The organism is uncultured Rikenella sp., from assembly GCF_948810725.1.
Taxonomy (GTDB): domain Bacteria; phylum Bacteroidota; class Bacteroidia; order Bacteroidales; family Rikenellaceae; genus Rikenella.
This window is the reverse complement of sequence record NZ_CAQIVA010000006.1, coordinates 57672-99904: the sequence shown is the minus strand read 5'-3', so window position 1 is coordinate 99904 and position 42233 is coordinate 57672. Positions and strand designations below refer to the sequence as shown.

Here is a 42233-nt window from a genome sequence, read left to right as displayed (position 1 = left end):
CTCTGGCTATCGTAAGATAACCAGAGGCTTTTTTATTCAAGAACCTCTCCTGCGACCCCGCAATTGGGCGAAAGTCCCTTTTTATTTTTACCGCCAGACTTTGGGGCTTTCCATGCCTTGATCGTGATAACCAAGCCTTATTCTTCAAGAGGCCTTTCCTCCGACATCGCAAACCTGCCTCCTTACGAACCTTTTACACTTACCATAAATTCGGGAGGAAAAAGGTGTAAATTTGTACGGTTTTTGATAGAAATACGATGAAATTCAAACCTACCACTATTATGTTCAAAAAAGCATTTTACGCATTGTGTTTTCTCCTGCCTCTGGCAGGCTGGCAAACCGTTCAGGCACAGGATTATCGGACAGCCGTCAGTGTAAATCTCGGAGCCGATATGGGCTTCGGACTGAAGCATTTTCTCGGAGCACGCAACGCTATCGAGGCCCAGTTCGGTTACAATATCCCGTGTAAAGGGGTGATGCTCTCGGCCGTCTATCAGTACCATGTGCCCCTGACCAAAGGATTGCAACTCTATGCCGGCGGCGGGTTGAACATCGGAGTGCTTCACTTGGGCAAGCATCAGAGCTCGGATTTTGCGATCGGGTTGGATCCGACCGTCGGTTTCGAGTACAAATTCGCTCAGGCACCGATTGCACTGGCTGTGGACTATAAACCCAATATCAACTTTACACCCCATTCTCAGTGGGATTTGGCCGCCTTTAAGGTGCGGTACACTTTCTGACAGAGATACAAGCAATAAAAAGGGAGGACGGTCGCGATATGACCGTCCTCCCTTTGTGTTTACAGAGATCCTATGCAACCTTATTGCCCGATCATCTCCGGATCGACGATCTCGTGAGTGCGGATATCGACGAAAACAGGCGTCGTTTCCATCCCTTTCGAGGTCAGGGCGGCATCTACGCGGATGATCCGGTCGCTGATACGCGAGTATTCGCGAATCTCGTTTTTGTAGACATCCATTTTGACCACTGCTTGTTTGGTGAGATCCGACACCCAGAAGCTCTCGTCAGTCACTCTGTGGATGCGAGCCGCCTGAGAAAAGGCAAAACCCTTGATCGATTTGATCGGATTGTTCCATTGTTTCGCCGCCCGATCGTAAATGTTGATGCCATTATTATCCCCCGTGAAGTACATCCGTTCGGCAGTAGATGCGAAAGTTTTCGGTTTGAACGGCAACTCTTCCATCGTCTGGTCGGCCAGGTCGATCACCGTCCCGTTCTTCATCTCGTCGTTGACCAGAGTCGGATCGAGCACTCGAAGCCGTTTGCCTTCGTAATCCGTCAGCAACAGTTTGCCCTCCGCATTGGACTCCATGTACTGCGAATTAAAGCCGTTATTATGGGCTCCGAAAGTACCGGCTCCGGCTTGCTTGTAGCGGTTGATTTTTCCGGCCTTTTCCGGTACAGCGTCGCTCTCTTTGTAAACGCTCACGGTGCCGTTCTTGTCGCGGGTGAAGATCAGTCCGTCTTTCACCGCCATAGCCTGTGTCTGGAATACCGGTCCGCTCCAGCTTCCGTTCCCAATGCTGACGATGTAGTTCAGGTCGGGCAGGTCGAAAACGTGGATGTAGGACTGACGTTCATTGACATACAGCCGTGTGTCGGTCACGACGATCGCATCGATATTGCTGGTGAATTTCTGTTCCTTGCCGTTTGCCGTCCACGAGGCGAGGGTACGGAACGGCCGGTTGTTCTTCAGGTCGTAGAGAATCAGACTCGACCCTTCTGCGATGTTGGCCACGAAGAGCGTGTCGCCCCGGTGTGCCACCGTGTAGGGCGTGAATTTTCCGGCCTCCAGCCCCATGCTTTCGTTGTTCAGCAGGGTGCCGGCTTCATAGGAGTAGTACCAGTAGCTGGTATAATTATCGCTGTTGGTATCCGGATCGACTGGGTCGCTGTTCTCCGAACACTGTACCGACAGAAGACTGCAGCAGGCGATCCACAGGATATGATGAAGATTGAATTTCATGTTTTTTCGATTTTTAATCAGGGGTAGGTCTCTCTCGCTCTATTGCAACTGGCTCATCGGGATGGCGTAGAGCTTCATGCCGCCTTTGATTCGGTCGATGATGAAGAGCGTTTTGCGCCGGATGCAGAACTTTTCGGGTGCCTGCAACGTGATTCCGCCGATGGTGGTGTAGTTCTTCAAAATGGTTCCCGTTTTCGGATCGACTTCGCAGAACTTCTCGTCGCCGTTCGAGCTGACGAACAGTTGTTTGCCGTAGAAATCCAGGGCATACGGAGAGTTCTTGTAAGCGATGTTACCCGAGCGTTTGAGCTCTTTGTACTCGCGCACCTGCGAGAGGTCGAACAGGTCGATTCGTTTGGCGGGATGGGTGGCATAGAGGATGCCGCTCGTGGTGTCCACCGCCATGCCGTAGGTTCCGTTCGTCTCGCCGAGCGCTTCCGAGCGGGCATAGACCAACAGTTGTTCCTGCCGATCGGACAGCGACTCTTCGGCCACCACCAGGCAGCGTTTGTCGTGGATCAACATCAGGCCGTTGTACACCACGATGTCGAATGCGTGGACGGTTTGTCCGGCTCCGGTACCCCATTTCCCGTTCCCGAGACAGGCGATGAAATGTTGGTCTTCGGCGTCGAACACTTCGGTGCGGCTGCCGGTATGGGTGACATAGATTTTGCCGTTGACCCGTGTCACGCCGTTCGGTTCGCCGAGGAAGCGTTCGGTCGTCCCTTCGCCCCGCGTCCACTCCCGAATGCTCTTCAGGTGCGAGATCGCGCCGTCTTTGATGTCGAAAATTTCGACGCTGTAATTGTCTTTAGCGTCGTTTACGATGAACAACGAGTCGTTGTACACATAGACGTCTTTGGGCTGGAAAGTGGCGGCTGTAGCGCCCGGAACAGCCGTGTGATCCAGCGTGAAGGAGACGGCTTCGCCGTTTTCGCCTTTCAGGTCGTTTTCGCCTTTATAGATCAGCCCCCCGTCGATTTCGTCGAGTTCCGGGTCTTCGATGATGTGTTTCGACGAGCGGTAGTATCCGCCGCCGGGCAGATAGGCGGTTTTGGAGCGGCGGCTGTGCAGGAATCGACGCGAGTAGACCGGGAGTTTCTTTGCGATCCCCAGCTCTTCGTAAACTTTGCCGCACAAGGAAGTCCATCCCGGTCCGGTTTGTTCGTAGGTCATATTACCGGCATGGCCGTAGCCCAGACAGTGGGCATATTCGTGGAAGATGGTCTCGGTAATGCTGGCGTCGTCCGGATATTGTTCGAAGTAGACGGATTCGTGCATCCCGAATGTCTCTCCGCCGCCGAGTCCCATGACGCCGGTGGTATGACCGAAAACCAGAGCACGATGCTCGTTCGCTTTTTTCAACACGAAGTCTTTGTCCACAACGGTTTTGTTGTTATCCGAGTGCAGCGGCCCCCAGTTTTGCAGCGCCGAGGCGAATTCCGGACTCGAATACATGTAGGCCATGTTCAGGGCCATAGCCACCGCTTCCCGTGCGTGGCAGGCGTGTAACGGGTAGGCCCAGTTGGAGTTATTCGGCTGATAATAGCGGCCGAATCCGATATACCGGTGGCATTTGATGGCCTGGAGGGTTTTGTAGTACGGCGCATCGCATTCGACTTCGAAGCTGAGGTTGCTGCCGGCCAGATGCGGGTTGGCCATGATTTGGATCTTTTTGCCGCTGCGGGTGTAGGCCGTTATGTTTTCGGTCGCGAAGGGCAGTTTGACCCGCAATTGCTGGAATGGCATGAGTCTTTCCAGCACCAACAGTTTGATCTGTTCGTCGTAGCCATCGATCTTTGCCCAGACCGTCACATTGGGGAGGGAACGCGGGCTGTAGAACCGGAGCTGGAAATTATGCTCGTCGTCGAGGGTCATCTGGATCGTCTGGTCGGTGTAGAAATTCCGATCGGGATTGTCCAGAAACAGCTCCGAAGGTTCGTCGTCGTTGAACATGTAGTAGGTGTTTTCGGCGTTGTAATCCGATCGGGTCATGTACACCGGAAACTGGTTCGGCGCATTCACGCCGGAATCGGTCAGCAATTTGTTCTCTTTCTTACAGCCGATTAGTAGCAATGCGCTGAAAACCAGTAGGCTGTAAAGGCCTGCAAGAAAAGTTTTTCTCATAGTGCGTTTGTTTGAATGGCGATTGTTTTACGTCTGTTTCGTAGAAATCGCCCGCGAAGATAGGCGGTTAAACAAAAAAAAAAAAACGCACTTTGAGTTTTGTAAATATTAGTCTTTCTGTCGAGGGGTCGAACTGTTTTGTAATCAGGTAGAAAACAAAAAAGCCCTTCTGCCGGGCCTCCCTCGCGAGACGAGGGGCCGAGCAGAAGGGCAGGCCGAAAGAGGGGAGGGCTTGTGGATAAAAAAACGCCGTTCACTGAATAAGGAACGGCGTGATGGGTAGGTATCGGAAAGGAGCGTTTAGTCGCTGTCGATTTCGTCTTCCGGAAGCGGGAGCTCGTACTTGGTGTCGATAATCTCCTTGTCCGGGAAGAAGAAGGAGGCTTCCCAAGCCGCATTTTCGTCGCTGTCCGATGCGTGAATGGCGTTCCGGGTCTTCGAAGCGGCGAATTTTTTGCGGATAGTCCCTTCGGCAGCCAGCTCCGGATTGGTCTTGCCGATCAGTTCGCGGAACTCGGCCACGGCATCCTGCGACCCCTCTTTTTCGAGCACTGCGGCTACGATCGGCCCGGAGGTCATGAAGAGGTAGAGGTTCCGGAAAAAGGGCCGTCCTTTGTGTACGTAATAGAATTTTTCGGCGTCCGAGCGGCTGAGGTAGGTCATCTTCAGCGCGATGATCCGAAAACCTGCCTTTTCGATCATGGTCAGGATTTCACCGATGTGGTTCCCCCCCACCGAATCCGGCTTTATGATGGTAAAGGTTCTCTGTCCCATAAGGTATTGAGGTGTTGATGGGTGAATAATTTCGGATAAAGATAGCAATTATTTCGGACGAATGAAATTCGGCGGTCGGCACGGTGGAAAAACGGGGCGCGCGGCGGCGGAGAGAAAAAAGAGGCGACGCGTATCACTCGTCGCCCTCGAATGTGTTTCGGGCGGCCGTATATCCTTCCCATTTGGTGATACAGGCGGCGAAGTCGGCCGGATATTCCGATTCGAAATAGACCTCCTGGCGCGATTCCGGGTGTACGAATCCCAGACTCAGCGCATGCAGTCCGTGGCGTGGCATTGCGGCGAAGCAGTTTTCGACGAACTGTTTGTATTTGCTGAAGGTGGTGCCTTTCAGAATTCGGTCGCCGCCGTAACGTTCGTCGTTGAAGAGCGGGTGGCCGATCGACTCCATGTGTACCCGGATCTGGTGTGTCCGTCCGGTTTCGAGCCGGCATTCGACGAGGGTGACATATCCGAACCGTTTCAAGACCCGATAGTGGGTCACGGCGTGTTTCCCCACCGGCCCGTCGGGCGGAAAGACGGCCATGCGCATTCGGTCGGTGGTGCTGCGGGCGATGTTTCCCACGATCGTCCCTTCGTCTTCGTCGAAGTTGCCCCACACCAATGCGTGATAGATGCGTCGAATGGTGTGGTCGTAGAATTGCCGGGCCAGAAAGGCGTGTGTCCGCTCGTCTTTCGCCACGACCAGGAGTCCGGAGGTGTTTTTGTCGATCCGGTGGACGAGTCCGGCCCGCATGTCGCCCTGTTCGAAGAGCGGAAGGCCCCGCAGGTGAAAGGTGAGGGCGTTGACCAAGGTGCCGGTATAGTTTCCGTGTCCCGGGTGTACGACCATTCCGGCGGCTTTGTTGACGACGATCAGGCGGTTGTCTTCGTAGACGATGTCGAGCGGAATGTCTTCGGCAATGATCTCCAGTTCGCGCGGCGGGTAGGGCAGCACGATCGATATCCGGTCGAGGGGTTTGACTTTGTAGCTCGATTTGGCGGGTTGCCCGTTGACGAGGATGTTGCCGGCATCGGCTGCGGCCTGAATGCGGTTCCGGGAGGTGTTTTCGAGCCGGGTGGCCAGAAATTTGTCGAGCCGCAGCAGTCCTTGCCCCTTGTCGGCCACGACGTTGAAGTGTTCGAAGAGTTCGTCTTCGCGTTCGTCGCCGAATTCGCTGATGTCGTCGGTGTCGAGGGTCGTCGGTTCGCCGACGGCAAGGGGTTTGTCCGGCTTTGTCATCGGTGGGTTACTCTTTTTCCCGGTCATTATCGGCACTCTCTTCTTCGTCTACGGCATATCGCCGGGTCGCTGCGTCCGAGCTTTTGGAGGACGATGCGATCTTTTGTGTATCCAAGGTCAGCCACAGCGAGACTTTCCCGCCGTAGTCCGTCCGGCTCTGCTGGTTGGGTTCCTGTCGATAGACGCGGGCGTCTTCGGTGTCGTTGGTTCCGATTCCGGAGTCGAATTTGATGTTGCCGACGTTCAGTCCGACTTCCCACAGCCGACTCTTGGCTTCGCGCAAGGTGAGTCCGATGACTTTCGGAATCCGGGGCAGGGGCGAGGAGTGGTTGACGCCGACCACGAGGGTGATGCCGGATCCGAGTTCCGCTTTGGTGCGCGAGTCGTGGGTGATCGATCGGCCTTTGTAGAGCTCGTCGAGGACGTTGTTGGTGGCCATGTCGGATCGGTAGACGAGTCGCTCGATCTCGAATCCTTTGGTTTCGAGCATGTTTTTGGCCTGTCGCAAGGAGTAGCCGGTCACGTACGGAATCACGTCGGTTCTGGGCCGGAAGGCGTTGACGGTCAGGAATACGCGCCGCCCTTTCTTGACGCCCATCCCGGGTTTCGGGCTCTGGTCGAGGATCTGGCCGGGCTTCTGCTTCGGCATGTAGAGGGAGTCGATGATCTCCAAGCGCAAGGCTCCCTGTTCGCTCATTTTTCGTGCTTCGTCGAAGGTGTGCCCGATCATGGTCGGCACGATGATCCGTTGCCCGTGACGGGTGTAGATGTTCAGAACGAGGTTGACGACGAAATAGAGGATGATGCCGATACAGAGGGCCATCACGATATTCCGCAGGATGATGTTCCGGCGGATGGTGTCGAGCATGCGGGCGAGCACGGGGGGTAATTGTGTCTTGCGGGGGTTCCGGGGGGCGCCGTTGCGGCGAGGGGTAGGGGGAAAGGGTGTCGGTGACATAACGCACAAAGTTACATTTTTTATTTGTTCGTTTATCGGTTCTTTGTGCCGCATGGAACTGCCGCTTTCTTGTAAGAAAGCGGCGCAAAGAACTTTTGCAGAGGTCGTCCCGGTGGGCCGACCACGTGTTTTCTCCGCCTTGTTTCGTTGGGCTGTGATTTTCCTGGTGGGCGCGCTTAAAGGTAGTTCGCCACATAATAGCGCGCCACACCGGAAAATCCAGCCCAACCCAAGGGCAGACACGGCCAGAGCATCCCGCAGGGATGCGCTCTGAAGTTTTTTTGGTTCTTTTTGTTCACAACCGACGCTGCCAGCGAGGGCAATGCAAACGTAGTTTGCCAATTGCCGAGCGGCGAGGAGGAAAACGAGCGGAGCGAAGTTAAAAAGAACAGTATCAGCCGGGGCAAATACGGATATTCGAACGAAATAAAAAGATTAATGTTTGACCGGTCGGTAGAACGTGTCTCGTTCCACCGGTTCGAATCCCGCTGCCCGCACCAAATTTTCCATTCGTTCCGTCGAGAGCCGCGGTCGTTGATCCTCCGCCCCCGCCATCGAATAGATTTTGGTCGTGTCGTCGATGGTGCCGTCGATGTCGTCCGCGCCGAACGAGAGCGCCAGCTCCGTCGCTCCGATTCCCAGCATCGGCCAGTAAGCCTTGATGTGCGGGATGTTGTCCAGGTAGAGCCGTGAGAGCGCCATCATCTTCATATCCTCCGGCAGCGAGACCTCGCCCACCGCCGACATGGAGTTGTGCAGGTTTCTGTATTTCAGCGGGATGAAAGCATCGAATCCATGAGTCCGATCCTGTAGCTCCCGCAGCCGGCGCAGGTGATCGATGCGGTGTTCATAGCTCTCGATGTGCCCGTAGAGAATCGTGCAATTGGTGGAGATGCCCAAGCCGTGCGCCGCTTCATGCGTGGCGAGCCACTCTTCCGCCGTCGGTTTTTCGGGGCAGATCCGTTCCCGAATTTCCGGTGCGAAGATCTCGGCTCCGCCGCCCGGAATCGCCTCCATGCCTGCCTCTTTGAGCCGTTGCAGTCCTTCGGCGAGCGTGAGCCCCGCTTTGGAGATGATGTAGTGCAGTTCCACCGCCGTGTAGGCCTTGACCGCTACGTGGGGCAGCTGCTTTTTCACCCGCCGGATCATCTCGCAGTAGTAGTCCAAATCGTGCTCCGGATGTACCCCGCCCACGATGTGCACCTCCGTAATCGGTTCTCCGCGCCGTTCGGCGGCCAGTCGTTCCACCGCGTCGAGATCGTGGTACCAGGCATCCGGTTCGCCCGCTCCGCGCCGATAGGAGCAAAAGCGGCAGCGGAATACGCAGATGTTGGTCGGTTCGATGTGGATATTCCGATTGTAATAGACCTCGTTGCCCGATACTTGCCGTTTGCGGGCCACGGCGAGGGTGCCCAACAAGGCGATGGGCGCTTGGCGCATCAGGGTGAGCGCTTCGTCGTCGGTGAGGCGGTGGCCTGTCGCCGGATTTTCCGGGTTCAGCAGCGCTGTGGCGATCTGTTCGACTTCGGGTGCGAGGTGCAGGTGGTGAAGCAGCGGAGTATTCATGGCACTAATCAAGGAGAGACGGAGTGGAGGGTTCCTACAAAAAAGCCTCCTTATCCCGCTCCGGAGGGGAAAAGAAGGCTCGACGGGCCTTGAAGATCAAAAAGCCCCCGTATCGAATGGAAGGTGTATAACCTATGCCTGACGGAATTCGTCCGAAACGGTCAGTTTCTTACGCCCCTTGGCCCGCCGTGCCGCCAGCACGCGCCGTCCGTTCGGAGTAGACATACGTTCACGGAAACCGTGTTTGTTGACGCGTTTCCGTTGCGAAGGTTGGAAAGTCCTTTTCATGATTATCTTCTATTTTCTTGATTTACAACGCGGTTTGCCGACACGAGGCCGGAATTGCAGGGCAAAGATACGCTTTTTCCCGGTTCCTGCAAACAGCCCTGTTGCCGAAGCGCCTATTTTTTAGGCAGGACGAGTACTTTCTTGGTCTGGAAAAAGTCGCCGTCGAACCAGGTGGAGACCGGAAGCTGTTCGGTTCGTCGTCCCGCGGCGGCGATCTCTTCGTCCAAATCGCCCCCTTTCAGATAGATAATGCCGTAGATCGTCCGTCCCCAGGTCCAGCCGACGAAGGTACGCAGGTCGGTCACGGCGCGGCTCACGACCCAGTCGAACCGGCTGCGGCCGCCGTCCAGCTGTTCGACGCGGCTGTGTTCGGCCCGTACGTTGTCGAGCCCCAGCGCCGTGGCGATCTCCTGTACGACGCGTATCTTTTTGCCGATGGAGTCGACGAGTGTGAACTGGACGTCGGGATAGAAAACGGCCAGCGGAATTCCCGGAAAGCCGCCGCCGCAGCCCACATCCAGAACGGTCTCGCCGGGTACGATCAGCCCGGTGCGGGCGATGGCGAGCGAGTGGAGGATATGGTGTTCCTCGATCTGGTCGATGTCTTTGCGCGAGACGACGTTGATCCGGGCGTTCCACTCGCGGTAGAGGTCGGGCATGGCGGCGAACTGTTCGCGCTGCCGCGGGGTGAGGTCGGGAAAGTAGCGGTCGATGAGTGACATGCGTGTGGGGTCAGAGCAGTTTCCGGTCGGTAATCAGTGTGCAGAGCTTTTCGCGGGCCCGGTGTATCCGGGTTTTGACGGTGCCGATCGGCAGGGCGAGCTGTTCGGCGATCTCTTCGTAGGAGTATTCGTGGACGAAGCGCAGTTCGATCATCGTGCGGTAGTGGGCCGGAAGTTCCTCCATCAGGGAGTCGAGCTGGCGGCTGTTCTGGTGCGAGATGATCCGCTCTTCGGGGTTCGGGGTGTCGCACGGCGGGTTGATGCGGCCGTGCCGCTCGCCGTCGGGCTCGTCGATCGAGAGGGTGTTGCCTGCCGACCGTCTCCGCCGGGCGTAGTCGATGCACAGGTTCCGGGCAATGGTGTAGATCCACTGTCCGAAGGTGTAGGCCGGATTGTATCGCGAGAGGTTGAAGTAGGCTTTTACGTAGCTCTCCTGCAAGATGTCTTCGGCGTCGCGTTCGTCGGTGCATTTGGCGAGCACGGCGGCCCGGAGCGTATGCCGGTAGCGTTCGAAGAGGGTTTCGTAACAGGTGGCGTCGCCGGCCAGCGTGCGTTCGATCAGCTCCTGGTCGCTCGGCAGCGGTAGGGTCATATCCATAAGCGCTGGCTGGGTCTGAGTCGGCGTCCGATCCAGTGGAACAGTTCGCCGACGGGTGCGCAAAAGTCGTGCGCGATGTAAGCCCACAGGATGCGCCGTTCGCCCACCCGCCGGGCAATCATCCGGACGGTGGCGAGCATCGCGAGCTCCCGCAGGGCGAAGAGGCCGACGCCTGCGATCCACAGCACCGGCGGCAGCAGCACGCCGAGGGCGATCGTCGCGGCGATCAGCAAGGCGCGGGTCAGCAGTTCGAAAAAGACGGTCGCCCTGACCCGCCCCGGGTAGAGGTCGAATCCGGCGCCGCGGTAGCGTTGTTCGGCCCGCCACCAGCGTATCCCGCCCCACTGGAACTGGCGCATGGTGGCTCCGGGGTTGAGCATGACGCTGGTGCGCCGTGCGCAGACGGGGGCGACTTTCTGGACGAAGAGGTCGTCTTCGCCGAGGGTCATCCGCAGGTGGGTGTAGCCTTTGTTGCCGAAAAAGAGGCGTTTGGTGTAGCCGATGTTGTTGTATATCCCGCGGTAGACGTGCCCGCGGATGGCTGCGTTGAGGTAGCGGATCGAGGTGGTGAGCCGCTGGCACCGCATGATTTTGTTGGCGATGCCCGGTCGGCGTTGGATGCCGGTGTAGCCGACGACCAACTGGCCGCCGTTGAATCCCCGCGCCATGATCGACAGCCACTTGTCCGACGAGGGTATCGAGTCGGCGTCGGTGAAGATGATGTTGTCGTACCGCGCGGCCTTGATGCCGACGGTGAGGGCCAGTTTCTTGCTGTGCCGGAAGACGGGGTCGGCCTTGATGGTGGTGAATCGCAGGTGGGGGTATTGGGCCTGCATCATGACGAGTTCGTCGGTGAGGTCGATTTCCGACCCGTCGTCCACGACGACGACTTCGTAGTTCGGGTGTTTCTGGGTGAGGAGTTTCGGCAGGTGTTCGGTCACGTACTCCGGGTCGTCGGCCACGACCACGACGACCGAAACGGGCGGTGTGCCGGCCCCTTCGGGTTCGCGCAGGCTGTGCCAGTGGGTGGCCACGCGGCCGTAGCGTAACCAGTAGACGAGCTGGACGATGGCGCAGAGAGCAAGCAGCAGTGTGAGGTAGATTTGATAGGGAGGATATTGGTCGATAAACTCTTTCATGCGCAGTCGGGAGAAAGATATATTATAGAGTATCCGCCGGAGCGGCTCCGCAAATATACGATAAAAAATCGGGGGAAAAGGTGTGTTTTACACCGACGAGTTCCGTTCGAGTTCCAGGAGCTGGATTTTGCGTTGAATCCCTGCGCTGTAGCCGGTGAGCGAGCCGTCGGAGCCGATGACGCGGTGGCAGGGAACAAGGATCGGCAACCGGTTTCGTCCGTTGGCGTTGGCCACGGCGCGCACAGCAGCGGGCCGCCCGATCATGGCGGCCTCTTCGGCGTAGGAGCAGGTGTGACCGTACGGAATCCGTAACAAGGCCGACCAGACCTGGAGTTGGAACGGGGTGCCGAGCAGGTGGAGGGGTACGTCGAATCGGGTGCGTCTCCCGGCGAAATACTCCGAAATCTCTTGTCGCAGCCGGTCGAGATGGGGATGGGGCTCATCCCGTATCTCGACTCCCTGCGGCAGGTGCTTGAATAGGTCGTTTACGCCGCGTTCGAGGTGTGCCCCTTCGGCGAATTCGAACAGGGCGATGCCCTGTTCGGAGGCGATGGCGATCATCGTGCCGAGCGGGGTGTCGACGGGCTGGCGGTAGAGCTTCGGTTCCGAGCGCATCGGGTGTCGAGCGGAGGGATCGAGACGGATTACAGCAGGAACGAAAGCCCGATATTGACCTGTTGTACGTTCGGCCCTTTGTCGCTCACGAAGATACTCTGCGGATAGTAGCGTGCCGATACGGCCACCCACCGGTAACCCACGTTGCACTCTACGCCGTAGTGGAAATTTCTCAGGTTCAGGCTCGAATGCTGTTTTTCGGTATGCTTGGCGCCCGTCTCGTCCAGGTATTTCACTTTGGTGTGTCCCTGGAGCCGGAGTCCGCCGACGACGCCGAAGTTGATGAAGCCCGGAGCCCGTTTCCCCGCTTTGCTGCGTCCGAACTGGAACTCGGCGAGCAGCGGCAGGTTGAGGTACATGGTGGTCAGTTTCGTTTTTTTGAAATCGACTCCCGGTCTGTCGTATCGGTAGTCCGGCACGATGTAGCCGTTTTCGTCCTGCGTCAGAGTGATGTCGCGGTCGAATCGGAAGTTGTTGATTTCGAATCCGAGCCCGGTGATGAGGCCGAAGTGGCGGTTGGAGACGATGGTCAGGTCGACGAGATTGACGTTCACGCCGATCGATTTCGGACTCTGGCGCAGGTATTCCGCTCCGTTCGGCAACTTCATGCTGCCGAGGTTCCGCACCAGGCCGTTGTAATAGATGCCGACGCCCGACCAGTGGCCGCCGTACCATTTCCACCGTTTGGGCACGCGTCCGGAGTATGGGCTCGATCCGGAAATCAGGTCGATGTTGGTCTGTGAAGGGGTCTGCGTTACAATCAATTTTTTTTGTGATCCGATGTTCCGCACGATGATCGTATCTGCTCCGCCGCCGACCCTTTCGGTGCTGTCGATCTCTTGTGCCGTTGCCGGCCGGAGCAGGAAGAGGGTGCCGAGGGCGAAGAGCAGGTGTAAGGGTTTTTGCATGGTTTTCATATCGTTAGGATAGATGGCTTCCGGAGAACCGGTAGGACAAATATACGATAATTCGGAAGAAATGGCAATCGCCGGTCGTGTTTTGCGCTTGTTCGGCCGGTGTGGCATTGTCGTTGGGGCCGAACGGCCCCGCCCCGGGCTACCGCCTCGACGAAGACGGCATACTGCGTGCCGTGGGCGACAACGGATTCTGCTGGTCACCCATGTCTTACTATTCGGGAGGCCGCTACCGGAGCCGGTATTTAGTTTTCCATACGCAAGGGATCAATCCAATCAATATGGGTGCCCGCGCCTACGGTTTTCAGTTACGTTGCCTCTCGGAATAAACGGAATGGCAGAACAGACGCTGACGGGATAACGACCGGTGCCGTGACGGGGCGTTTCGTGTGCGGGTTTTTGCTCTATTTTTTTGGTGTGTATCGGGTTTCCGTTGTATTTTTGTCCGGAAAGCACCGACTTTTTAGCCCCGGCATGCACCTATTCTATATACCCGATATAACGGACGGAGCCGACCTTTATACGCTGGCGGACGACGAGGCGCGCCATGCGACCGGCGTGTTGCGCCTGCGGGGCGGCGACCGGGTGCGGCTGACGGACGGATGCGGCGGGTGGTATGAGGCCGAGATCGTGGCGGGGGCGACGCCGAAAGCTTGTCGAGTGCGTATTTTGTCGCGCGAGGCGGAGCATGGTCGGCGGCCTTATCGGCTGCATGTGGCGATCGCGCCGACCAAAAACATCGACCGATACGAATGGTTTCTGGAGAAGGCTACCGAAATCGGGATCGATCGCATTACGCCGCTCGTGTGCGAGCATTCCGAACGGAAGACCGTTCGTCGGGATCGGGGCGAGAAGATCGTCCTTAGTGCAGTAAAACAGTCTCTTAAGGCTTACGTGCCGCGGTTGGACGAGGCGACGGCATTCCGGGATTTCGTCGCTGCGGCCGATACGTTGTATCGGAGTCGTTTTGTGGCCTATTGCGACGAGGGGACGCCGCTGGCGGAGCGGATCGCATTGTTTTCCGCTTTGCGCGACGCGGCGGTCGATGTCTCGGGCGCGGAATTTTGCGTGCTGATCGGGCCGGAAGGGGATTTCTCTCCGACGGAGATCGCGGCGGCGAGGGGTGTCGGCTTTCTCCCTGTCTCGTTGGGGGAGAGCCGCTTGCGGACGGAGACGGCGGGGGTGATGGCGGCAGCGATGGCGCAATTGGCGGCGGAAAACACCACGAGAAACGATTGATACGAAAAGGGATGCACTGCGGATCGGGAAAAAACAGTAAATTACGCTATTACGTCGGTTGTCTGTGGCGCGAGGCAGTGCCGGGCGTCTGGCTGCGGTGGCGGTTGAAGCGGGTGTTGGCGCGGGCTCGGCGACGGAAGGACTGGGACTATATCGAACGGCGGGTGAATTACTATTGTCGCTTGAACGCGCCGGTCGTTTTGCCGGGCGATTCACCGCGGCTGGGCGAGCATATGCGCAAGGGGATGAATTCGGTCTATTATTTTGATACGAAAGAGTTCACCCGGTGGTTCGATCCGGAACTGCGGTGGCGGGTTTGCCCGGGCGACGTGACCTATGTGCCGGAGTGGCCGGCGGTGGTGAAGAGCCGCCCGATTGCGGCGGAGGAGGAGAGGGCGGCGAACGCTTTTTCCGTTCTGCTCAATTTGGATAAAATCAGGCACTTTACCTTCCTCAAAGACCGGATGCCGTTCCGTAGAAAACTCGACCGGGCGATTTTTCGCGGCGACGTCAATCGGACGACCAAACCGCATCGGGCGCGGTTTATGGAGCGCTATTACGGGAGCGAAGTGTGCGATTGCGGCATTATTTCGTCGGCCGGAGATTGTCCGCAGGAGTGGATGAGGCCCAAAATCTCGCTGTGGGAGCATTTGAAATATAAATTCGTGATGACGCTGGAGGGGAACGACGTGGCCAGCAACCTGAAGTGGGTGATGTCTTCCAACTCGCTGGCGGTGATGCCTCGGCCGAAGTACGAGACTTGGTTTATGGAGGGAACGCTCGTGCCGGGGTACCACTATGTCGAGATTCGGGACGACTTTTCGGATTTGCCGGAGAAAATGGCCTATTATGCCGCCCATCCGGAGGAGGCGGAGCGGATAGCGGCCCATGCGCACGAGTATATCGCACAGTTCCGCAACAAACGGCGGGAGCGGATAATTTCGTTGTTGGTGTTGGAGAAATATTTCCGGATGACCGGACAACTGATCCCCGAAACGACCGAACGGTCGGCCGGGCGATAGAACAATCATACTGATTATGGATTGGACCAATATATTTACGATGCTGGTACTGGGCAGTTTGCTGCCTTTTGCCGTTCCCGGCGTGCGGTTCCAGGGGATCGTGGCGGCGGTGGTGATTGCCGTCGGCGCTGTGTTCGCGGCGGTGGCGGGAGTGACGGCCATTGTGTTGCCTGCCGGGGTGACGGTGCCGGCCGGCGATTTCGTGCTTCCCGAGATGGATGCCATCGGAGGGGTTTTTGCCTTGGCCGTGGCCATTAGCGGCGTGGCGTGCTCGGTGTACACCGTGGGATACCTGCCGGGGCATGCGACGGGGAAAAATCAGGTGCAGACGGGGTTGCATTTCGCAGCTTTAGTGGCGCTCTTCTACTCGATGCTCGGGGTGATCGGGGCGAAGGATACCTACGGCTTCTTGTTCTGGTGGGAGTTGATGACCCTCAGCTCGTTCGTGCTCGTGATGTTCGACGGGGAACGGAAAGAGGTTTTGCATGCGGCGGTGGGATATCTCGTTCTGATGCACATCGGCTTTTTCCTCTTGTTGGGCGGCTTCGTGGCGCCGCAGGGCGGAGAGGCGTTTTTTGCCGGACGGGGGATGACCGTACCGGCTTTTCTGCTCTTTCTGGTCGGCTTCGGACTCAAGGCGGGGATTTTCCCGCTGCACATGTGGTTGCCGGTGGCTCATCCGGCGGCTCCGTCGCACGTCTCGGCCATGATGTCCGGGGTGATGATCAAGATGGGGATCTACGGAATCGTGCGGTCGGCTTTGGCTTTGACGCCGGACGGAATCTTTGCCATGGGGCTGTTGGTTTTCGTGCTGGGGGCGGTGACGGCGGTCTTCGGGATCGCCCGGGCGGCGGTGCAGACCGATATCAAACGGCTGTTGGCCTATTCGTCGATCGAAAATATCGGGATAATCTGTCTCGGGATCGGGCTGGGGCTGTTGGGACGGTCGGTCGATAGCGACTTTCTGGCCTATGCGGGGTTCGGCGGAGCGTTGTTGCATGTGCTGGGGCACTCCAACTACAAGACGATGCTCTTCCTGGGGGCGGGATCGGTGGTAGCGGCGACACATAATCGGGATATGAACCGTTTGGGGGGATTGCTTCGGCGGATGCCGGTGACGGGCATTCTCTTTCTGGTGGCGACGATGGCTATCTGTACGGTGCCGGGGCTGGTGGGATTCGCGTCGGAATTCGTGCTTTTCGACGGCCTGTTCGGGGCGATTACCCGGGGCGAGATGGTCGCAGTTGCGGTGGCGGGGATTGTGGCTTTGGCGTTGGTGGGGGGCTTGACCCTGATGACCTTTACGAAGGCTTACGGGATTACCTTTCTCGGAAATCCGAGGGGATGTGCGGCGCGGGAGGCGCATGAGGTGGGGGCGGTGATGCTCTTGGCGCAGGTGCTGCCTTTGGCGGGGATTTTGGCCGGGCCGGTGCTCTATCCTTATATTGTGCTCGAAAATGCCGATGTGCTGTTCGGGGCGCGGTACTATGCCCAGTCGATGATCGACCGGATGTGGATCGTCGAGGGGGTGATGGCGGGGGTGGTGTTGCTGACCGTCGGGTTGGTTTTCTTGAAACAGTGGCTGAATCGGAGGGCGGGGGTCGCGAGCGTGCGGCGGTCGACGTGGGGGTGTGCTTTCACGGCGCCGGACAAGCGGATGCAGTACACCGCATCGTCGTATAACCGCGAGTTGCAGACCATGTGGGGCGATCGGCAGCGGGAGGCGACCTCGTCGGCCTTGCCGGAAGAGGAGATCTTTCCGGCAGAGCGTGCTTTCTCGACAGAGGATCGCGATACGACGGCCCGGGCGGTGACCCATTGGTTCGCGCATCTGTTGCGGCGGGGGACGGCGCGGCTGGCCCTCTTCCAGACGGGAAAGACGAACCACTATGTGCTTCATGCGCTGGTTTTGTTCGTGTTGATTCTGATATTGTCGCTCTGCGGGGCGTTGTAACGATTCGACGGTTATGTTTATCATTCCTTTATTTTTGATTCTGGTATCGGCGGTGTGCATCAAGGGGGTTATCAATAAGACCCGCGCACGGCTGGCGGGGCGCAAGGGGGTTCGCTTCTTTCAGCCGTTGCTGACCGTGGGTGTTTTGTTGCAGAAGGGCGAAATTTACAGCACGTCGGCGACCTGGCTTACGCGCACGGCTCCGGCGCTCTATCTGGCGACCACGCTGGGGGCGGTGTTGCTCTTGCCGTTGGGGATTTTTCCGGCGGCGGTGAGCTTTTACGGGGATTTTATTCTGTTCGCCTATTTGCTGGGGTTCGGGAAACTGGCTTTGGTGCTGGCGGCGTTGGAGAGCGGAAGCAGTTTCCAGGGGATGGGGTCGGCGCGCGAGGTGCTGTTTTCGATGTTGGTCGAGCCGTGTTTCTTCCTGCTGGTCGGGACGTTGGCGATGGTGACGGGCTACGGGTCGTTCAGTTCGATTTTCGCTACGTTCGATAATGTGTCGATGGATTGGCTGATGCTTTCGTTGGTGATGGGGTATGCTTTTTTGAATGTGGCGTTGGTGGAGAACGGCCGGTTGCCGGTGGACGATCCGCGGACGCATCTGGAGCTGACGATGGTGCACGAGGCGATGGTGTTGGATTTGTCGGGGGTGGATCTGGCGTTTATTCAGGTGGCGGGGTGGTTGAAACTCTCGATCTGGGGGGCGTTGCTGGTGAATGTGGTGGTTCCGGGCCAGGTGGAGGGATGGATGCTGGCGGGTTGGTTTTTGGTGGCGATGGCCGGTTACGGGGTTTTGGTCGGTGCGGTGGAGTCTTTGATGGCTCGCAATCGGATGACGAAGAATGCCACCTATTTGGCGACCGTATCGGCGATCGGTTTGTTGGGTTTCGGTGTGGCTTATGTACTGATGACCAGCGGGCTGAGTTAGGGAAGGGGTTTCTATTGTCTGCTGCGGATGCGCGGACGAAGAATGGGACGAGGATTTGGGCTGAGGCTGCCCATTGCCCACCGCGGGCACGCCCCGTTTATTCCGAGAGGCAACGCAACTGAAGACAGTAGCCCCGATCGGTTGTCGTATGCGGGCCGGTATTCGTCATATCGAAACGCATACGCATCCCGTAGATGCCGCTGACCCCAGCCGCCCAACTGTAACCATGGCTGCCGACGCTCTACAATGCTCCCTCGCCGCGGTCGCGGTAGCCCGGGGCGGCGCGACCAAAAATAGACGAACAATTAAATAACAACCCCTTATGTTGTTGCTATTCATTATTATATATGCCGTTTCGTTACTCTATGCCGCCGTCACCGAAAGGTTTCGGCACTATGCGTGGATCGTCGGCATGCAAGGGTGGTTGCTGATGGGGATCGCCCTGATGCAGCTCGGGCCCGGCGAAGGACTCGGAACCAAAATCTTCGTGATTGCCGAGACCGTCGCTTGCAAAGGGATACTCGTGCCGTATCTGCTCTTTCGGATCATCCGGCGCACCCGGATCAATCGCGTGAGCAGGAGAGCCATGTCCGCTTTCGGATCGTTGCTCCTCTCCGCCCTGGTGCTCGTCGTGAGCCTCTCGATCACCCGGTGGGTCGATGACTCGCAGCTCAACACCCTCTTTTTCGGCGTATCGCTCTTCGGACTCTTGACCGGGCTCGTGCTCGTCACCTCGCGGCAACGGATATTTTCACACCTCGTGGGGTTTCTGGTGATCGAAAACGCCGTATTCCTCTTCTCGCTCGCTGTGGGAACCGAATTGCCCATGCTGGTCAATGTCGGTATTCTGCTCGATATCCTGATGGGTGTCCTGATGCTCGGACTCTTCCTCTCCAAGATCGGCGAACGGCTGCCCAACCTCGACAACGAAAAACTCTCTTCCATCAAAGACTGATTCCTTAACGCTATATGCTGATTCATCTTTTTATTCTATCGTCGGTGCTCGCCCTGCTCGTGGGGGTGGCGCGTCAGCGGGCCTACGTGCAGTTCTTCGCCGGTCTCTTTTTCGCCGTGCAGGCTGCGTTCGCCGTTTGGGCCGTGCTGAACCGCGGGACGACGACAGCCTTCTACTTCACCTTCGATACGCTGGGGGTGACCTACTATGCCTTGATGGCGCTCGTCGGATGGCTTTGTTGCTGGCAGAGCAGCCGCTATCTCGACCAGGAGAACCTGCGGGAGTACAAGATCTACCTGATTTCGTTGATTGCGCTGAACGTGGCACTGACCGGCGTCTATTTCGCCAATAACATCACCGTGACTTGGATTTTCCTCGAAGCCACCACCCTCGCGGCGGCGGGGTTGACCTATCACCGGCGCACCTTGCGCAGCTTGGAGGCTACCTGGAAATACATCTTTATCAGCTCCGTAGGGATTGCGATCGCTTACCTCGGCGTGTTGCTGCTGAGCACCGTGGCCGCGGCGGCTGAGGGAGAGGCCGACCTGTCGTATGCCGGGCTGACGCAGGCCATTGCTTCGGGGGCCGGGAATGCGCTCTATATCCGGCTGGCCTTTCTGTTTATCGTGGTGGGCTATAGCTCGAAACTCGAAATATTTCCGTTTTGTACCGTCGGTGTGGATGCCAACCACAGCGCGCCGACGCCGACTTCGGCATTTCTCTCGTCGGCGTTGGTCGGCGGCGGATTCGTCGCGGTTTTCCGGGTCTGGAAGGCCATGCAGGGGGCACCGGAGGTGGCGGCTTGGTGTGGGCATGTACTATTGCTGTTGGGCGGTTTGTCGCTCCTGATGGCGGCGGTTTATTTGGGACGGACACGTAATTTGAAACGTTTGGCGGCCTATTCTACGGTCGAAAACAGCGGCCTGATGATGCTGGGATTGGGAATCGGGGGGATCGGTGTGTGGGCTGCAGTTCTTCATTCGCTGGCCCATACGTTGATCAAGGGTTCGTTTCTGATGCAGCTCAGCGTCGTGGGGAAGATGTTCGGCAACTACCGGGTGGCGCGGAATGGCGGCTATTTCCGGGTCGATCCGTTGGGGGGGCTGGTGCTGGTGTGCTGTCTGATCGCCTTGATCGCCGTGCCGCCGTCGGTGCTCTTCCGGACAGAGTACCTCATTCTGACCGGCTTGCTGGGAGAGGGATGGTGGTGGATTTTCATTCCGGTGGCGCTGCTCTTGGTGACAGTCATCTATTGGCTCTGTTCCAAACTGTTGCCGTTGTTGTTCCGGCCTGTCGATTTGTCGCGGGTGCGGATCGAGGGCCGGAATCCGTGGCTCTCGGCGGTGCTGTTGCTGATGGTGTTGGCCACCTTTGTGGCGGGAGTTTGGCAGGCGCCGGAGCTGGTCGGCCTGATCGATTCGATTGCATATTAATACGAGGATGGGAATGAATACATTGGACAGATGGGCGGTGTGTCGTCCGGCGACCTCGGGCGGCGTAGGGATTTTTTCCGAGGGGAAGATTCCGGAGTTGCCTTATGCGGCTTTTGCCGAAGATATGCGGCGGTTGTTGCTGGACGAGACCGGTTCGGCGGCAGAGGGGAGTCGGTGTGTGGCCTATTTCGCCGTGCCGCAGGGCGAAGCGGATGCAGGCGAGGGGATATCCGGGTTGACTTTTTATGCCCTGGTGGCGCGGGACGAGACGGGAGATATGCTGGCGGCGAAATACGTTCGGGATTACCACGACGAAGGCGAATTGGCGTCGTTGGCGGCGGAGATTCCGGCCTTGCACGTGTATGAACGGGATATCGCGGAGCGGTATGGCGTTCGTTTTGTCGGGACGCCGTGGGACAAACCGCTCCGCTATCCGTTCGACCGTTTCCGGCAGCGGGATCGGATCGATACCTATCCTTTCTATTCGATCGACGGGCACGAGCTGCACGAGGTGCATGTCGGGCCGGTGCATGCGGGGATTATCGAACCGGGCGCCTTCCGTTTTTTGTGCGACGGCGAGCGGATCGTCCACCTCGAAATCGCCTTGGGATACCAGCATCGGGGTGTCGAGGCGGGGATTACGGGGACTTCGCATCGGCTGCGGCAGATGTTGCTGGGCGAGACGATTGCCGGAGATACCGTGATCGGGCATGGGACTGCCTTGGCGGGTATTCTGGAGTCGGGAGCCGGAGGTGAGTGGGAGGGAAACGGATTGATCCGTTGCGAACGGGCCGTAGCGTTGGAGATGGAGCGGTTGGCGATCCACATCGGTGATACGGCCGCGTTGTGTATGGACTTGGGCTACCAGACGGGGCATGTGGCTTGCGAGGCGCTCCGGACGCTGGTCATCAATGCCATGCAGCAGTGGTGCGGGAATCGTTTCGGAAAGGGATTGGTGCGTCCGTTCGGGGCGAACCATCGTCTGACGCTGGAGCGGGCGAAGTACATCGAGGCGACTTTGGCCGAAGTGATGGAACGCTATCGGATGGTGGGGCGCGATCTGCTCTCTACGCCGTCGGTACTGTCGCGGTTGGAGGGGATTTGTACCGTGACGAGGCGGCAGGCGTTGCAGGTGGGAGCCGTGGGGCCGGCGGCCCGGATGGCGGGCGTGGCGCGGGATGCGCGGCGGGCTTTTGCTTTTTATCCGTTGGAGGGGTTCGAACCGGTGATGATCGATGCGGAGGCCGACGGGATGAACGGCGACCTGATGGCTCGCCTGAAGATGCGGTTGCGGGAGGCGGAGGTTTCGTACACCATGATCGGAGCCGGGTGCAAGGAGTTGGCGGGGCGGTGGTTCGAAGCTTATCCCGCGCCGGACTATGGGCAGCCGCTGGCTCCGGAGGCGTTGGTCGTCTCCGTGACGGAGGGGTGGCGGGGCGAAATATGCCATGTCGCTCTGACCGATCGCAAGGGAGAGTTGCGGGGGTATCGGATTTTCGATCCCTCGCTGCATAACTGGATGATGCTGGCCCTTTCGGTCCGGGGCGCTCAGATTTCGGACTTTCCGGTAAGTAATAAGAGCTTTAACCTTTCTTATTGCGGACACGATTTGTAGGGGCTTTCAGCGCGGTGTCCATATGCGGGCGGCGCGAGAGGCGCGCCCGGTTTCTAACCAAATAGAGCGGAACGAGATATGTTATTGACCAATTTTCGGGTGTTGTTACAGCATGGCACCCAATATATCAAGCACTTGGATCGAGTGACCCTGTGCGACGAGTTTCGGGGGCGACCCGTGCTGACCGGTGCCCGGCTGACGGCGGCTAAGCGGGCGCAGTTGTGCGCCTTGTGTCCGACGGGGGCGATTTCGTTCGATCCGAAAATGCGGCTCGATTTGGGGAAGTGTCTTTTTTGCGGCGAGTGCGCCGTGCAGTTTCCGGAACAGGTACGCTTCACCAACGACTACCGGTTGGCCGCTCCGACCCGCGAGGGCTTGGTTGTGACCGAGGGGGAAGAGCCCGAGTGGTTTTTTGATCAGGAGGCGGTGCGACCGGAAATCAAACGGTTGTTCGGCCGGTCGTTGCAGCTGCGCGAAGTCTGTGCCGGGGGCGATAACAGCTGCGAAATGGAGCTCGGGGCGGCCGGAAACGTCAATTTCGACATGGGACGCTACGGGATCGGTTTCACCGCTTCGCCGCGCCATGCCGACGGGATGGTGGTGACCGGGCCGGTGACTGCGAACATGGCGCGGGAGATCGAAATTACCTGGCAGGCGATTCCGGAGCCGAAACTTCTGATTGCAGTGGGAGCCGATGCGATTTCGGGCGGCCTGTTCGCCGGATCGCCGGCCGTGAACCGCGATTTTTTCGACCGGCATACGCCGGATCTCTATGTGCCGGGCAATCCGGCCCATCCGATGACCTTTATCACCGGGGTGCGGGCTCTGCTGGAGCCGCTTCCGGAGGTGGAAGAGGGTGGGGATGAGGAGACGGCTGCGGAACCGAAAAAGGCGAGATGGGCGGCGGTGGCTCGATGGTGGCGGAAAACGCCGCCGGCGACGGATGAGGAGGAGGTGATAGAAGAGGAGGGCGAGGAGATGGTTGCGGAGGAGGAGATCGAAGCGGTTCCGGCAGCGAGCGAAATCCCCGAACCTGAAGAGACCGTACTCCCAAAAAACAAAAAGCGGAAGACTATCGAATGACGAAAGTAGCGACCACCGGATTGTGGTCGCTATTTTTGAATTCGAGGTCGATCGTTTCGCACCCCACCGCTTCGATTCCCGGCCCGCACAAGGCGAAATCCACCACCGTTGTCGTCGTGCTTCCCGCTCGATAAGGCTCGTAGTCGTAGCGCACAGACGGGGTGCGGGAATCGTAAACGAACCTTAGGTCGGACGGAAAATCGGTCTGTTTGATCGGAAACGGGCGGAAATGAGCGTCTTCCAGCGCTGCCCGACTCGGCCGGTATCCCGGCGGACAGCTGTTCCAATCCCCCGCCGTTATGCTGTAGGGCTTATCCGACAGGTAGTTCCGCAGAAAAGCCAGCTCGCGGCTCCGCATATCTCCCGTGTCGTAAGCCGTGTTGTGGGTGTTGTTGACGAAGAGCGTGTCGAGCTGTCCGGTCGCCGTATCCCGCACCGGAATCGCAGCGCTCAACAGGCAGCGCTTGAGGTTGAAAAGCCGCATCGGAAAGGAAAAACCGCTCGGATAGCCGTATCGTACCACTCGCTCCGGTCGCCACCGGCTGAAAGTCGCCACGCCGCCTTTGACTCTGCCCATCGGATCGGTCAGCGGAATCGGCACGAAATCGGCGACGTAGTTCAATCCCATCCAGCTCTCATATCTCGGCAGCGCTCGCCGCAGCGAGTCGTATTCATTGATGCCGTAGCTCCGTCGCGAGTCGAGGTCTATCTCCTGCAAGAGGATGAAATCCACTCTTGCCGAGTCTGCCGTCCGTTGCAGGAACCGGAGAATCCGTTGCAGATTTTCGACGGTTCTGGCCTGCGACGTGCGCATCCGCTTTCCTCCGTCGTAAAAGAAATCCATGTCGTCGCCCAGTCCGGCATAGCCGATATTCCACGATACGATCCGCACCGTGTCGCCGCGCCGTAAAACAGGCTCGTCGTCCGCTATTGCAGTCGTGTCGAGCACCTCGACCGGAGCCGGTCGCCACTCTCGTATCCAGAAGAGGCCGAGCAAAAGAAGAAGCCCCGCGACCAGTGTCGAGAGGCTCCATAAAAGGATGTGTAACAGATGTTTCATCATAGAAACCGTAAGAGTGAACGGCTACCGTTCCACCTGAATGGTGTAGTTCGGACGGAAGTGCACCACCGGCCATGCCACGTTTCGGAATTTACCCGATCGTTCACTCTCTCCATCCGGTACCTGCTGCTGGAAGGTGTAGCCCACCTGTAACAAATTCGGACGATACGTCTCTTTTTGCAATCGAATCGGCATCTCTGTCCCGAAGCGTTTCAATGCGCCGCCGAAGTACCTGATGACGTCATAGCCCCGGAACGAATACGGACTGGGCAACTCGCCGAACTCTTTCAGGTATTCGGTGTAGAACGCTGCGACCGCCGGATCGCTCCGGTCGGCATGATACGAAGCGGGGTAGTGCACGTTGAGTTTGTAGAACAGGTCGAGGTTGATGTTCTGCACCCACTCCCAGCGCGGGGTGCCGATGACGGTAATCCGATAGTGGCTGTTGCTGACCAGCGAACTGAGGTGAGAGAGCACCCCTTCCAGCGCATCCGCCCGATTGACCGGCACGTAAACGATGTTGTGCCGTCCCCGTTCCAACGCTGCGGTCAGCAAAGCGTCCATATCCTGACTCCTCGCCCGTTCGCCGCTGAACGACAAGGTGGAGATCACCTCTCCGAGCCGCGATTCGATCAGCGAGAATGTAGCGGTATCCGGATGTTCGACGTGGTCGATCACCAGCAGATTGTCCCCCTCGCTCGCCGTCCCGGGCCGTCCGCCGAACTGTTCGAAAATGCGGTCGAAGGCATGGGTCTCGTCCGGCGAAACTTCGTAGACGTACGGATTGTCGTCTGCCCCCACCGCTCCCAACGGGCTGACGATGGCAATGCCGCGTTGGGCTCCATAGCTGGCCACGGTGTCGAATGCGATCGGATAGACCGGTCCGATGATCAGATCGGCGCGGTCCAAAGCTCCCGACCGGATTTGACGTTCGACGATCTCTTCCGCCGCCCCGGTGTTCAGGAACCGGAGATTGACCGAGATGCCGTCCTGTTTCAGCGCATTCAGCCCCATCAGAATCCCCCGGTAGTAGTCCGCGAACCGGTGGTTCGAACTCAAACCCTCCTGCAACGGCAACAGCACGACCGTTTCGATCGGTGCCTTTGCATCCCGGGCGTGCAGCAGACCGGTTCCGAATCCCGATACTGCGGTTTCGCCTGCGTTCTCCTCTTGCGACAGACCTCCCCGTTCAGGATTCCGCTTCCCTCTGCCATGGGTCGAAATGGTGTCGGAGCGTGTCGAGACGACTTGTTCCGTCGTCCGCGCAGGCACCGGTCGCGGAATCGTTCTCGGCGGCACGGTAGGCCTCGGATTTTCGATCTGCGGCTCCGGCAGTTGTTGCTGTTGCGGGTCGGTCGTAGCGGTGCCTTTCTTCCGTTGGATGCGTTGTTTGGCCTGCGGGATCAGTAAGGTCTGCTTGGCGCGCAAAGTGGTCTTCGTCAAACTGTTGGCGCGCATAATATCCTCTTCGCTCACCCCATAGGCTTCGGAAATGGCGAATAAGGTTTCGCCTTTTTTCACCTTGTGCAGGAGGTAGTTTTCGCCCCGCATCGTAATCCCCCGGGTGGAAACTTTGATAACCGTCTGGGCCCGGACGGCTTCCGACATCGGAGCCCCGCCCAGCATCAGGCAGATACAAAGGGTGAAAACGCGTTTGCTAATCATATCCGGTGTATGTGTCTCTTAAACAGATGATTCGTTCTACAACCTCCCGCTCGTGCAAGAGGAGAGAAAAGAGGCTAATGCGAGGTGTTCCGTTTCTTTCCTGCGGTGTCTTTCCCGAGCCGCAGTTGGGTGATGACCTGTTTGGTGTTCATCGGGAAGTCGCCGTTCATCATCCAACTGTAATAGGTCGGTTCCGCAGCGAACACTTCCGCCACCGGGCGCCCTTTGTGCTTGCCGAAGTTGAAAACCGGCACGTCTTTGTCGTTCAGCACGATCCGTCCCGCAAAATCCACGTTTCGAGTCGTTTGCGAAAAATCGGACAAAAATTCCACGTCGTTCTGCAAGGTGTCCGGATAACGGTCGAGCTGTGCCTTCAGCACGTTGTAGGTGGCTCGTATATCTGCTTCCGCGGAGTGCGCATTCTCGATCTCGGTTCCGCAGTAGAACCGGTGTGCGGCAGCCAGCGTCCGCTGTTCCATCTTGTGGAAGATGTTCTGCACGTCCACGAACCGTTTCCCGTCGAGGTCGATTTCGATGCCGGCCCGCATGAACTCTTCGACTAACATCGGGATGTCGAATTTGTTGGAGTTGTATCCCGCCAGGTCTCCTCCTTTGATGAATGCGGCCAGCGATTTGGCGATCTGCGGAAAGGTCGGACAGTCGCGCACATCTTCATCCGAGATGCCGTGTATGGCTGTAGTCTCCTCCGGAATGTGAACGCCCGGATTGATCCGTCTGGTCTTCACCTCTTCGTCTCCGTTGGGGTGCACTTTGATGAGCGAGATTTCGACGATGTGATCTCGTCCCGGATCGACGCCGGTGGATTCGATGTCGAAAAAGATCAGCGGACGTTTCAGCTTCAGTTCCATAGCGTTGTGGTCGTCCGAGCGAGGTTATGCGTTGATCATCATCGGCATGAGCAGCATGAGCAGCGACTCGCCTTCGGTGTCGTTTTCCGACGGGAAGAAGAGCCCTGGTCGGGTCGCGTCCGCCAGTTCGATCGATACTTCCGGCGAGTGGATGTTCCCCAGCAAATCGAGCAGGAACGATGACCGGAAGCCGATTTCGATGGGCGAGCCGTCGTAGTTGCAGCTGATGTTGTCTTCCGCTGCCGCGGCGTAGTCGATATCTTGTGCCGAAAGGTTGATGTTTCCTGCGGTCAAGTCCAGTTTAATCAACTGGTTGGCCTGGTTCGAGCAGACGGATACGCGTTTGATGGCGTTGAGCAGCTCCATCCGATCGACCAGCACTTTGTTCGGGTTGTTGTTGGGAATCACGGCGTTGTAGTTCGGGTAGTTCCCTTCGATCAACCGGCAGACGATTTTGTGTTTCGGCATCGTGAAGATCGCGTTCTTGGTGTCGAACGTAACGGTAATCATCTCTTCGGCATCCCGCGAGAGGAGGTTTTTGAGCAGATTGGCCGGTTTTTTCGGCAGGATGAACGAGGCTTCCTTATCAGAGGTCACGTTGGCGTTCTTGAACAGAGCCAGCCGGTGCGCATCGGTAGCCACGAACGATATCTCCTTCAGTGACAAGGCGATGTCGACGCCGTTCATCACCGGTCTCAGCTCGTCGTCTGCGGTGGCGAACAGGGTCTGGTTGAGGCCGTCTCCGAGCGCCGGTGCCGGAATATAGAAGATGGTCGCAGCGCTCTCCTCGACTGCCGGCAGTTCCGGATAGCCGAGTCCGGTGATTCCCGGAATGCTGAGTTTTCCGGTTTTCCAGTTGATGGTCACTTCCCAGCTCTCTTTGTCTACGGTGATGGTCAGCGGTTGTTCCGAAAACTCTTTGATCGAGTCGGTGATCCGCCGCGCCGGAATCGCCACTACGCCGTCACCGTTCTGGTTGTCCACTTCCAAGGTGGAGATCAGGGTGGTTTCCAAGTCCGATGCGGTGATTTTCAGCTGATTGCCGGCCAGTTCGAACAGGAAGTAGTCGAGGATCGGCAAGGTGTTTTTGTTGCTGATGACTTTTCCGATGGATTGGAGGTTGTTCGACAGCAAGGTGCTGGATATGATGAATTTCATAAGAAAAGTGTTTTTCCGTTTGGTGAATATCTGACAAAGATAGCGATTTTTGGTTTTTGCTGTATGGGGTGGGGCGGGTTTTCTCTGTCGGGTCGGACAGCCGTCGGGGAGTGTCTTTGGAGCGGTTTGGGTAGAGGTTGCCATTAAATCACCCGAAGGGTGCGCCCGCCCGGCGGACGCGTTCACGCCACGGCGGGCGGCTTTTATTACTTAAAAGTAATCGCGTAAGGCGCGCGAAAACGTGGCGGAGCGAAAGCGGAGCCGCAGTGGGACCGCAGTGGGGCGCACACGGGACAGTGCTTTGAGGGAGAGCGAGTAGAGCGATTCGCAGAATCGCCGTCCTCGGCGAGAGCGACGCCATAGCGGCGCGTGGGGGGCGCGCCGAGGACGAACTTCCGAGAATAGGGCGATGAATGAGCCGAGCTCCTGCGACCTTTAGGTCGCCGGCCTCGTCGTCCAAGCCCCGTAGCGGCTTCGGGGGGATGGGCGACAGGCCGAACATGACAGCCGGGCGGTGACTGGGGGATAGCTTTTGTGGGCCGGACGCCCGGGAGTGACCGCAGTGAGCCTGCGAACGTTGCGAGCCTCCCGAGGGGGAGGCGTCCGGCCCGCGCGGTTCTTCGAACCGCAGGTTTTCGGCCCCCATCCGTTTATTCCGAGAGGCAACGCAACTGAAGACCGTGGCCGTGGTCGCCCACGTCACAGGAATTGAGGAACTGTGTGCTGAAGTGTAAGAACACGCCTACACTCCTGTTGCAAGTGGATGACCAACTGTATCCATGGTTGCCGAACCCCCACAATATACCCGTATCTGAAGCGCGGAAGCCCGGGGCGGCACGTGATGGGCACAATACAGGCAAATGACGTTACAGCGTCAGCTTTTCGAGCGCCGTTTCGATCATTCGCTGCACGAACGGCGCGTAGTCCGGACGACTGTCGCCCGCCGCCCGCTGGACGATCACCGTGCAGAGAGTCAATGCCCGGTGTCCCAACAGTGCCGCCAGCCCCGCGATGGCCGAACTCTCCATCTCGAAGTTCGTTACTCGCAGCCCCTCGTGCTCGAACCGCCGAATCGTCTCTATGTAGTCCGCCCGCATCAGCGGCAATCGGACGACCCGTCCCTGCGGCCCGAAAAAGCCCGGCGCCGAGAGTGTTAGCCCCCGGATGGCGACATCGCTGAACCGTTCGACCAGCTCCGGATCGTTCGGGACGAAATAAGGCGTTGCCCAACGCTCCTCCCAGCGAGTCTGGCGCACGAACGCCTCTTCGAGCTCCCGGTCGCAGACCCGCGCCCGGTCGGCGTAGAAGTTGAGCAGGCCGTCCAGACCGCCCGATACCGTGGCCATAATCATCGCCCCGAACGGAATATCCTCCTGCAACGCCCCGCTCGTGCCTAACCGGACGATCCGCAACGAGCGACGCTCGGGGAGCGGTTTCACGCGCCGCGTTTCGAAATCCACGTTAGCCAGCGCGTCCAACTCGGTCATGACGATATCGATGTTGTCGCACCCGATTCCCGTCGAAAGCACCGTGAGCCGCACCCCGTTCAATGTGCCGGTATGGGAGCGGAATTCGCGGCTGGCCGTGCTGCTTTCGATGCGGTCGAAATGGCTGGCGATCAGTGTGCTGCGATCCGGGTCGCCGACCAGGATGACCGTGTCGGCCAGCTGTTCCGGACGCAGGTGGAGGTGGAATACGGAACCGTCGGAGTTGATGATTAACTCCGACGGGGAAATAAAGGTGCTCATAGACGAAAGCGTTATTTGATCTGTCGAACCGAACCGCCCGACGAGGTGTGTATCTGCACCGCAGAGTGGAGCAAATCGCCGGCTGCCCGGTATCGGATCGAGCCGCCCGACGAGGCGGAGGCCTCCAGACTCCGGCTGACCCGGCATCGGAGCGAAGCTCCCGACGAGGCCGAAACTTTGGCGTCCGCAGCGTCGAGGTTTTCCAGTTCGGCCGAAGCGCCGGAGTATACTTGGGCCTTCAGCCGCTCGGTCGTGCCGTCGATCGCAGCTTTCGCGCCGGAGTGTACCTCGATTTCGATCTCTTGCGTCGTCATGCGGCTCCGGAGGATATCTGCCCCGGAGTGCACATCGATCTCGACCTCTCTGGCCGCCAGGTCGATCCCCTCGATTCGCGCGCCCGAGTGTATATCGATGTCGCATTCGCCGGGGGCGGTAAAGTTCCCGCTGCCGGTTACCGTCGAACCGCTGTGTGCTTTGAGTTTTTCGAGTGTCGAGACGGTCACTTCGGCTTTTCGGGTCAGGTTTTTACGTTGCAGGTCGTGGGGGATGTCGTTGAAACCGAGGTGGAGTATTCCCTCTCGCACTTCGACGCGCAGATAGGGCTGGAGGCGGCTGTCGACAACGATGGTCGCCCCGCTTATCGCCCCCGGCCGGAGGGAGACCGCAAATCCCTGTCGGGTTTCGATCCCGCGCAGATGGCCGGTTTGGATCACCTTAGGCGCCGTGTCCGTGGTCTGGGCCGAGACCGGCAGGCTGCCGGCCAGTATGGCGCCGAGGGAAAAAAGAAGCTGTTTTAACATGATTTTTATTTAAGTTTATTCGACATAGTTCAGGTGTACTTTGGCCATGGCCGACGTCCGGGTGTGCATTCGGATGGCCTGGTCGGCGAGTACCCGTATGGAACTGGAGCCCGAAGCCGCGGCGTCGATTCCTTTGGTGACCCGGCAGACCATTTGGCTCATGCCGGAAGCTGTGCAATCGGCTTCGGTCGAGCTCAGGTCGCCGAATTCGAGGCGTGCCTTTCCGGAGGTCGTTGCCTCTAACCGGTCGGTTCTTCCGTGGGCGGTAACGGAGGCCATGCCGGAAGCGTCGATATCCATCGAACCGGTTTCCTGTAAGGTCAGGTCGATTTTGCTCTGCCCCGAGGCATCGATTTTCGTGTCGCCGCTCTGGGCGTCGTGTGTCAGCCGGAGCCGGCCCATTCCCGAAGCGTCGATTTTCATTCCGGCGACCTCATTCCGGAGTGTCGCGTCGATATGTCCCATCCCGGAAACGTCGATTTCGGGCGTCTCTTTTCCGGTCACGGCAATGGTAATCGGGGAGATATGCCCCATTCCGGAGGCCTCGATTTGCGAAGCGGTTCCGCTGAAGGTGTCGTCCGTGTGCACCGAAGCTTTCCCCGAAACGGAGAGTCGGTCGATCCGGGCGAGGGTGACTTCGGCTGTGGCGGGACACGACCATTTTTCGGTGTTTTGGAGCTCTTTGGGCAGCTCTTCGAAGCCGAGCCGCAGCATGCCGCCGCTGACTTCCGCTTTCAGGTAGGGTTCGAGTCGCTCGTCGAGGGTGATCCGCACGCCGTTCCGGTCGGTGTCGTCGCTTTGGTGCAGGGTCACTTTGAAGCAGTGTCCGGCTTGCAGTCCGGTCAGCCGGACGCCCTGACTCGGGGTTACCGTTTTTTCGCCGGCCAGTGCGGCGGTCATCGAAAAGAGCAGGGTGCCCAGCAGGACAAAAGGTTTGGTTGTCATGGTTCGTTAAAAAAACTAAATAGACGTTGTGTGTGGTCTGTGGCGGTCGGTCTCTCAAATATAGCTATTCGGCGACAGATCGGCAAATTTTTCGGCAGTTCCTTAGGCGGCGATGCAGATGCCCACCAGAATCAGGAATAACAGGTGTTTCATAATCGGTTGCGTTTCTTTGTTGTTTGTCCCGTTCTTATGCCATCGGCGTGCCAAAGTGTTTAATGTCTTGATAGTCAGTTTGATGATTTTTCTTAGCTTGCTTCTGAGTGTCTAAAAATTAGACAGATGTCGTCTAATTTTTGGACATTCGGCCCGATCCCGAAAAATTCCCTAATTTTGTATCTTTAATTGTCTGTCTGTTCTTTGGCTATGAGCTGGAACTGCCGCTTTTTGAAAAAAGCGGCACCAAAAACTTTTATGCTAGCTACGCTACTCCTCAGGCTCCGCAGTCCTCATGTTTCGCGAGTCTGTCGGGCTGGGTTTTCTCGGCGAGCGCGCTAAATAACGGGAAAATAACCCAAGCGCGCTGCGCCGGAAAACCACAGCCCAACGAATCAACCGAGAATTGGGCCGCCGGCAGCTTGAGGATGCGCAAGCATCCGTCTAAAGTTTTTTTGGTTCTTTTTGTTCACAACCGACGCTGCCAGCGAGCGCAATGCAAACATGGTTTGCAAATTGCCGAGCGGCGAGGAGGAAAACGAGCGGAGCGAAGTTAAAAAGGACAGTACCAGCTGGGGCAAAGAACTGAATAAACGATTAGAGATTTTAAGAATTATGAAGAATATCCGCAACTTCTGTATCATCGCGCACATCGACCACGGCAAATCGACCCTGGCCGACCGGCTGCTGGAGGTGACCAAAACCGTCAGCGAACGGGAATTGCAGGCCCAGGTGCTCGACGATATGGATCTGGAGAAAGAGAAAGGGATCACCATCAAGAGCCACGCCATTCAGATGGAGTACGTGCAGGGAGGCGAGAAGTATATCCTGAACCTGATCGACACCCCGGGGCACGTCGACTTCTCGTACGAGGTATCGCGGGCCATCGCGTCATGCGAGGGGGCCTTGCTGGTGGTCGATGCCACGCAGGGGATTCAGGCCCAGACCATTTCGAACCTCTATCTGGCGCTCGGGAACGATCTCGAAATCATTCCGGTGCTCAATAAAATCGACATGGCTTCCGCGATGGTCGAAGAGGTGAAAGATCAGATCGTCGATATGCTCGGCTGTCGGCGCGAGGAGATTCTGGCTGCTTCGGGGAAGACGGGTGAAGGGGTCGAAGAGATTCTCCGGGCCATCGTCGAACGGGTGCCCGCGCCCAAGGGGGATGACAGTGCGCCGTTGCAGGCACTGATTTTCGATTCCGTATTCAATCCGTTTCGCGGGATTATCGCCTATTACCGGGTGATGAACGGGGTGATCCGGAAGGGCGAGCGGGTGAAATTTTTCAATGCCGGCAGCGAGTACGACGCCGACGAGATCGGGGTGCTGAAGCTCAAGATGTCGCCGCGGGACGAGATTCGGACAGGCGACGTGGGGTATATCATCTCGGGGATCAAAAATTCGGTGGACGTGAAGGTGGGGGACACGATCACGTCGGTGGCCGAGCCGTGTCGTGAGGCGATCGCCGGGTTCGAGGATGTGAAACCGATGGTCTTTGCGGGGATTTATCCGGTCGAGACGGATCAGTACGAGGATTTGCGGGCCTCTCTCGAAAAATTGCAGCTCAACGACGCGTCGCTGACCTACGAACCCGAGTCGTCGCTGGCGTTGGGATTCGGGTTCCGGTGCGGCTTTCTTGGGCTGCTCCACATGGAGATCATTCAGGAACGTTTGTTCCGCGAGTTCAACATGGATGTCATTACGACGGTGCCTAACGTCTCGTACAAGGTCTTCACGACCAAGGGCGAGGAACTGATGGTGCACAATCCGTCGGGGCTGCCGGTGCCGAACATGATCGACCACATCGAGGAGCCGTATATTCTGGCTCAGGTGATTACCAAGACGGAGTATCTGGGGGCGATTATGAAGCTCTGCATCGAGAAACGGGGGGTGTTGCTGAACCAGAATTTCATTACGACGGACCGGGTGGAGGTCAATTTCGACATGCCGCTGGCGGAGATCGTCTTCGATTTCTATGACAAACTGAAGAGTGTTTCGCGGGGGTATGCTTCGTTCGACTACCACATGACGGATTACAAACCCTCTCGGTTGTCGAAGTTGGATATTTTGCTGAACGGCGAGCAGGTGGATGCGCTGTCGTCGCTGATTTATGTGGATCACGCCTATGATTTCGGGCGGAAGATGTGCGAGAAGCTCAAGGAACTGATTCCGCGTCAGCAGTTCGATATCGCGATTCAGGCGGCGATCGGGGCGAAGATCATTGCGCGCGAGACGGTCAAGGCGGTGCGGAAGGATGTGACGGCGAAGTGTTACGGGGGTGACATTTCGCGGAAGCGGAAGCTACTCGAAAAGCAGAAGGCGGGGAAGAAACGGATGCGTCAGGTGGGGCGTGTGGAGGTGCCTCAGGAGGCTTTCCTTGCGGTGCTTAGGATGGACTGACGGCGGGATTGTCGGGTGTGCGTTGAGGCTGCCCCTTGCCCGCCGCCAGCGCGCGGACAGAGAACGGGAGTAGAGGCTGCCACAGCGAAACGTAGTTTCGCCCGTCCACGGGACGTGGGGCCCGCGCGGACAAAGGGTTGGGCCGTCGGCAGCTTTAGGATGCGTTAGCATCCGTCGAAAGTCTTTTTGGTTCTTTTTCTTCAGAAAAAGAACAGTACCAGCCGGAGCAATGACCAGATCGCGCGCCACGCCTAAAGAGGGAAATCGTCAAAATGTGCTTGCACGTTTTGACAAGATTTCCCCGGGCGCGCGAAAGAACTCGACCCTGTACGAAAAAACCGTCGCCCGCCCGCTTAAAGAGGGATTTCACTCGTTTTGCGGTGAGCAAAATCGAGATGAAATCCCAGCGGGCGACGACAAGCGCGGCGGAGCGATAGCGGAGCCGCAGTGAGGCTGACACGGGGCGGAGAACTGGGCTGTGCTTTGGGCTGTGCTCGTTCTTCGGGCGGGAAAACCGGCTACGGTTTTCCCGCCGCGCTGGGCCGAGTTTGGGGCTTGGCTGGGGCGGTGAGTTGGGCTGTGCTTGTGATCGTGCTTTAGTCTTTACTTTGGGCCGCGAGCGAGTAGCTCAGTCCCCGTGACAACGGTCGGCCCGCAGCCCCCGGATGCGGAGGGCCGAAATACTCCGCTCGCGCTCCGTCTTCGTTCTCCGCTGGCTGCGGCCGAAAACAAATTGGCCGAGCTCTTGCGCCCCTTTAGGGTCGCGCGGGCCGAAGCCATACCCGGCGTAGGGCCGCCACTTCGCGATGCTCGTTTGGCTCCCGCAGGCTTCGGCCTGCCAAAGTCAAGCCACAGATAGAGTAGATCCGGCTAGCTTTTTCGTGCCGAGCGGCACCCCGTTTATTCCGAGAGGCAACGCAGCTGAAAACCGAAAGCGCGGCGGCTCACGTAGCTGGTGTTGAGGAGCTGTGAATGAAAATGCAGAATCCAGCTACCGATACTGTTGGTGGACAACGACCATTGATAACAGAAATTGCCCGTGTGATAGAACGTTCCGTCACCGTGGCTGCGGAAGCCCGGGGCGGGCTGCTCGTCCCCGTTTATTCCGAGAGGCAACGCAACTGAAAACTGTGAGCGCGGTAATCTTCATGAGTCGTTTCGGCAGCCTGAAACTGAAAGCGCATAGCCAAACTGCGTTCGTAGATTCCCTCCCATAGGAAAGAACTGGAAGACCAACTGAATCCGTAGAGGCCGATTTGATCCATTGTTCCGTCTCCGCTTCCTTTGCGGAAGCCCGGGGCGGGGCGTCCATGACTCCTCGAATTTCCTGTAAAAACAGTCGCAAAATCAGTCGATCGGCAGGCTATTCCACCATACGGGCCTGTAGGCGAATCTCCTGTGCCGGACGCCCCGGATCGTTCGTGACGATCGTGATTCCAGCCGAAATCCTTCCCTGTTTGTCAGTCGTGTCCCATTTGACGGTCAGCGTGGCCGTATCGTCTCGCGCAATGACCGTCTTGTCCGCCGTCACGCGAAGTCGATTGTCGGTTGTCCCGATGTGTCGAATAATAAGGTCTTTACGACCCGTGTTGGTGATCTGGAACTCGCGTGTCAGCGTCTTTCCCTGCGGCTGGTCGCTGAAGTGGTAGAACGAAGAAGAGTACTCCGCCTGCGGAGCGATCTGGAGCGTAGTCCGCGAGAGCGCCCCGAAGTCCTCCGTGAAAATGACCGTCCATTCGACCGGGTCGAGCAGCGGTCGGTGATCTGCCGACAGCTCGAAACTTCCCTGTTGCCTCCCCCAGACCTCTTCCGGAGCGCGGAACGTCAACTCGATTTCGCTTCGTTCTCCCGGTGCGAGTTGCGATTTCTTGGGCCGCACCGTCACGTATGCCGGCAACGAACGACCGCTCGTTTCGATTCGGATCGTTTTTTTACCCGCGTTGGCGATTCCGACGCTTCGGACAACCGTCTTCCCGTGAGGTAGCATGCCCAAAGTCAGGTTCCGGTCGGCGATCCGCAATCCTTCACCCAGATAGTACGGGTAGTCGTCCTGCAACGTCCTCGGTTTGGGGATGACATTCCCGGTGATCGTCAGCCGCACGGTGCGGCGCGGGTCGTTGCAGAGGATATGGATCACCTTTTCGAAGCGTCCCGGCCGGTTCGTCGGGTCGAACGTGATTTTCATCTCCGCCGTCCGTCCCGGCAGCAGCGGAGCCTTGTCGAATTGCGGGGTGGTACAACCGCACGACACCCCGACACTGTTGATAACCAGCGGTAAATCTCCTTCGTTCGTGAACCGGAACGTATGGCTGACATCACCGTCCGTCTCTCGAATCTCTCCGAAATCGTAGGTGTAATGGTCGAAAACGATTCGTGCCGTTTTTGTCTCTTCGGTTCTGCCGATCCCCGTGCCGAGGAGAAGCAGGCCGAAACAGGTAAGTATACGTTTCAGGATCATTTTGTTTTTCATGTGTTTATCTCATATGTTTTTGCGCCCGCAGCCCGTTTATTCCGAGAGGCAACGCAACTGAAAACCATAGCCGTGACTGACTGCGTAGTCCGGCATGAGGAACTGCACCCGAAACTCCAAAAGCATGCTGTTGATCCCGCTTGTGGCAGTAGTCCAACTGTAGCCCTGGTTGCCGACGCCGCCCGTAAGGCCCGAGTGTGCATTGCGGTAGCCCGGGGCGTTTTACGAGTCCGCCCGGGGCCTGTCAAGCGTCGATCACCCCCGAACCCACCAATTCCCCGTTCGGTGCATACCACGCCGCGAACTGCCCCGCCGTTACCCCCCGTTGCGGTTCGGCGAAGTCGACGATCCCCCACCCGTCGTCATCGACCCGAAGAGTCGCCCGTTGCAGCGGCTGCCGGTAACGAATCCGCACCAGATACTCGCGCGGCGCGGTATCTCCGGCCGTCGGCGCCAAGTCCGGCCGCACCCAGTGCATCTCCTCCGGACGAATCCGCAGCCCCCTCCGGTAGAGTCCCGGATGTCTCTCGCCCATGCCGACGTAGACGATATTGGCGTCCACATCCGTCGCGATGACAAAAAGCGGTTCCGGTTTCCCCCCCACCTTCAACCTCTTGCGTTGTCCGATCGTGTAGAAATGGGCCCCGTTATGCTCGCCCACTTGGGTTCCGTCGTTTTCGTGATAGGCATAAGGGGCATACGGGTCGTGTCCCGCCTCCGCGTATCCTGCCCAATCCGCCGGAATTTCGACGATAGCTCCGCCCGGCCGTGCCGCTAATTTCTGTTGCAGAAAGACCGGCAAGTCGACCTTCCCGACAAAACAAATCCCCTGAGAATCTTTGCGTTCCGCCGTGGCCAGCCCCTGCTCCGCCGCAATGCGCCGCACTTCGGGCTTTTCTAAGTCTCCGATGGGAAACAGTGCCTTCGCGAGTTGCTCCTGATTGAGCTGGCAGAGGAAATAACTCTGGTCTTTGTTGTGGTCGTCGCCCGCAATCAGGCGGTGATACGTCTGCCCGTCCGCCGGGCTGACCACCGTGTCCGTCTTGCAGTAGTGCCCCGTGGCCACATAATCGGCCCCCAGCTCCAGAGCCGCCTTCAGAAAGGCGTCGAATTTGATCTCGCGGTTGCACAGCACGTCCGGGTTCGGCGTCCGCCCCCGTCCGTACTCGGCGAACATATAGTCCACCACTCGTTGGCGATACTGCTCGCTGAGGTCGATGAAGTGGAATTCGATGTCGAGTTTCTTGGCCACCAGTTCGGCGAAAACGCGGTCGTCGTACCACGGACAGTCGCCGGCCAGCGTGCCGGTGGTGTCGTGCCAGTTGCGCATGAACATCCCCACGACCTCGTAGCCCTGCTCCTTGAGCACCCACGCCGCGACGCTCGAATCGACCCCTCCCGACAGCCCCACCACCACACGTTGCTTATGTTTCGGTCTGTTGTTTTCCATAGCGTTTCGAATCATTCCGGTTCGGAACAACCCCAAAGATAACGTTTTTCGGCGGGAATTTCGTTTCGGACGATCGGCGAAACCGACTCCGATTTTTTTCGGGCGAGCCCCGAAAAATATTACCTTTGTTTACCAGAAAGAATCACTCGTCAAAGCATCGCGTTATGCCGAAAATTTCGCAGACCGGCCTCCACGTGCCGGCCTCTCCCATCCGAAAACTCGTCCCGTATGCCGAGCAGGCCAAACGGCGCGGGGTGCATGTCTATCACCTGAATATCGGTCAGCCGGACATCCCGACACCGGACGAGGCGTTGGCGGCGATTCGGGAGATCGATGTCCGGACGATCGCCTATACCCATTCGGCCGGAATCGGCAGCTATCGGGAGGCCTTGGCGCGGTTCTATACGGAGCGCGGTTTGCCGCTCACGGGGGAGCAGATCATCGTCACCACGGGAGGGTCGGAGGCGATTCTGATGGCGATGATGGCGACGTGCAACCGCGGGGATCAGATCATCGTGCCGGAACCGTACTATGCCAATTACAACGGTTTCGCTATGGAGGCGGGGGTGGAGATCGTGCCGGTGCGCTCTTTTATCGAGGATGATTTCGCTCTGCCGCCGATCGAGGAGTTCGAAAAACGGATCACGCCGAAAACGCGCGGGATATTGATCTGCAATCCGAACAATCCGACGGGGTACCTCTATAGCGAGGAGGAGATTTTGCAGTTGCGGGAGATCGTCTTGCGGCACGACCTGTTTCTGTTGGCGGACGAGGTCTACAGCGATTTCTGTTACAACGGAGCGCGGCATCATTCGGTGCTGGCTTTGGAGGGGCTGGACGAGCATGTGATTATGATGGACTCGATCTCGAAGCGGTTCAGCATGTGCGGTGCGCGGATCGGGGCGTTGGCGAGCCGAAATCCGGCGGTGATCGACGCGGCGTTGCGGATGGGCCAGGCGCGGCTGTGCGCGCCGTATGTGGGCCAGGTGGCGGCCGAGGCGGCGTTGAGGGCGCCGAAGAGCTACTTTACCACGGTGCATGACGAGTACGAGGCACGGCGGAATTTCATGGTCGGGGCGCTGAATCGGATGGAGGGGGTGCGTTGTCCGATGCCTCGGGGGGCGTTCTACGCGATTGCGGAGCTGCCGGTGGACGATGCGGATCGGTTCGCGCAGTGGCTGTTGGAGAATTTCGAGCTGGAGGGGCGGACGGTGATGGTGGCTCCGGCATCGGGCTTCTATTCCGACCCGGCGGCGGGGCGTAGGCAGGTGCGGTTGGCGTATGTCCTGAATATCGACGAGTTGAGGGGGGCTATGGAGGTGCTGGAACGGGCTTTGAAGGTCTATCCGGGCCGTTGCTGATCGCATGTCGATGATCTTGCATTCTTTATTCATTGCCCTGTATAGAACTGTTCTCTTTGTGAACAACCGACGCTGCCAGCGAATCCAGAGGCCGTTTACGGACTATGGTAAGGGGCGAGGAGGAAGGCGAAGCCAAACTTTAGAGCGCATCCCTGCGGGATGCTCTGGCCGTGTCTGCCCGATTGGGTTGGGCTGGATTTTCGGCGGGCGCGCTAATAATGGGCAAGAACCCCACGCGCGCCGCGCCTGAAAATCCCAGCCCAACGAACAAGGCGGAGATAACCCGTGGTCGTCCCATGGGGACGACCTCTGCAAAAGTTCTTTGGGTACCTTTCTTGAAGGAAAGGTACGGTTCCGTCCGGCACAAAGAGATAGAATACAAAAATCGATGATGCAATATCCGACGATCGGACGATACGTCGAGACCCTTTCGAATCCCGATGGGCTATTTCGCAGCCTGTCGGGACTTTCTGTATCCCATCCCGTCGAATTCTCGGCCGGAGCCTACGGCGCAGTTTTCCGTGTCGAAGTAGACCGGCGGCCCCACGCCTTGAAATGCTTTACGCGCCACCAGCCCGGTCGGGCAGACGCCTATCGGCGTATTGTGCGGGCCCTGAACCAGGCCCGGCTTGGAGGCGGAGCAGGCGAGCGGCATCTCGTTTCGGTCGAGTGGTTGGACGACGAGATGATCGTTTTCGACGACGACGATCGGGCAGCCCGTTTTCCCGCCCTGCTGATGGAGTGGGCCGACGGAGAGACCCTGACGAAACGGATGGCCGCAGCCGTTGCCGCAGCCGATACGGAAGAGTTGAAACGGTTGTCCGAAGCTTTCGACCGGCTGGCCTTGTGGCTCTTGTCGCAACCCTTCGCCCACGGCGACCTGAAACCCGACAACCTGATCGTCCGTCCCGACGGCGAATTGACCCTGATCGATTACGACGGTCTCTATCTGCCCGAGATGGCCGGCGAGCGGGCACGGGAGAACGGAACCGAAGGGTTTAGGCTGCCGGATCGCGGCGGCAGCGTGTTCGACGAGCGGATAGACGACTTTGCGATCGCTCTGATTAGCCTGACATTGCGGGTTTTGGCCCGTTGGCCCGAGCTGTACGACCGGTTCCGTCCTTCGACCGGCATGTTGTTCGAACCGGCAGCATTGGTGGCGGGCCGTTGTCCGGTCGACGATTTTCTTCGGCATACCGAGTGGGCTGCCGACCCCTTGTTGGTGGCCCTGAAGCGGGGTGAAGCACGCATCGAGAGGTTGGCCGAGCTATTGGCCGGAGAGGCTGCGCCGGTGGTTGCGTATGATTACTGCGGCGAAGCGGGACGCGAGGGGATCCGGCTGGTGCGCAGGGGAGGGAAGTACGGTTTTGCGGCGATCGACGGGACATTGGTGGCGGAGTGTCGTTATGACCGGGCCCGTGATTTTGCGGAAGGGGCTGCGGCAGTGTCTCTGGAGGGCCGGTGGGGCTTTGTCGGGATTGACGGAGCGTGGTTGCGGGAGCCGGAGTACGACGATTGCGGCGACTTTTCCGAAGGCATCGCGCCGGTCTGCATCGGCGGCCGGTGGGGGTTTGCGGATGGCGAGTTTCGGCTCTTGTCGCGGCCTCGGTTCGACGATGCGTGGTCGTTTTCGAAGGGGAGGGGATTGGTGCGGAAAGGCGATCGGTATGGGTATGTCGGGCCGGACGGACGGATGGCGATTCCGGCACGTTACGATTTCGCGCAACGGTTTTCCGAAGGGGCGGCTTGTGTGATGATGAACGGATTGTACGGCTTTATCGACCGTCGGGGACGGTGGATCGTAGAGCCGACTTTCGACTACGCCCGGTCAAAACATGCCGGGCGGGCCTATGTCGAGCGCGACGGGAGAGGGTACGAAATCGAGTTGTAAGGCATATGAAAAAGCGGGCGATTCTTTTATGTAAAAGAATCGCCCGCTTCGGTTTTAATTGAAGTGTGCGTGTCACGCCCTGTTCCGAATGTACTCGTCGATCGCTTTGGCCGCCTGTCGGCCCGCTCCCATGGCCAGAATGACCGTCGCTGCACCCGTCACCGCATCGCCTCCGGCAAAAACTCCCTCCCGGCTCGTCGCCCCCAGGTCGCTCGCTTCGATGCAGCCGCGGCGCGTCACCTCCAACCCCGGCGTAGTCGCCGCAATCAACGGATTGGGCGAAGTCCCGAGGGCCATAATCACCACGTTGCAAGGGATGTCGAACTCCGACCCCTCGACCGTCACCGGCGACCGCCGACCCGATTCGTCCGGCTCGCCCAGCTCCATCCGCACGCACCGAATGCCTGTCACCCAGCCCTGTTCGTCGCCGACGATCTCCACCGGGTTGGTCAGCATCCGGAACTCGATCCCCTCCTCCTTGGCGTGGTGCACCTCTTCGCGCCGGGCCGGCAGCTCGGCCTCCGACCGCCGGTAGACGATAAAGGCCTCGGCGCCCAGCCGTTTCGCCGTCCGCACGGCATCCATCGCCACATTCCCCCCGCCGACCACCACCACCCGGTCGCCCGTATAGATCGGTGTGTCGTACTGTTCGTCATAGGCGTGCATCAGGTTCGTGCGGGTCAGAAACTCATTGGCCGAGACCACCCCGTTGAGGTTCTCGCCCGGAATGCCCATGAACCGCGGCAGCCCTGCTCCCGAGCCGATAAAGACCGCTTCGAACCCCTCTTCGTCCATCAACTGATCCACCGTCACCGTCCGTCCCACCACCACGTCCGTCTCGATCTTCACCCCTAACCGGCGTACATTTTCGATCTCCGGTTCCACTACTCCCTTTTTCGGCAGCCGGAATTCCGGAATCCCGTACTCCAGCACCCCGCCCGGCCGGTGAAGCACCTCGAAAATCGTCACCTCGTATCCTAATTTGGCCAAATCCGCCGCACAAGCCAGCCCCGCCGGCCCTGAACCCACCACGGCCACTCGATGCCCGTTGCCCGGTGCTGCTTCGGCCAGCGTCAGATGGTGCTCCCGTCCCCAGTCTC

Annotated in this window: 38 protein-coding genes (1 of these 38 only partly in view); 14 read left to right on the top strand and 24 right to left on the bottom strand. The window is 58.5% G+C overall.

From position 1 onward, the window contains the following. Window positions 1-257: 257 nt before the first annotated feature. Window positions 258-740: a hypothetical protein gene (locus tag Q9S52_RS04240; RefSeq protein WP_304708270.1), complete on the top strand. Its 483-nt coding sequence runs from the start codon at window positions 258-260 to the stop codon at window positions 738-740. Between the two features lie 80 nt (window positions 741-820). On the opposite strand, the gene Q9S52_RS04235 is transcribed toward Q9S52_RS04240, so the two are convergent. From Q9S52_RS04235 to Q9S52_RS04180, 12 genes are all read right to left on the bottom strand, one after another. After that, window positions 821-1987: a quinoprotein amine dehydrogenase gene (locus Q9S52_RS04235; RefSeq protein WP_304708269.1), complete on the bottom strand. Its 1167-nt coding sequence runs from the start codon at window positions 1985-1987 to the stop codon at window positions 821-823. Between the two features lie 39 nt (window positions 1988-2026). Further along, window positions 2027-4114: a hypothetical protein gene (locus Q9S52_RS04230; protein WP_300726062.1), complete on the bottom strand. Its 2088-nt coding sequence runs from the start codon at window positions 4112-4114 to the stop codon at window positions 2027-2029. 300 nt (window positions 4115-4414) lie between these two features. Continuing rightward, window positions 4415-4888: a nucleoside-diphosphate kinase gene (ndk, locus tag Q9S52_RS04225; protein ID WP_294594181.1), complete on the bottom strand. Its 474-nt coding sequence runs from the start codon at window positions 4886-4888 to the stop codon at window positions 4415-4417. 133 nt (window positions 4889-5021) lie between these two features. Continuing rightward, complete coding sequence (locus tag Q9S52_RS04220) at window positions 5022-6128, bottom strand: RluA family pseudouridine synthase (protein ID WP_304708268.1); 1107 nt, start codon at window positions 6126-6128, stop codon at window positions 5022-5024. 7 nt (window positions 6129-6135) lie between these two features. Further along, window positions 6136-7086, bottom strand: coding sequence for a PASTA domain-containing protein (locus tag Q9S52_RS04215; protein WP_300726055.1), 951 nt, complete (start codon window positions 7084-7086; stop codon window positions 6136-6138). A 435-nt stretch (window positions 7087-7521) separates the two neighbouring features. After that, on the bottom strand, window positions 7522-8652 hold the full coding sequence (locus Q9S52_RS04210) for a CofH family radical SAM protein (RefSeq protein ID WP_304708267.1): 1131 nt from the start codon (window positions 8650-8652) through the stop codon (window positions 7522-7524). A 132-nt stretch (window positions 8653-8784) separates the two neighbouring features. Then, window positions 8785-8940, bottom strand: coding sequence for a 50S ribosomal protein L34 (gene rpmH / locus Q9S52_RS04205; RefSeq protein ID WP_027290172.1), 156 nt, complete (start codon window positions 8938-8940; stop codon window positions 8785-8787). 113 nt (window positions 8941-9053) lie between these two features. Continuing rightward, window positions 9054-9662, bottom strand: coding sequence for a 16S rRNA (guanine(527)-N(7))-methyltransferase RsmG (gene rsmG / locus Q9S52_RS04200; protein ID WP_294592723.1), 609 nt, complete (start codon window positions 9660-9662; stop codon window positions 9054-9056). Window positions 9663-9672: 10 nt separating this feature from the next. Continuing rightward, window positions 9673-10260 (bottom strand): RNA polymerase sigma factor, encoded by a 588-nt coding sequence (locus Q9S52_RS04195; protein WP_300726048.1) that lies wholly within the window; start codon window positions 10258-10260, stop codon window positions 9673-9675. Further along, complete coding sequence (locus Q9S52_RS04190; protein ID WP_304708266.1) at window positions 10251-11399, bottom strand: glycosyltransferase; 1149 nt, start codon at window positions 11397-11399, stop codon at window positions 10251-10253. Before Q9S52_RS04190 ends, Q9S52_RS04195 begins: the two co-directional genes overlap by 10 nt. Window positions 11400-11486: 87 nt before the next feature. Next, window positions 11487-12014, bottom strand: a complete 528-nt coding sequence (locus Q9S52_RS04185) for a methylated-DNA--[protein]-cysteine S-methyltransferase (RefSeq protein ID WP_304708265.1) — start codon at window positions 12012-12014, stop codon at window positions 11487-11489. A gap of 29 nt (window positions 12015-12043) precedes the next feature. Continuing rightward, the gene (locus tag Q9S52_RS04180; protein ID WP_304708264.1) at window positions 12044-12922 is read right to left on the bottom strand and encodes a porin family protein; all 879 of its coding nucleotides are present in this window, start codon (window positions 12920-12922) and stop codon (window positions 12044-12046) included. Window positions 12923-13008: 86 nt separating this feature from the next. Here Q9S52_RS04180 and Q9S52_RS04175 point away from each other — a divergent pair, with 86 nt between their 5' ends. The 9 genes from Q9S52_RS04175 (at window position 13009) to Q9S52_RS04135 (ending at window position 23160) form a co-directional block, all read left to right on the top strand. Beyond that, window positions 13009-13257 carry a hypothetical protein gene (locus tag Q9S52_RS04175; protein WP_304708263.1) on the top strand — a complete coding sequence of 83 codons (249 nt, stop codon included), beginning with the start codon at window positions 13009-13011 and terminating at the stop codon, window positions 13255-13257. A 145-nt stretch (window positions 13258-13402) separates the two neighbouring features. Beyond that, a complete protein-coding gene (locus Q9S52_RS04170; RefSeq protein ID WP_304708262.1) occupies window positions 13403-14167 on the top strand; it encodes a 16S rRNA (uracil(1498)-N(3))-methyltransferase in 765 nt (254 codons plus the stop codon). Window positions 14168-14178: 11 nt separating this feature from the next. Next, window positions 14179-15189, top strand: a complete 1011-nt coding sequence (locus Q9S52_RS04165; protein ID WP_370648989.1) for a glycosyl transferase family 90 — start codon at window positions 14179-14181, stop codon at window positions 15187-15189. 16 nt (window positions 15190-15205) lie between these two features. Beyond that, window positions 15206-17143, top strand: a complete 1938-nt coding sequence (locus Q9S52_RS04160) for a proton-conducting transporter membrane subunit (RefSeq protein WP_304708260.1) — start codon at window positions 15206-15208, stop codon at window positions 17141-17143. Between the two features lie 13 nt (window positions 17144-17156). After that, window positions 17157-18074: a respiratory chain complex I subunit 1 family protein gene (locus Q9S52_RS04155; RefSeq protein WP_297628182.1), complete on the top strand. Its 918-nt coding sequence runs from the start codon at window positions 17157-17159 to the stop codon at window positions 18072-18074. A 322-nt stretch (window positions 18075-18396) separates the two neighbouring features. Next, complete coding sequence (locus tag Q9S52_RS04150) at window positions 18397-19029, top strand: hypothetical protein (RefSeq protein WP_294592706.1); 633 nt, start codon at window positions 18397-18399, stop codon at window positions 19027-19029. Between the two features lie 14 nt (window positions 19030-19043). Further along, on the top strand, window positions 19044-20462 hold the full coding sequence (locus tag Q9S52_RS04145; RefSeq protein WP_304708259.1) for a proton-conducting transporter membrane subunit: 1419 nt from the start codon (window positions 19044-19046) through the stop codon (window positions 20460-20462). 13 nt (window positions 20463-20475) lie between these two features. Further along, complete coding sequence (locus Q9S52_RS04140; RefSeq protein ID WP_304708258.1) at window positions 20476-22077, top strand: NADH dehydrogenase subunit; 1602 nt, start codon at window positions 20476-20478, stop codon at window positions 22075-22077. A 78-nt stretch (window positions 22078-22155) separates the two neighbouring features. Continuing rightward, window positions 22156-23160: an NADH:ubiquinone oxidoreductase gene (locus Q9S52_RS04135; RefSeq protein WP_304708257.1), complete on the top strand. Its 1005-nt coding sequence runs from the start codon at window positions 22156-22158 to the stop codon at window positions 23158-23160. On the opposite strand, the gene Q9S52_RS04130 is transcribed toward Q9S52_RS04135, so the two are convergent. From Q9S52_RS04130 to Q9S52_RS04100, 7 genes are all read right to left on the bottom strand, one after another. Further along, entirely contained in the window at window positions 23150-24223 is a 1074-nt protein-coding gene (locus Q9S52_RS04130) for an endonuclease/exonuclease/phosphatase family protein (RefSeq protein ID WP_304708256.1), read from the bottom strand. The two genes, Q9S52_RS04135 and Q9S52_RS04130, sit on opposite strands and share 11 nt — an antisense overlap. Window positions 24224-24244: 21 nt before the next feature. Further along, the gene (locus tag Q9S52_RS04125) at window positions 24245-25885 is read right to left on the bottom strand and encodes a LysM peptidoglycan-binding domain-containing protein (protein WP_304708255.1); all 1641 of its coding nucleotides are present in this window, start codon (window positions 25883-25885) and stop codon (window positions 24245-24247) included. A gap of 74 nt (window positions 25886-25959) precedes the next feature. After that, window positions 25960-26754 carry a 3'-5' exonuclease gene (locus Q9S52_RS04120; RefSeq protein ID WP_294592692.1) on the bottom strand — a complete coding sequence of 265 codons (795 nt, stop codon included), beginning with the start codon at window positions 26752-26754 and terminating at the stop codon, window positions 25960-25962. Window positions 26755-26778: 24 nt separating this feature from the next. Continuing rightward, on the bottom strand, window positions 26779-27912 hold the full coding sequence (gene dnaN / locus Q9S52_RS04115) for a DNA polymerase III subunit beta (RefSeq protein ID WP_297628166.1): 1134 nt from the start codon (window positions 27910-27912) through the stop codon (window positions 26779-26781). Window positions 27913-28778: 866 nt separating this feature from the next. Further along, complete coding sequence (locus Q9S52_RS04110) at window positions 28779-29660, bottom strand: nucleoside phosphorylase (RefSeq protein ID WP_304708254.1); 882 nt, start codon at window positions 29658-29660, stop codon at window positions 28779-28781. An 11-nt stretch (window positions 29661-29671) separates the two neighbouring features. Then, entirely contained in the window at window positions 29672-30460 is a 789-nt protein-coding gene (locus Q9S52_RS04105; RefSeq protein WP_304708253.1) for a GIN domain-containing protein, read from the bottom strand. A gap of 15 nt (window positions 30461-30475) precedes the next feature. Continuing rightward, on the bottom strand, window positions 30476-31405 hold the full coding sequence (locus Q9S52_RS04100) for a GIN domain-containing protein (RefSeq protein ID WP_304708252.1): 930 nt from the start codon (window positions 31403-31405) through the stop codon (window positions 30476-30478). 293 nt (window positions 31406-31698) lie between these two features. Between Q9S52_RS04100 and Q9S52_RS04095 the strand changes: the two genes are divergently transcribed. Further along, window positions 31699-32115 carry a hypothetical protein gene (locus Q9S52_RS04095; protein WP_304708251.1) on the top strand — a complete coding sequence of 139 codons (417 nt, stop codon included), beginning with the start codon at window positions 31699-31701 and terminating at the stop codon, window positions 32113-32115. A gap of 58 nt (window positions 32116-32173) precedes the next feature. After that, window positions 32174-33961 carry a translation elongation factor 4 gene (gene lepA / locus Q9S52_RS04090; RefSeq protein ID WP_304708272.1) on the top strand — a complete coding sequence of 596 codons (1788 nt, stop codon included), beginning with the start codon at window positions 32174-32176 and terminating at the stop codon, window positions 33959-33961. Between the two features lie 900 nt (window positions 33962-34861). Here the strand turns inward: lepA and Q9S52_RS04085 are convergent. From Q9S52_RS04085 to mnmA, 4 genes are all read right to left on the bottom strand, one after another. After that, entirely contained in the window at window positions 34862-35077 is a 216-nt protein-coding gene (locus tag Q9S52_RS04085) for a hypothetical protein (protein WP_304708250.1), read from the bottom strand. Beyond that, window positions 35062-35226 (bottom strand): hypothetical protein, encoded by a 165-nt coding sequence (locus Q9S52_RS04080; protein WP_304708249.1) that lies wholly within the window; start codon window positions 35224-35226, stop codon window positions 35062-35064. Before Q9S52_RS04080 ends, Q9S52_RS04085 begins: the two co-directional genes overlap by 16 nt. A 98-nt stretch (window positions 35227-35324) precedes the next feature. After that, entirely contained in the window at window positions 35325-36431 is a 1107-nt protein-coding gene (locus Q9S52_RS04075; protein WP_304708248.1) for a DUF1573 domain-containing protein, read from the bottom strand. A gap of 244 nt (window positions 36432-36675) precedes the next feature. Beyond that, window positions 36676-37881 (bottom strand): tRNA 2-thiouridine(34) synthase MnmA, encoded by a 1206-nt coding sequence (gene mnmA / locus Q9S52_RS04070; RefSeq protein WP_304708247.1) that lies wholly within the window; start codon window positions 37879-37881, stop codon window positions 36676-36678. A gap of 164 nt (window positions 37882-38045) precedes the next feature. Between mnmA and Q9S52_RS04065 the strand changes: the two genes are divergently transcribed. Next, complete coding sequence (locus tag Q9S52_RS04065) at window positions 38046-39242, top strand: pyridoxal phosphate-dependent aminotransferase (protein ID WP_304708246.1); 1197 nt, start codon at window positions 38046-38048, stop codon at window positions 39240-39242. 388 nt (window positions 39243-39630) lie between these two features. Continuing rightward, on the top strand, window positions 39631-41133 hold the full coding sequence (locus tag Q9S52_RS04060) for a WG repeat-containing protein (RefSeq protein ID WP_304708245.1): 1503 nt from the start codon (window positions 39631-39633) through the stop codon (window positions 41131-41133). A gap of 72 nt (window positions 41134-41205) precedes the next feature. On the opposite strand, the gene gltA is transcribed toward Q9S52_RS04060, so the two are convergent. Continuing rightward, window positions 41206-42233: the 3' portion of an NADPH-dependent glutamate synthase gene (gene gltA / locus Q9S52_RS04055; protein ID WP_300728996.1), read on the bottom strand. 361 nt of this gene lie beyond the right edge of the window; only the last 1028 of its 1389 coding nucleotides appear in the window; its start codon lies off the right edge, out of view; it ends in the stop codon at window positions 41206-41208.

What these genes read in the sequence shown, in the direction of transcription:
- Q9S52_RS04155 (WP_297628182.1), top strand. Translation starts at nt 17,157, where the DNA reads ATGTTTATCATTCCTTTATTTTTGATTCTGGTATCGGCGGTGTGCATC.
- Q9S52_RS04230 (WP_300726062.1), bottom strand. Translation starts at nt 4,114, where the DNA reads ATGAGAAAAACTTTTCTTGCAGGCCTTTACAGCCTACTGGTTTTCAGC.
- Q9S52_RS04210 (WP_304708267.1), bottom strand. Translation starts at nt 8,652, where the DNA reads ATGAATACTCCGCTGCTTCACCACCTGCACCTCGCACCCGAAGTCGAA.
- Q9S52_RS04215 (WP_300726055.1), bottom strand. Translation starts at nt 7,086, where the DNA reads ATGTCACCGACACCCTTTCCCCCTACCCCTCGCCGCAACGGCGCCCCC.
- Q9S52_RS04240 (WP_304708270.1), top strand. Translation starts at nt 258, where the DNA reads ATGAAATTCAAACCTACCACTATTATGTTCAAAAAAGCATTTTACGCA.
- Q9S52_RS04180 (WP_304708264.1), bottom strand. Translation starts at nt 12,922, where the DNA reads ATGCAAAAACCCTTACACCTGCTCTTCGCCCTCGGCACCCTCTTCCTG.
- Q9S52_RS04220 (WP_304708268.1), bottom strand. Translation starts at nt 6,128, where the DNA reads ATGACAAAGCCGGACAAACCCCTTGCCGTCGGCGAACCGACGACCCTC.
- Q9S52_RS04120 (WP_294592692.1), bottom strand. Translation starts at nt 26,754, where the DNA reads ATGGAACTGAAGCTGAAACGTCCGCTGATCTTTTTCGACATCGAATCC.
- Q9S52_RS04100 (WP_304708252.1), bottom strand. Translation starts at nt 31,405, where the DNA reads ATGACAACCAAACCTTTTGTCCTGCTGGGCACCCTGCTCTTTTCGATG.
- Q9S52_RS04075 (WP_304708248.1), bottom strand. Translation starts at nt 36,431, where the DNA reads ATGAAAAACAAAATGATCCTGAAACGTATACTTACCTGTTTCGGCCTG.
- rpmH (WP_027290172.1), bottom strand. Translation starts at nt 8,940, where the DNA reads ATGAAAAGGACTTTCCAACCTTCGCAACGGAAACGCGTCAACAAACAC.
- Q9S52_RS04165 (WP_370648989.1), top strand. Translation starts at nt 14,179, where the DNA reads ATGCACTGCGGATCGGGAAAAAACAGTAAATTACGCTATTACGTCGGT.
- rsmG (WP_294592723.1), bottom strand. Translation starts at nt 9,662, where the DNA reads ATGTCACTCATCGACCGCTACTTTCCCGACCTCACCCCGCGGCAGCGC.
- Q9S52_RS04065 (WP_304708246.1), top strand. Translation starts at nt 38,046, where the DNA reads ATGCCGAAAATTTCGCAGACCGGCCTCCACGTGCCGGCCTCTCCCATC.
- ndk (WP_294594181.1), bottom strand. Translation starts at nt 4,888, where the DNA reads ATGGGACAGAGAACCTTTACCATCATAAAGCCGGATTCGGTGGGGGGG.
- Q9S52_RS04135 (WP_304708257.1), top strand. Translation starts at nt 22,156, where the DNA reads ATGTTATTGACCAATTTTCGGGTGTTGTTACAGCATGGCACCCAATAT.
- Q9S52_RS04060 (WP_304708245.1), top strand. Translation starts at nt 39,631, where the DNA reads ATGATGCAATATCCGACGATCGGACGATACGTCGAGACCCTTTCGAAT.
- Q9S52_RS04160 (WP_304708260.1), top strand. Translation starts at nt 15,206, where the DNA reads ATGGATTGGACCAATATATTTACGATGCTGGTACTGGGCAGTTTGCTG.
- Q9S52_RS04170 (WP_304708262.1), top strand. Translation starts at nt 13,403, where the DNA reads ATGCACCTATTCTATATACCCGATATAACGGACGGAGCCGACCTTTAT.
- Q9S52_RS04150 (WP_294592706.1), top strand. Translation starts at nt 18,397, where the DNA reads ATGTTGTTGCTATTCATTATTATATATGCCGTTTCGTTACTCTATGCC.
- lepA (WP_304708272.1), top strand. Translation starts at nt 32,174, where the DNA reads ATGAAGAATATCCGCAACTTCTGTATCATCGCGCACATCGACCACGGC.
- Q9S52_RS04130 (WP_304708256.1), bottom strand. Translation starts at nt 24,223, where the DNA reads ATGATGAAACATCTGTTACACATCCTTTTATGGAGCCTCTCGACACTG.
- Q9S52_RS04080 (WP_304708249.1), bottom strand. Translation starts at nt 35,226, where the DNA reads ATGGATCAAATCGGCCTCTACGGATTCAGTTGGTCTTCCAGTTCTTTC.
- dnaN (WP_297628166.1), bottom strand. Translation starts at nt 27,912, where the DNA reads ATGAAATTCATCATATCCAGCACCTTGCTGTCGAACAACCTCCAATCC.
- mnmA (WP_304708247.1), bottom strand. Translation starts at nt 37,881, where the DNA reads ATGGAAAACAACAGACCGAAACATAAGCAACGTGTGGTGGTGGGGCTG.
- Q9S52_RS04185 (WP_304708265.1), bottom strand. Translation starts at nt 12,014, where the DNA reads ATGCGCTCGGAACCGAAGCTCTACCGCCAGCCCGTCGACACCCCGCTC.
- Q9S52_RS04145 (WP_304708259.1), top strand. Translation starts at nt 19,044, where the DNA reads ATGCTGATTCATCTTTTTATTCTATCGTCGGTGCTCGCCCTGCTCGTG.
- Q9S52_RS04105 (WP_304708253.1), bottom strand. Translation starts at nt 30,460, where the DNA reads ATGTTAAAACAGCTTCTTTTTTCCCTCGGCGCCATACTGGCCGGCAGC.
- Q9S52_RS04190 (WP_304708266.1), bottom strand. Translation starts at nt 11,399, where the DNA reads ATGAAAGAGTTTATCGACCAATATCCTCCCTATCAAATCTACCTCACA.
- Q9S52_RS04110 (WP_304708254.1), bottom strand. Translation starts at nt 29,660, where the DNA reads ATGAGCACCTTTATTTCCCCGTCGGAGTTAATCATCAACTCCGACGGT.
- Q9S52_RS04195 (WP_300726048.1), bottom strand. Translation starts at nt 10,260, where the DNA reads ATGGATATGACCCTACCGCTGCCGAGCGACCAGGAGCTGATCGAACGC.
- Q9S52_RS04140 (WP_304708258.1), top strand. Translation starts at nt 20,476, where the DNA reads ATGAATACATTGGACAGATGGGCGGTGTGTCGTCCGGCGACCTCGGGC.
- Q9S52_RS04125 (WP_304708255.1), bottom strand. Translation starts at nt 25,885, where the DNA reads ATGATTAGCAAACGCGTTTTCACCCTTTGTATCTGCCTGATGCTGGGC.
- Q9S52_RS04235 (WP_304708269.1), bottom strand. Translation starts at nt 1,987, where the DNA reads ATGAAATTCAATCTTCATCATATCCTGTGGATCGCCTGCTGCAGTCTT.